We start from the raw sequence: 56,777 nt of genomic DNA, 5'->3' as shown, positions 1-56,777 counted from the left end.
CAGCTGGTTCCTGCTCCACGCCGACGCCTGAACCTGCAATCGGCTTCAACGCAATCGCAGCACGCAGTACGTGGCACGCCAATGCACGGGACATCGCCGCCCCGCGCCCCACAACGCAGTCGCAATCGAATATCGCCGCCGGTATCCAATCGAGTGATGAGGAGAGACATCATGAACACCTGCAAGACCCTGCTTTCGGCCGCCATCGTCAGCTGCCTCGCCTTCACTGCAAACGCGCAGCAGGCCACCCCGACCCAGACCGCCACCGACCTGGATACCGTGACCGTCACCGGTATCCGCGGTTCGATGGAAAAGTCGCTGGACACCAAGCGCGAAGCCAATGCGCGCGTGGAAGTGGTTACCGCTGAAGACGTGGGCAAGCTGCCGGCGCACAACGTCGCCGACACCCTGCAGCGCCTGCCGGGCGTGAACATCAGCTCGTCCAGCGCCGATGAAGGCGGCTTCGACGAAGCCGACCGGGTCAGCCTGCGCGGCACCAGCCCCAGCCTCACCCAGACCCTGATCAACGGCCACACCGTCGGTTCGGCCGACTGGTTCGTGCTCAGCCAGGGCAACAACGTCGGCCGCAGCGTCAGCTACTCGCTGCTGCCGTCCGAGCTGGTCAGCTCGGTGGAAGTGAACAAGTCCTCGCAGGCCAAGCTGCAGGACGGCGGCACCACCGGCACGGTCAACATCATCACCCGCAAGCCGCTGGAATTCTCCAAGCAGTTCACCGCCGAAGGCTCCATCGGCATGGTGCGCTCGGACCAGGCCAAGTCGAACGATCCGCAGTATTCGGCCCTGTTCAACTACAAGAACGATGAAGGCACCTTCGGCGTGATGGTGCAGGGCTTCAGCCAGAAGCGCGAACTGCGCCGCGAAGCACAGGAAATCCCGGGTGGCTTCTTCAAGATCGGCGCCGATGATCCGGTCGCCAAGACCAACCCGGACCTGATCGGCGTCAATGTTCCCGGCCTGCTGGGTTCGACCCTGTTCGAACAGACCCGTGAGCGCAAGGGTGGCCTGGTCTCGCTGCAGTTCAAGCCGACCGACAGCCTCACCCTGGGCCTGAACGGTTTCACTTCCGAACTGGAAGCGAACAACTACAACCGCAACTTCATGATGTTCGGCAACAGCTTCGCCAAGTCGCAGGCGCCCAATCCGGGCTATGTGGTGAAGGATGGCGTGCTGACCAACGCCACCTATGCGGGCGTGCCGGGCACCAACTACGCGGTGTACGACATGATCTACCGCGAGTCGAAGGCCAAGTCGAGCTATGTCACCTTCGATGCCGACTGGCAGATCAGCGACAGCCTGACCGCCAAGTTCCAGGCCGGCAGCACCAAGGGCACCGGTGAGACCCCGCGCCAGTACATCGCCGAGGTCACGGTGGGCAGCGGCGGTGGCGCCAACTGGGCCACCCACGGCGCCGGTTCGCCGATCGACTGGAACGTCGGCGGCGACCTCTCGCCCAACGGCGTCACCAGCTTCGGCACCTGGGGCAACCAGCAGGTCACCGCGGAAGACAAAGAGAAGTGGGCCACGCTCGACTTCAACCAGTACTTCAATGACGGCGGCGTGCTGAGCTCGATCGATTTCGGTGTGCGCTTTGCCGACCACAAGCGCGAAGCGCTGTCGCCGGAAGGCGCGACCCCGGGTGATATCTGGAGCGCGCTGAAGAACGGTGCCACCTCCAACTATCCCAATGGCTTCGCCGGCGATATCGGCGGCACCTTCCCGCGCAACATCTGGTACTTCACCCCGGGTGCGCTGAAGGATGCGGTGACCAACAACTCCACCTGGCTGGCCGGCAACGATGGCCCGACCGGTCGCCACAACTACGGCGCCGAGTGGCAGGTGAAGGAAAAGAACTACGCCGGCTACGTGCAGGCCAACTTCCGCGGTGACTGGTGGAGCGGCAACCTCGGCCTGCGCTATGTGAACATCAAGCAGGACATCAACACCTACAACGCGGTCAGCAACGCCGCCGATGCCGATGTCAGCAGCCTGTTCGGCATGTGGGAACGCATGGCCTTCCAGAACAAGCGCAACCGCGTGCTGCCCAGCGCCAACATCAAGTTCGACCTGGACGACAACCTCGTGCTGCGCGTGGCCGCTTCGCAGACCCAGACCCTGCCGGACTACTCGGCGCTGGGCGCATCCTCGTACGGTTCGGACCTGAACCGCACCGGCGGCGGCGGCAACCCGAACCTCAAGCCGACCCTGTCCAGCAACCTGGATGCCAACCTGGAGTGGTACTTCATGCCGCGCGGCCTGCTGTCGGTCGGTGCGTATCACATGAAGCTGAAGGACTACATCGCCTTCGACGTGGTCTCGCGCCAGCTGTACAGCGAGCTGAGCAACCAGCTTGAGACCTACCAGATCTCCACCCCGATCAATGCCGACGGCAAGGTCACCGGCGTGGAAGTGGCCTACGAGCAGCCGATCGGCGAGTACTTCGGCGTCAATGCCAACTACACCTACGCCAACGGCAGCACCGCCCACACCTGGTCGGACGGTTCGCACAACCTGCTGGGCACCTCGAAGAACACCTACAACGTGGGCGCCTACTTCGAGAACGAGCGCTTCGGTGCACGCGTCAGCTACACCCACCGCTCCTCGTTCCTGATCAGCCTGTCGGGCACCAACCCGTACTACCAGGATGACTTCGGCACGCTGTCGGCCTCGCTCAGCTACAAGGCAACCGACTGGCTGAGCATCAGCCTGGATGGCCTGAACCTCAACAACCCGACCTACAAGTACTACCAGACCGCGGCCATCCCGACCTCGTTCTACAGCAACGGTCGCCAGTACTATCTGAACTTCCGCTTCAAGTACTGATCCACCGGCAGCTTCATCGCCGAGTCGTGCACGCACGCCGGGCCTGGGTCACACCGGGCCCGGCGTTTTTCATGTATAGCGAACCTCGCACCCGATCCAAGGAGTCGTTCCGATGACGAAGCCCTCCCGCGCCAGGATGCGCAGCCTTCTGCTGCTGGGCAGCCTGCTGGCCACCCTGCCTGCGTTGCCCGCGCTGGCGGCCAGCGATGCCCCCGCGCTCGATACCGGCCCTGGCCCGCAGCTGCGCGCCGGCAGCCTGATGCTGATTCCAGCACCGGCCAACGTGCAGCGCGGCAGTGGCGCAGGCATCACCGTCGCCGCAGCAACCGCGCTGCAGGCCGACGGCGAAGCCGCGCAGCGCGTGGCAGTGCAGTTCGCCGACCTGCTGGCGCGCAGTGGCGGTCCGCGTCTTGCGCTGGCCACTGGCAAGGCGGCCGGCAAGGCCGGCAGCATCCGCTTCGAGATCGTGCCGACCTTCCGCGACAGCGGCGAGGGCTACACCCTGGAAAGCACCGCGCAGAGCGTGCTGGTGCAGGCCGGCAACGAGACCGGTCTGTTCTATGGCGCCACCACCCTGGCCCAGCTGGCCACGGGCGGCAGCAACGGTGCGCTGCCGGCAGTGCAGATCCAGGACGCGCCGCGCTTCAGCTGGCGCGGCTTCATGCTCGATTCGGCGCGCCATTTCCAGAGCCTGGACGAGATCAAGCGCGTGCTCGACGCGATGGCCGCGCACAAGCTCAACACCTTCCATTGGCACCTGACCGATGACCAGGGCTGGCGCATGGAGATCAAGCGCTACCCGAAACTGACCGGCGTGGGCAGCTGCCGCTTGCCGGCCGGTGATGGCGGCATCGATCCGGTCAGCGGCCAGGAGCATCCGTACTGCGGTTTCTACACGCAGGATCAGATCCGCGAAGTGATCGCCTACGCCGCCGCGCTGCATATCCAGGTGATTCCGGAAATCGATGTGCCCGGCCACGCCACCGCCGCGATCGCCGCGTATCCGGAACTGGGTTCGGTCAGCACCCCGCTGAAGCCGCTGAGCGAATGGGGCGTGTTCCCGAACCTGTTCAATGTCGAAGATGGCACCGTCACCTTCCTGGAAAACGTGCTGGAAGAGGTCATCGCGCTGTTCCCGGCCAAGTACGTACACGTGGGCGGCGACGAAGCGGTGAAGGACCAGTGGGAAGCATCCAAGCAGGTGCAGCAGCGCATGCGTGCGCTGGGCATCAAGGATGAAATGGCCATGCAGAGCCACATCATCAAGCGCCTGGAAACCTTCCTGGAACAACACGACCGGCGCCTGATCGGCTGGGATGAAATCCTCGAGGGCGGGCTGCCGCCGCAGGCCACGGTGATGTCCTGGCGCGGCACCGAAGGCGGGCTGGCCGCTGCCAGTGCCGGCCACGATGTGGTGATGTCGCCGGTCAGCCACCTGTACCTGGATTACCTGCAGACCGCCTCGCCGAACGAACCGCCGGGCCGCCCGACCCAGGTGAACCTGGGCAAGCTCTACAACTACGAACCGGTACCGGCCGAACTGGCCGCCGACAAGCGCGGGCACATCCTGGGCCTGCAGGCGAACATGTTCACCGAACACACGCGCAGCTACGCGCGCCTGCAGCACAACCTGTTCCCGCGCCTGGCCGCGGTGGCCGAGACCGGCTGGAGCACGCCGCAGCAGCGTGATTTCCGCGACTTCCTGGCACGCCTGCCCTCGCAGCTGCAGCGCTATCGTGCGTGGGGCCTGGCCTATGCGCAGACCCCGTTCGAGGTTGGCGTGGCGTACGCCGATGACCGCGCCCGCAACACGGTGACCGTTTCGCTGGCCAATCCGCTGGGCTATGAAGTGCGCTACAGCACCGACGGCCAGCCGGTCACTGCGCGTTCGCCGCTGTACCAGCAGCCGCTGACCGCGCCGCTGCCGGCCACCGTGCAGGCCGCCGCGTTCTACCAGGGCCAGGCACTGGCGGCGGCACCGACGGTGGCCGCGTACACCGCGCAGTCGCTGCTGTCGCGGCACAGCCAGGAGCTGCGCAGCTGCGTGGGCGAGAAGGGCCTGGTGCTGCGCCTGGAAGACGATGGCCCGCGCGAAGGCACCCGTGCGGTATTCACCGTGGACATCTTCCAGCCGTGCTGGCGCTGGCCGCAGGCACAGCTCGATGGCGTCGGCAGCGTGGAAGTGCGCGCAGGCCGCATTCCGTACTACTTCCAGCTGGCCCACGACGAACCGAAGCGCCGCTTCGAGAAGGCCAAGGCTGCGCACGGTGAAATGCAGGTCCGTCGCGGCGACTGCAGCGGCAAGGTGCTGGCGCAGGTACCGCTGCCGGCCCAGCCCGATGCAGATGGCTTTGTGACCCTGCATGCGCCGCTGCCGAAGGGCACCGGCGGTACCGGTGATCTGTGCATCAACTTCACCGGCGACACCCGCCCGGCGATGTGGGTGCTGGATGAGGTCACGCTGGGGAAGTAACGGCGGCCCTGCTCCCCGGTGCGGGCTTTGGTCGGCACCGGGGATTCATCCACGCATGGCGTGGATCTACGGGAACGCTTCATCCACGCATGGCGTGGATCTACTGGAACGCTTCATCCACGCATGGCGTGGATCTACTGGAACGCTTCATCCACGCATGGCGTGGATCTACTGGAACGCTTCATCCACGCATGGCGTGGATCTACTGAACCTCAGCCGCGCCAGCGCAGCAGCAGGTCGCGCAGCGGCGTCAGCGCAACACCCAGGCCTGCCAGCACGCCAATCGTGTTGGCCAGCGCGTCCATCGAGTCGGCCATGCGATTGCTGGTCAATGCACCCTGTGCAAACTCGATGCCGATGCCCATCAGCACCAGCCCCACGCCTACCCACAGCAACGGCCGGCCACGCCGGAACAACTGCACCGCACTGCCGGCCAGGATGAAATAGGCCAGGAAATGCTCGCCCTTGTCGCTGTTTTCAGGCAGCGGGATCGGCGGCGGCGGAATCAGGCAGACCACGATCACGGTCAGCACCGCCAGCCACCACAGCGCCAGCCACAACCGCGGGCGGCGTAGCGGCTTCAACATGGCGCATTCTCTACCGGCATCATCCAACCGCGCGCGCCACCCCGCCGGGCATGGCCCGGCGCCACCGCACTCACAGGCGCCAGCTCAGGTCACCCAGCTCGAAGGCCGGTTCGAAATCGACGTCACGCTGCAGGCCGATGGCCTGGAAGCGCTCACCCATCTCGGTCGGCAGGGTCAGCTTCTTCACCTGGTCACGCAGCTGGATGCGGCCCACTTCATCGGTGCGCTCTTCGGCCAGGGTCAGCACCTGGTCCAGACCATTGCCGAGCAGGAAGCTGGCCTGGCTGCAGTAGCCGGCCAGCTCGAAACCACCCTGCAGCCCTGCTTCGGCCATGGCGGTGAAGTCGACCGATGCGGTGATGTCCTGCAGGCCCGGCCACCGGTAGATCTCGTTGTGCACGTGCTGGCGATAGAACGCGCGCACGGTACCGTCATCGCGGTCTTCCATGTAGAACTCACCGCGGTTGTAGCCGTAATCGACGAACAGCATCGCGCCGCGGCGCAGGCCGCCCGCCACCGCCTGCAGCCAGTACGGCAGCTGCGGCAGCACCTCGGAACGGTAGCCCTCGGCAAAGGGCTTTTCCAGGTAGCGCTCAAGATGGCGCACCGCGCCATTGAGCAGGATGTCGGCCGGCTGCGCGCCACGGATGAAGTTGCCCGCGCCATCCAGTTCCACGGTTTCTTCGTACACCTCGCCATCGCGGATCAGAAAGCGCGGCGTGGGCAGCGCGTCGATCACTTCATTGGCGAACACCACGCCGTCCCACTCCTCTTCGAACGGGCGGTCGATCCAGTCCACCCGCGTGGCCAGTTCGGCCGGCAGGTTCTGCTGCAGGCGTTCCTGCTGGCGCTGGCGCAGGTCCGCGCTGGGTTCCAGGATGGCGTAGCGGGCGGGCAATGCTTCCAGTTCGGCCAGGCGCAGCAGCACCGCCTCGGCGAAGGCGCCGGTGCCGCCGCCCAGCTCCAGCATGCGTGCCTGCGCGCCCAGCTGGCCCAGCACCGGTGCCAGTGCATTGGCCACGCTGCCCGCAAACAGGCTGCCCAGCTCGGGGGCGGTGGTGAAGTCGCCACTGCCGCCGAACTTGCTGGCGCCGGCGCTGTAATAGCCCCACCCCGGCGCGTACAGGCACAGCTCCATGAAGCGGGAGAACGGCATCGCGCCGCCCTGCGCGAGGATCTCCGCGCGCAGGGCGGCGGCCAGCTGATCGCTATGGGCCAGGGCATCGGCTTCGGGCAGGGGGAAGGTAGGCTGCATGGCGTCTTCGAATGCGGTGACAATGGTGCACAGGATAGCCGAGCCTTGGAGGACCCTCGATGAGTGACACCGCCCCCGTGGCCCTGATCACCGGCAGCGCCCGCCGGATCGGCGCCGCCATCGCGCGCCAGTTCCACGCCTGTGGCTGGTCGGTGGTGCTGCACGCCAACACCTCCAGCGCCGAACTGCAGCAGGCCGCCTTCAATCTGGACAACGAGCGCCCCGGCAGCGTGCTGGCGCTGCAGGCCGACCTGCGTGACGCCGAGGCCCTGCCCGACCTGGTGGAACAGGCCGTGACCCACTTCGGGCGCCTGGATGCGCTGGTCAACAACGCCTCCAACTTCTTCCCCACCCCGCTCGGCCAGGTCACGGCCGAGGCGATGGACGAGCTGTACGCCGTCAACGCGCGCGCACCGCTGTTGCTGTCACAGGCGGCGGCCCCCTACCTGCGGCGCCAGCACGGCTGCATCGTCAACCTCACCGACCTGCACGGCACCGACCCGATGCGCGACCACATCGCCTACACGATGGCCAAGGCCGCGCTGGAGATGGCCACCCGCTCGCTGGCGCTGGAACTTGCACCCAAGGTGCGGGTGAATGCGGTAGCCCCCGGCGCGATCCTGTGGCCGGAACAGGGCAAGGACGATTTCGCCCGCGAGGCGCTGCTGGCACGCACGCCACTGGCGCGCACCGGTACGGTCGAGGAGATCGCCGAGGCGGTGTACTGGCTGGTGGCCGAAGGCAGCTTCATCACCGGCCACACCCTGCGCGTGGATGGCGGGCGCACGGTCAGTTGAAATGTTGCCGGCCAGCAGCCGGCACTACCGGTAGGTGCAGCCACCCATGGGGTGGCTCTACTGCAGGATGCGCGATGTCAGTAGAGCCACCCCATGGGTGGCTGCAGTGGACGCAGCGCTGGGTCAATCCAGCGCGTCGGCGTCCAACTCCACCACCTCGAACGCTTCGCCAAACTGCTTGTGCGCGCGCCACAAGGCAGCCAGCGTCAGCCCACTTACCGGGTCGATGAAATCCGGAGCGATGTCGGCCAGCGGCTTCAGTACGAAGGCATGCTTCAGTTCCTGGCGCGGAATGCGCAGATGGCCCGGGCCTTCCACCACCAGGTCGCCATAGAACACCACGTCGATGTCCAGGGTACGGTCGGAAAAGCGCGGGCCGCTGCGATCGCGGCCATGCGCGTCTTCCAGCGCATGCAGCCAGTCGTCCAGTTCCTGCAGCGGCAGGTCGGTTTCGATCGCTACGCCGTTGTTGAGGAAGGCCGGCCCGTCGAAACCGACGGCGGCTGTCCGATAGGCGTCAGACACCTGCAGCGCACCAAAGCGCTCGCGCAGGGCCGCCACCGCGGCATGGAGGTAGCGGCGGGGATGGACGTTGCTGCCCAGGCTCAGGAGCACGGTGGTCATGCGGTTCCGGTAACGGCAATCAGGTGAAGCGCGGGCATGCCATCGTCACGGCGGCCTGCCTACACTCCGGGATGCATATGATAGGGCACCGACATGACCTATTGCGTTGGAATCGAGGTGGACGAGGGCCTGGTCTTCGCCGCCGACACCCGCACCAATGCCTCGCTGGACGATGTCCGCGTGCACCGCAAGCTGCACGTGTTCCAGTACCCCGGCAAGGCCGCCTATGTGCTGATGGCCGCAGGCAATCTGGCCACCACCCAGCTGCTGGTCTCGCGCCTGAAGCGCGATGCCGACGAGCGGCGCTCCCCCAACCTGTACGACATGACCCACCTGTTCGAGGCCGCCGAGTACGTGGGCAGGCTGCTGGTGGACAGCCAGGTGCACTGCGAGCACACCGAGCACGGCCATGACGGGGTCAATACCCAGGCCACGCTGATCTTCGGCGGGCAGATCGCCGGTGAGCAGCCCGGGCTGTACATGGTCTATCCGTTGGGCAATGCGATTGCCGCCTCGCCAGAGACGCCGTATCTGCAGATCGGCGAATCCAAGTACGGCAAGCCGATCCTGGACCGCATCATCAGCCCGACCACCCGCCTGGAAGATGCGGCGCGTACCGCCATCGTGTCGCTGGATTCCACCATCCGGTCCAACCTCTCGGTGGGCCTGCCGATCGACCTGGCACTGCTGCGTGGCGGTGAACTGCGGATCGGCCAGCAGCTGCGCCTGGGTGCCGATTCGGCGCTGTATGCCGATATCCACCAGAACTGGTCGCGACGGCTGGAGCAGGCCGTGGCCAGCCTGCCCCGGTTCCCGTGGGAAACCGCCGAACGCGACTCCTGAAAGGCCGCCGGGCATGGCCCGGTGCTACCCACAGCCTTCGGCAGCGCCGGGCCATGCCCGGCGAGGTGCAGTCAGCCCAGCGCTTCGGCCACCGCGCGGAACACCTGCTGCATCTGCAGCGGCTTGCGCAGCAGGTGTACCTCGATGCCGGCCGGGAACGCATCGGCCGGTACATCCATGGATGCTTCTTCCAGCACCAGCGCCGGGCCGCGATACCCCAGCGAGGCCATTTCGCCCAGCAACTGGCTGGCCGACAACAGCTTCGAGCCGGCATCGGCAATCACCAGTGCCGGCATCGCTTCCTGCTGCATCCAGCGCAGCGCGGCCGGGCCGTCGGACGCCAGCTGCAGCTGGTAGCCCTGGCTGGACAGCGCATTGCCCAGCAGCGAAAGCCGTGTTGCTTCGCCGTCCACCACCAGGATCGACTGCCCGCTGCCCAGCGCCACCAGCTGCTCCAGCGGTTCGCTGCCATCGCCGCTGGCGTGCATCGGCAAGCGCAGTTCAAAACAGGTGCCCTGCCCCAGCTGACTGTTGACGTGGATGCTGCCGCCGGCGCCTTCGACAATACGCTTGCATGAAATCAGGCCGAGGCCGGTGCCGTTGGCCTTGGTGGTGAAGAACGGATTGAACAGATGCGACAACGTGTCCGCATCCATGCCGGTTCCCTCATCGACCACCGCGATGCGCAGCCAGTCCTCGCCGTCGCGCTGCCCACCATGGCTGGCGGTCAGGCTCAGGTTGCCACCGTGGGGCATCGCCTGGATGGCATTCAGGGCCAGATTCAACAGCACCTGCTGCAGCTCGGTGTAGTTGGCATCCACCACCAGGTCTTCGTCCTGCACCAGCAGTTCCAGCTTCACCGAATCGGGCACGTTGCTGCGCAACAGCAGCGCCACGGCCTGGAACAGATCGTCGATCTGGATGCGCTCGCTGGCCTTGCGTGATCCGCGCACGAACGACAGCATCGATTCGGCCATCTCATGGCCACGGCGGCCGCACTCTGCGATCACATCAGCCAGATGGTGCAGCTGCGGATCCTCGGTACGTGCCTTCAGCAGGTCCGGCATGATCAGCAGCGGCTGCAGGATGTTGCGCAGATCGTGGCTGAGGCCGGCGGCAAGCAACGACAGGCTTTCCAGCCGCTGCGCGCGCATCAGTTCGGTTTCCACCCGCGAGCGCTCCATCGCGCTGCGCGCATCACGCACCGCGCGCGCCACCGCAGAAGGCAGGCGCGCCGGCTGGTGCTTGATGATGTAATCGTTGGCGCCCTTCTGCAGCGCCGCTACTGCATTCTCTTCACCCATCGTGCCGGACACGAAGATGAAGGGAACATCCGGCACCATGTCGCGCACGATGCGCAGCGCATCGTCGCCGGAAAAGCCCGGCATGCTCAGGTCCGACAACACGATGTCCGGCTGGAAGCGCGCCAGTGCCTGGCGCAGCTCATCCGCACTCTCGACCCGCTCGAAGGTGGCCTGCAGGCCTGCCTCGAGCATCTGTTCGGACATCAGCTCGGCATCCTCGGGGGAATCTTCCACCAGCAGGATGCGCAACGCGCCGAGTGCGGGACCGGTCAGGGGCATGGGCTTACTCGATCTCCGGCGCCTGGTTGATCAACGCCCAGAACTTGCCCAGCGTCTGCACGGCGCCGAAGAACTGGTCCACGTCCACCGGCTTGACCACGTAGGCATTGACGCCCATGTCCCAGCTGCGCGCCAGGTCGCTTTCTTCGCGCGAAGAGGACAGGATCACCACTGGCAACCGCTTCAGCTCGTCGTGCTCGCGGATCTGCCGCAGCACTTCCAGGCCGTCCATGCGCGGCATCTTGATGTCCAGCAGCAGCACCGCAGGCAGGCCTTCCTCGCGGCTGGCGAACGCCCCCCGGCGCAGCAGATAGTCCATCACTTCCACGCCGTCTTCGACGTGCACGATGGGATTGGCCAGGCGTGCTTCCTGCAGCGCATCGATCGCCATCTCGGCGTCGGCCGGGCTGTCTTCGGCAAGGAGGATGGTACGCAGCGTCGTCATGCGAGGGGGCCCTGTTTTTCCGCGTCAAGCACGGGGGGAAGATAGAAATGGAAAGTGGCGCCGGCATCGGGCGCGGCATCGGCCCAGATGCGGCCGCCATGGCGGGTCAGCACCCGGCGCACACTGGCCAGGCCGATCCCGGTACCTGGATAGTCGCTGGCCTTGTGCAGGCGCTGGAATACGCCGAACAACTTGCCGGCGTAGGCCATGTCAAAGCCTGCACCATTGTCGCTGACCGTGAACTGATGACCGCCGTCGGGCTGCTGTTGATAATCCACGCGCACCTTGGCGGGTTCGCGGTTGGAGGAATACTTCACTGCGTTGCCCAGCAGGTTCAGCCAGACCTGGCGCAGCATGTTTTCATCGCCCACCACGATCGGCAGCGGCGCGATGTTCCATTCCAGCTGATGCACCTGGCCGCTGTTTTCGGCCTCGCTCTGCAGGTTGGCATCCAGCATTGCGCGGGTGTCGGCCACCAGCGACTGCATGTCCACGGTCTGCTGCCGCATCGCGGCACGACCCAGGCGCGAATACACCAGCAGGTCGTCGATCAACGCGGCCATGCGCCGTGCTGAATCGGAGATCACCCGCAGGTAGTGCTGGCTCTTCTCGTCGGCCGCCTCGCCCAGGTGGCGCGACAGCTTGTCCGAGAACCCGGCCACGTGGCGCAGTGGTGCGCGCAGGTCGTGCGACACCGAATAACTGAAGGCCTCCAGTTCGCGGTTGACCTCCGAAACCTGGGCGACCTTGCCCTCCAGCTGCCGGTTCAACTCTTCCACCCGCGTCTGTACCGCGCGCTGCACGGTCACATCGCTGACAGTCAGCAGCACCACTTCGTCATCGGTGTCGGGCAGCGGCATGCGCCGCGCGTTGAGCAGCATGTAGCGCACCATGCCGTCGGTGCCGCGCTGTTCGTGCTCGAAATCCCACAGCTCACGTCCACGCAGCAGCACATCGGCCAAGCGCTGGCGAATCACCGGGTCGCGCCAGGCGCCCTCGCCCACGTCTTCCAGCAGCAGGCCATCGGCACGCTCATCCTGCAAGCCGTAAAGCTCGGAAAAGGCTGGGTTGTGCAGCTGCACGCGCAGGGCGCGATCGAGCAGTACGATCGGCTCGCGCACGGTCTGCAGCACCGACGCCGCACGCGCGGCGGCGCGCTGCGATTGCCGCTCGGCCTGCAGGCGCCGGCCGATCTGCCGCTGCAGCAGCCACAGCACCAGGCCCAGCAGCCCCAGCTGCACCACCAGCGAGCTCCACGACACGAAGTTGGTCTGGCGCTGCTGCCGCGCAGCCTGCTCGGCGCGCTGGGCCAGCAGTGCTTCCTCGCTGGCCTGCAGTTCTTCCACCAACCCACGGATCGGATACCGCGTGCTCAGGTCCTGCACCAGCTCACGCTGGTCACTGTTCGGCTCGGACCGGGCCAGGTCGCGCGCGACCGCCAAGCGCCCTTCCAGCATCGACTGGATGCGCCCGATGCGGATCAACTGGTCCGGGTTGTCGCGGGTCATCCGGCCCAGTTCGACAAGCCGCTCGGGAATATCGTTGGCCTTGGCCATGCGCTCGCGCAGGCCCGGCGCATCCACGCCCTTGGACAGCGTCAGCGCGGCCGATTCGATATCACGCACATCGGTCTGCAGCTGCTGCAGCGCCGTGCCCACCTGCTGGGTGTGGGTCACCCAGGCCATCGCTTCCTGGTTGTCCTGCTGCAGTTTGCGCAGAGTCAACCACGGCACCACGATGATCGCCGCCGCCGCCAATGCAAGGGCAGGCAGTCGCCAGCGATCCCAGATGTCATCACTGAAAACCAGCGCCATAGATCCTCGTCAACTCGGCCGCGGAAGGGAGATCCTGAACAGGATCGGCCGCGGCGGAACCGGCAATATAGCGCAGCTGGTCACATCTCTGGCGCAATCGGCCTTCCGGCAAGCAGCGAAAGGCTATCGTCACAGCCGCCACGCAGAAGGGGCGCCCCCAGCGGGGACGCCCCTTCGGCTGAACGCTGGCGCTGCAATCAGCGCTTGGCGGCGCTCACCTTCAGTGCGGCAGCATCAACGCGGGTCACGCCCTTGATGCCCTTCGCGGTGGCGATGGCCTTGTCATGCTCGGCCTTGGTGGCAACGGTGCCGCTCAGGCTGACCACGCCATTGACGGTCTCCACCTTCACTTCGGTACCCGGCACATTGCTGCTGGCCAGCAGATCGGCCTTGACCTTCGTGGTGATCCAGCTGTCGGTGACCGGCTCGTTGGAATCATGGCGGTCGGCGTGGGTCATCGCCGAGTGATCGGTTTTCGGCGGGCTCTTCGCTGCATCCTGGGCGAAAGCGGCCGAGGAGGACAGCGCCAGGCCCAGGGTGAGGGCGGAAGCCAACAGCGTACGGGTCGTGGTGCTCATCGTGCAGTTCTCCTACTGGTTGGTGCGCCCAGTGTCGCCAAGTGGTTGTAGTGCAGGCGTGGCGCTACGGTCATGCTCACGTGAATGGGCAGGCCTGCTGTGGAAACGGTTCAGCTTCCGCGCGCCCCGCCAACGCGGTATCCCAACTCGTTTACCCTGACGTTTCCTTCCTGCACTGCCCTGTCCGCGCGGAGTTGCCATGCGCCCCGACCTGCAACTGGCCCTGATCGGCTACGGCCTCGCCGGCCGCGTCTTCCACGCCCCGCTGGTCCAGCACACCCCGGGGCTGGCCCTGCACAGCATTGTCAGTTCGCAGCGCGACACCCTGCTGCGCACTTTCAGCGATGTGCATATCCGCGCCACGCCGCAGGAGGTCTTCGATGATCCAGCGGTGGATGCCGTGGTGATTGCCACGCCCAATGAACAGCACGCCCCGTTGGCACTTGCAGCGCTGGCGGCCGGCAAGCATGTGCTGGTCGACAAGCCGTTCGCACTGGACATGGCCGAAGCCGAACAGGTGGTGGCCGCCGCACGCCGCGCCGACCGTATCGCCACCGTTTTCCAGAACCGGCGTTTCGACGCGGACTTCCTGACCCTGCAGGCACTGCTGGCAGACGGCACGCTGGGTGACATCGCCGAATGCCACGCCCACTTCGACCGCTATCGCCCGCACGTGCGCGAACGCTGGCGCGAACAGGATGGGCCGGGAAGCGGCTTGTGGTACGACCTGGGGCCACACCTGCTGGACCAGATGCTGGTGCTGTTCGGTTGGCCGCAGGCGATCGATGCCGATCTTGCCGTGCAGCGCGATGGCGGAACGGGCATCGACTACTTCCACGCCGTGCTGCACTACCCGCGCCATCGCGCGATCGTGCATGCTGGCTCGCTGGTTGCCGCGCCTGCAGCGCGTTTCGCCGTGCATGGCAGCCGGGCCAGCTGGATCAAGCATGGCCTGGATGTGCAGGAGGCGCAGCTGCGCCGCGGTATCGCACCGGGCTCGCCGGGCTGGGGCGTGGACCCGCGCCACGGCGAACGGGTGCACTGCGATGCCGAAGACAACGTACAGCGCAGCACCGTGGACAACCTGCCGGGCGACTATCGGCGCTTGTATGCCGATTTCGCCGCAGCGATGCAGGGCGAACGCGAACCCACCGTCACCGCGCAGCAGGCGCTGCAGGTGATGCAGCTGCTGCAGGCCGGCATGGACAGCGCCCGCGAAGGGCGGCGGATCAACCTGGGCTGCTGAAACAACCGGTAGCGCCGGGCCATGCCCGGCGAGCGCAGCGGCGCTGAAACATCCGCCGGGCGTGGCCCGACGCTACCGGCTCCGGTGCTTACGACTGCTTGATGGCGTGGCCGCCGAACTCGTTGCGCATCGCCGACAACAGGCGGTCGGTGAACGAATTGGATTCGCGCGAGCGCAGGCGTTCCAGCAGCGACAGGGTGATCACCGGCGCCGGCACGTCCAGCGCAATGGCTTCGGCCACCGTCCAGCGACCTTCGCCGGAATCTTCCACGTACGGTGCGATGCCATCCAGCGACGGATTGCGCTTGAGCGCTTCGGTGCTCAGGTCCAGCAGCCACGAGCGCACCACGCTGCCGTGGCGCCAGACCTCGGCCACCTGCGCCAGGTCCAGTTCCATTTCCTGCTTGCGCTCCATCAGCGCGAAGCCCTCGGCATAGGCCTGCATCATTCCGTACTCGATGCCGTTGTGGACCATCTTGGTGAAGTGGCCAGCACCGGACGGGCCGACGCGCGCCCAGCCGCGGTCTTCGGCCGGTGCCAGCGTGCGCAGCAGCGGCGCGATCTGCTCGACCACCGCCGTCTCGCCGCCCACCATCAGGCTGTAGCCTTCCTGCAGGCCCCACACACCACCACTGGTGCCGCAGTCGACGTAGCCCAGGTCAGCGTCGGCCAGCGCCTTGGCGCGGCGGATCGAATCCTGGTAGTTGGAGTTTCCGCCGTCGATGACGATGTCACCCTCCGCCAGGTGCGGGGTCAACTGCCCCAGCGTCTGGTCCACGGTCTCACCGGCCGGCACCATCAGCCACACCACGCGCGGCACCGGCAGCGCGGCCACAGCGGCGGCCAGCGAATCGACCACCGCCAGGCCGGCTTCGGCAGCGCGCTGGCGGGCGCCCTCGCCCGGGTCGTAGCCCACCACGCGGTGGCCACCGCGATGCAGCCGCTGGGCCATGTTGGCGCCCATCCGGCCGAGGCCGATCATTGCAATATCCATTGTTTCACCTTCAGTTGGGGTCTAGGGTCAGGCTGCCTGGCCTGCCGGTGGCTGCGCAGTGGCGCAGCTGCGCCTCGCGCCAACGCCGGTAGAGCGTGGTATGCAGATTGTGCACCGCCAGGTCGATCGAAAACGGCGTGCGTGGATTGCGGTCCAGCAGGCGGACGATGTGATAGCCAACAGGACGTATACCGCGCGGGTGCACGTAGATCACGAACTGCTGGTAGAACGGATCGTCCAGCAACTGGTCCATCTGCTGCACGAGCGGGCGATAGCGCGGTTCCAGCTGCGCACGCAGCGCCGCATCGCGCTCGTACAGCAGGCGCTCGAAGTAGCGCCGGCCCACCCGTGGAATGCCCTGCGCCAGCTGCCACAGCGCGCGGTTGCGCTGGTCGTACCAGGCAAGACCGCCGTGTGCGGCGAGCGCCTGCGCGGCATCCTCGCCCACCGCCACCACGACGAAATTTTCCGCCTGGTTGCTCAGGTCATCCAGCGTGCCGTTGTCGAACACATGTTCGATGAAGCCCGGCAGGCCAGCGAAGGCCTGCCGCCCCATCGCCGCGGTGCGCACCGCCTTGCCATCGGCGAAGAACTCACCGGCATTCGCGCCCAGCAGGATGCTGCCGGTGTCATGCAGGCCCACGAACGTACCGATGGACAGCTCATCGGCGCTGAATTCCGCATCGAATGCCGCATCGCCATACAGTTCGCGCTGGGTGGCCAGTTGTGCGACCTGGCGGCCCACGCCACATTCGGCGCGCACCCGGCCGCGATAGAACGCGTCCAGCGCACGGCTGTTGCCGGCGGTGGGCACATACCCGCGCCCGAAACTGCGCGTGCGCTGCCAGCCCTGCGTGGGTGCGCCGCGCGCGCCAAACCCGATCCAGCCCAGCTGCACACCGGTGAACTGGAACCCCGCGTTGTCCTGCAGCGCCCGGGTGGCACGTTGGGTGGCCTCGCCCAGCAGGAAGGCGTAGGCGCAGACCGTGGCCGGGTCATCCAGCAGGCGCTGCAGCAGGGCCTGGCGGTCGCTGCCGGCAAGGGTGGCCGGCCAACGCACGCGCAGGTCACCTGCGGCCTGTGCATCGGCCAGCGTCGAACGCGTGCAGACCGCGCCGCCATGGACCTGTGGCGCTGGCACCGCGGCGGTCTCGAACTGCCATCCCAGGCGTTGCAGCAGCCCCTGCGTGCAGTCGGCGGTGCCGGCCAGGGTGCTCATCGGCCAGCACAGCAGCAGGGCCCAGGCCATCGCCCCGCCTCGCACCATCAGCCTTGGTCCGTAGCGGGCGCCGGCTCGGTCACAGGGTCGGGCGGGGATGGTGGCGCCGCGGCGGGTGGCGGCGGCGACGGTTCCTGCTTCGCTGCGGCAGGCAGGTACTGCTGCAACCGCTGGAAGAATCGCCGGTAGAAATCGGCATCGGTAACGGTGCTGCTGGCCACTTTCACCAGCGAATCGTCGTTGCTGCCGAACGGCAGCGACACCGATCCCAGCGCGCCCACACCCACACTGGCCGAGGTCGGGCTCTTCTTCAGCGCGTAGCGGTCCTGCACGGCGCTGACGAACACCAGCGCCTGGCTGCCGCGCGGGGCGCAGGAGATGCGCAGCACCAGCTGTTCGTGGTCATCCTCGCGCGGCTGGAAATTCTTGTTGCCTTCCACCTGCGCGTCGTCCGAACGGGCGATCGCATAGCCCTGGCTGAGCAGCGTGCGCCGTGCCGCCTCGCAGGCGTCGGCCGGCCGCCCATCGACGGTCCGCGAGAAGGTATCGCCGGAATCGAAGGATTCGCGCAGCAGGCTGCTGTCGGCGGCACGGCCGCCACAGCCGGCAAGCAGCAGGGTACTGGCCACGGCCAGCAGGGAAGCGGAGAGACGGGAGGCCCGCATGGGTACTCCTGCGAGAACGGTACCGGCAAGGGTAGTCCGGCCGCCGTGTGCGCCAGGTCGAAACGGCGGCCCACGTTGTTCCCGGTTCATGCACCGGCCCCAAACGAAACGGGGCCGGCAATGCCGGCCCCGCGGGTATTACAGACCGTTACCGGCTCAGTCGGCCCAGCGCCCCGACGCGGTGGACTGCGGCAGCACCTGTGCCGACAGCGGGCGGTCGGTTTCGAGCAGGTTCACTGCATCGGCCAGGATCGCCGCCGATTCGCGCAGCAACGGGTCCGGGCGCTTCTCGGCGGCCTTCTCGCGGGCGGCATCCTTCACGATGTCGCGCTCGTTGCCAGTCAGGCCGTCATCGCTGCTGTCATCGGCCAGCGGGTCCAGGGCCAGGCCCAGTTCCTTGCGCACGATCTGGCGCTGCTTGCGCTGGGTGTCCTGGCGCTCGCGCTCGGCACGGCGGGTGGCTTCATTCAGCGACACGTACTTCTTCGCCGCCTCGGTACGGAACTGCTCCACATCCTCGTTCCACCACTGGAATTCCTTGTCGGTGGCGATGCGGGTGTCGTGGCGCGTTTCCAGCTTCGGCAGCAGCGGCGCGAAATTGCCGTACTGGGTGTGCGGTACGGCAGCGATACGGGTCCACGGCAGTGCGTTGTCGTAGGTGCTTTCGCCGAACTCGGTGGCATCCACGCTGGCCGGGAAGGCCAGGTCCGGCACCACGCCCTTGTGCTGGGTGCTGCTGCCGCTGATGCGGAAGAACTGGGCAATGGTCAGCTTCACCTGGCCAAAGCGCTGGGTTTCACCGCTCGGCCAGCGATCCAGGTCCACGATGTTCTGCACCGTGCCCTTGCCGAAGGTGGTCTCGCCGATCACCAGGCCACGACCGTAATCCTGGATGGCGCCGGCAAAGATTTCCGAAGCCGAGGCCGAACCGCGGTTGATCAGCACCGCCAGCGGGCCATCCCACGCCACGCCCTGGTTGCGGTCGCTGTTGACGGTGACGCGGCCACCGGATTCGCGCACCTGCACCACCGGGCCCTGCTCGATGAACAGGCCGGTCAGTTCAATGGCTTCATCCAGCGAACCACCGCCGTTGTTGCGCAGGTCCAGCACCACGCCATCCAGCTTGTCGGTCTTGAAGCCGGCCAGCAGCTTGGCAACGTCGCGGGTGGCCGAGGCGTAGTCGGTCGCATTGCGGCGGCGGCCTTCGAAATCCTGGTAGAAGGTCGGCAGCTTGATCACGCCCACCTTGCGCGCCGGCTCGCCATTGGCGGCCGGAATTTCCATGGTCTCGCCCTTGGCGGCCTGTTCGGCCAGGCGCACCTTCTGACGGGTCAACACCAGGGTGTGGTGCTTGCCGTCGGCGCCCGCTTCGGCCGGGATGAATTCCAGCTTGACCGCGGTGTCCTTGGCGCCACGGATCTTGGCCACCACATCATCGATGCGCCAGCCGATCACATCTTCCACCACGCCGGACTTGCCCTGGCCGACGCCGACGATGCGGTCGCCCGGCTTCAGGGTGCCATCCACGGCGGCCGGGCCGCCGGCGATGATCTCGCGGATCACCACCACGTCGTCCTGGCGCTGCAGCTGCGCGCCGATGCCTTCCAGCGACAGCGACATCGCCTGGTTGAAGTTCTCGGCCGTGCGCGGGGTGAAGTAATCGGTGTGCGGATCAACCGCACTGGTGTAGGCGTTGAGGAAGAACTGGAAGGTGTCTTCGCCCTTCAGCTCGTTCACCGACTTTTCCAGCGTCGCGTAACGCTTGTCCAGCGTCTTGCGGATGTCATCGGGCTTCTTGCCGGCCAGCTTCAGGCGCAGCCAGTCGTTCTTCACCGACTTGCGCCACAGTTCGTCCAGCTCGGCATTGCTGGCTGCCCACGGCACGTCCTTGCGGTCGTACTCGAAGCGCTCGTCGGTGGTGAAATCCGGTTCCTGCTTCAGCAGCTTGCGCGCATAGGCCACGCGCTCGCCCACGCGCTGCTTGTAGACGGCAAATACCTGGAAGGCCGGTTCCAGTTCGCCGCCGCGGATGGCATTGGCGATGTTGGCCTGGAACGGCGCGAAGCGGGTCACGTCGGCCTGGGTGAAGTACTGCTTGCCGCCGTCCAGTGCTTCCAGGTAACGCTTGAAGACATCCTTGGAAGTGGCTTCGTCCAGCGCACGCGGGCGGTAGGCATAGCGGCTGTCGGACAACAGGCCGTACACCAGCTTGGAGGTGGTCACCTGATCGGCGGTGGCGGCAGCCGGCAGCGCCGGGGAGTCGGCCTTGGCCGCCAGCGCCAGCGGCGCGACCAGCGCCAGGGCCATCAGGAATGCGGGGGCTTTGAATTTCATGGACGTGCTCGAAGGCGCCTTGCCAAGGGGAAGACTGCGGGGTGTTAAGACACCTCGACAGTGCCGAAAGTTGCAGGGTTTGTCACCCGGCCGCACTCGGTGGAAAACCAGCCTAGCCGGGCCGGTGTAGCAAATTGTGAATGCAGGCGAAGGCGTGCGGACCAACGGTCCGCACCCACCTCAGGAAACCCCGGCGCCCTTGGCCTGCACGTCGGCGTGGTACGACGAACGCACCATCGGGCCGGACGCCACGTGGCTGAAGCCCAGCTCATAGCCGTAGTCTTCCAGCGCCTTGTAGTCTTCCGGCGTCCAGTACTTGAGCACCGGGTGGTGGTGCGCGGTCGGCTGCAGGTACTGGCCGATGGTGATCATGTCCACGTTGTGCGCGCGCAGGTCACGCATGGTGGCCTGGATCTGTTCGAAGTCCTCGCCCAGGCCCAGCATGATGCCGCTCTTGGTCGGCACTTCCGGGTGCTGCGCCTTGAAGTTCTTCAGCAGGTTCAGCGACCACTGGTAGTCGGCACCCGGGCGCACGTTGCGGTACAGGTCCGGCACGGTTTCGATGTTGTGGTTGAACACATCCGGCGGGTTCTGCGCCAGGATCTCCAGCGCGCGCTCCATGCGGCCCTTGCCACGGAAATCAGGCGTCAGCACTTCAATGCGGGTGCCCGGCGACTTCTCGCGGATGGCGCTGATGCAGTCGACGAAGTGCTGGGCACCGCCGTCGCGCAGGTCATCGCGGTCCACGCTGGTCACCACCACGTACTTCAGACCCATGTCGGCCACGGTCTGGCCCAGGCTGGCCGGCTCGTTGGCATCGGGCGGCTTGGGCCGGCCGTGGGCCACGTCGCAGAACGAGCAGCGGCGGGTGCAGACCTCGCCCAGGATCATGAAGGTGGCGGTGCCGTGGCCGAAGCATTCGTGGATGTTCGGGCAGCTGGCTTCTTCGCACACCGTCACCAGGCGGTTCTCGCGCAGCTTGGCCTTCAGGTTCTGCACCGCATTGCCCGAAGGAATGCGCACGCGGATCCAGGACGGCTTGCGCAGCACCGGCACATCGGCGAACTGCACCGGGGAACGGTTGATCTTGTCCCCACCCATCTGCTTGACCCCGGCCTGCAACGGCGCGGCGGACGGAAGCTCGGCCTGCACGATCTGCAGGGGAATGGTGCGGGCGGTGGTTTCAGTCATGACGTTTCCGGGGGGCGGTCAGGCGGCCGCAGAGAGATCGGGCAGTTCAGGCACCGGCTGCAGCAGCAGGCCGAACTGGCGGGCCAGGTGCTCCAGCAGCACCGGCTTGACGGCGTCCATCCCGGACGGGCCTCCCAAGTCTAGCACCGTGGTCACCTGCAACCCCTCGTAACCACAGGGGTTGATGCGGTGGAAAGGGTCCAGGTCCATGGCCACGTTGAAGGCCAGGCCATGGAAGGTGCAGCCGCGGCGCACGCGGATGCCGAGCGCGGCGATCTTGGCCCCGCCCACGTAGACGCCCGGGGCACCATCGAGCCGTTCGGCGCCGATGTTCCATTCGGCCAGGGTGTCGATGATGGCCTGTTCGATGCGGCACACATAGTCGCGCACGCCGATGCCCAGCCGCGGCAGGCGCAGCAGCGGGTAGATCACGATCTGGCCGGGGCCGTGGTAGGTCACCTGGCCGCCACGGTCCACGTGCACCACCGGGATCTCGCCCGGGGCCAGCACGTGTTCGACCTTGCCGGCCTGGCCCAGGGTGAATACCGGGTCGTGCTCCACCACCCAGAGCTCGTCGAGGGTGTCCTCGTCGCGCTGGTCGGTGAAGCGCTGCATGGCGTGCCAGACCGGTTCATAGGCCTGGCGCCCGAGGTCACGCACCAGCGCCGGGCGCGGCGGGCGCGCCTCGGGGGCCGGGGCGTCGGCGGTGCAGCTTGCGGCTACACCGTCCACTTCACTTCCGGGTGGTCGCGCAGGGCCTGGTGGGCCACGTCGTACTGTTCGCGGTTGTCGGCCTTGAAGACCAGGCGCACCGAGACGTACTTGCCGTTGGACGAATGCTTCCAGCTGATGCGCTCGTTCACCACGTCAACGCCAGCAGCCAGCAGCAGGCGGGGGAGTTCATGCTCCAGACCGCGGTTGGCCGGGCCCATCGCGCTGAGCTCGAACTGACCGGGGAACTGGAAGCCGTGTTCGGGGTTGTCGGACTTGATTTCCATGGGCCCATTATCGGGCCGCAGGACAACAAACCCAAGAGTATTCATGTAGCCCGATGACACCTGGGGCGGGCCGCTGCGTTGCAGCTGAACCTCCATTCAGGAAAAACCCACCCGCGTGGGCCGTCGGCGCCGATGCCCGGCCAGTGCAGCGGCCGATTGCATTCACGGGTCATTGTCATTTTCGGAACAGACACGTGCTCTGGCCGTGCTCGTTCCGTCACCTCGGTCGGAGTACCGTGTCGTTGCATAAAACGACAAACAAAAGCCCCCTTCCCGATGATCATCCCATCCATGCGTCCTTTCGCAACGTTTGGCCTGTCCGGCCTGTTGGCCGCCGCCCTCCCCCTTTCCGCCTACGCCGCCGACCAGTGCGGCCCGGACGCGATGCGTGAGCATCCGCCGCAGGTCAACTTCCGGGTCGACAACGATATGTTCGGCGGCCGCCACCAGGACCAGGGCTATACCAATGGCGCCCAGCTCACCCTGGTGTCGCCCAACCTGGTCGACTACACCGATGACCCCTGCCTGCCGCGCCTGGCGCGCTGGGTGAACAGCCACCTGGAGGGCCTGCACCCGGGCAAGTTCGAGCAGCAGAACATGATCTTCAGCCTGGCCCAGGGCATCTTCACCCCCACCGATTTCACCCGGAAGGACCTGATCGAGGACGACCGGCCGTATGCCGGCGTGCTGGTGGCCAGCTTCGGCTACAACGCGCGCAGTGGCGACCGCCTGCAGACCACCCAGCTGACGGTGGGCGTGGTCGGCCCGTGGGCGCAGGGCAAGCAGGTGCAGAACGCGGTACACGAGGTGCTGGGCGACGAGAAGTTCCAGGGCTGGGACAATCAGCTGCACAACGAACCGGTGTTCATGCTCACCCACGAGCGCATGCGGCGCTGGCCGGGCGATGCCAGCATCAATGCCGATGGCTGGGGCTGGGATGCGATCAGCCACTACGGCGGCTCGATCGGCAACCTGGAAACCAAGGCTAACATCGGCGGCGAAGTGCGCTTCGGCTGGAAGCTGCCCGACGATTTCGGCAGCACCCCGCTGCGCCCGGCCGGCGAGAACACCGCGCCGACCCGCGGCGGCCGGCCCAGCGGCTGGTCGTGGCACATGTTCGCCACCGTCGATTCGGCGTGGGTGATCCGCGATATCACCCTGGACGGCAACACCTTCCGCAACAGCCACAGCGTGGACAAGCGCCACATCGTGGCCTACGGCGGTTACGGCGTGGCGGTGATGCGCGGGCGCTGGAAGTTCGCGGTCGCCCGTTACCACAGCACCCGCGAGTTCAATGGCCAGCGCGAAGCGCCGGTGTTCGGCAGCTTCACCATCAGCCGTTCGCTGTAAGCGAGGGCTGATGGTGAAGCAGGTAGGTGCCGACCGTTGGTCGGCACACCGGATTGGATCGCTCGCTGTAACCCCGGCCATGCCCGGCGGGATGCCACGAAAAAGGCCGGCTTTCGCCGGCCTTTTTGCGTTCACCCTATCGAGTGTGGATCATTCCGATTCCCACCACATCCAGAAGCTGTCCCACAGGCGCTTGAAGAAGCCCGCCTGCTCAACGGCCGCCACGGCCACCAGCGGCGCTTCGGCCACCAGCTTGCCATCCAGGGTGACCTTCACCGTGCCGATCTGCTGGCCGGCGGTGAACGGCGCTTCCAGGGTCTTGGGCACATCGATGCTGGGCTTCAGATCGTTGTAGCGGCCACGCGGCACGCTCACCAGCATCGGCTGGGCCACGCCCAGCTGCACCTTGTCGGTGGTGCCCTTCCAGACCTTGTGCTCGGCTACGGCCTTGCCCGGCTCGTACAGGCGGTGGGTTTCGAAGAAGCGGAAGCCCCAGTTCAACAGCGCCAGGCTGTCATCGGCACGCTGCTTTTCCGAAGCGCCCCCCAGCACCACGGCCACCAGGCGCTGGTCGCCGCGCTGGGCCGAGCTCATCAGGCAGTAGCCGGCTTCCGAGGTGTGGCCGGTCTTGATGCCGTCCACGCTGCCATCGCGCCACAACAGCAGGTTGCGGTTGGGCTGCTTGATGGTGCCGACCTGGAATTCCTTGATCTTGTTGTACGCGTAGGTTTCCGGGTAATCGCGCACCATCGCGCGGCCCAGCAGCGCCAGATCGTAGGCACTGCTGTGGTGGCCCGGGGCGGTCAGGCCATGGGCGTTCACGAAGTGCGAATTCTTCATGCCGATCTTGGCGGCGTAGCTGTTCATCAGCGAGGCGAAGGCTTCTTCGCTGCCGGCCACGTGCTCGGCCAGGGCGATCGCGGCATCGTTGCCGGACTGGATCGCCATGCCCTTTTCCATGTCTTCCAGACGCGCGGTCTGGTTGACCGGGAAGCCGCTGTAGCTGCCGTCGGTGCCGGCGCCACCTTCGCGCCAGGCGCGCTCGCTCATCATCACCTGGTCATCGGGACGGACCTTGCCGTTCTTGACCTCGGCGGCGATGACGTAGGAGGTCATCACCTTGGTGATGCTGGCCGGGGCCAGCTGTTCGTTGACGTTCTCACCTGCCAGCACCTGGCCGGTGGCGTAGTCCATCAGCACCCAGGCCTTGGACACGCTGGGCGCGGGCGCCGGCGGCGTGGCCACGGTGGCGGGGGCGGCGGCGGCAGGCGTCGGGGTGGCCGGGGTCGGCAGCGGCGTCTGGGCGGAGGCCAGGCCCACCACCAGGGTGGCGGCCAGGGCGGTGGCGGCGGAACGGAAATTCATGGGACAGCAGGCTCCAGGGGACGGCCGGAAAATGAGGGTGGTACGAGGTGGCCATTGTAAGGCCGGTGTGGCAAGGGCCGGCAGCACCGGCCCGGGGTGTCAGTCCTTGACGATCTGCGGCGAACCAAAGCCCAGACCCGAGATGCGCCCGGCAAGTTCCGCGGCGCTGGCATGGTCGCTGGCCGGTACCCGCAGGCGGAACAGGGTGCGGCCACCGGCAGCGATGTCACTGATGGTCGCCCCGACAATGCCGGCCGCGTTGAGCTGGCCCATGGCGCGGGTGGCGTTGTCGCGGCTGGAGAAGCTGGCCACCTGCAGCATGACCGCCCCCACCACCTGCTGCGACAGGCTGGGCGCGCTCGTTACGGGGCTGCGCGGGGCCACGGCCACGGCCGGGGCCGGCGCACGTGCCACCGGCGCGCTGGGCGGCAGGCTGCTGACGGCCACTTCGGAACTGGTACTGACCGCCGCCTGGGTGGTGGCCGGTTGACCACGTGCCGGTGCGCCATCTGCGGGCAGGCGCTTGACCAGGCGGTCGATATCGCTGTCGGCCACCGTGCGGGTGGCGGCCGGCCGTGCACTGGCGACGGCGGTGCTGGCCGCTGCGGCTTCGGCAGCACGGCGCTCGCGGCGCGACGGCTTCTGCGCCATCAGGTTGCCTTCGCCGGGCTGCAGCGCGCGCACTTCCACATTGCCGGTGCCACGCTGGGTGATGCCCAGGCGCACGGCGGCGGCGTAGCTCAGATCAACCACGCGGCCATCATGGAACGGGCCACGGTCGTTGACGCGCACGATCACCGATTCGCCGTTGTCCAGATTGGTCACGCGGGCGAAGCTGGGCAGTGGCAGCGTCTTGTGCGCGGCGGTGAACTGGTACATGTCGTAGACCTCGCGGTTGGAGGTCAGGCGGCCATGGAACTTGGCACCGTAATACGAAGCGGTGCCGCGCTCGACATAGTTGCGGGTGTCATCCAGCACCTTGTACTGCTTGCCCAGCACCACATACGGCGATTTGTTGCCGATGGACGAACGGTCTTCATCGGTCACCAGCGGCTCGGGAATGCAGGCCACGTTGGGCACGTAGCTCGGCGTGGTGTCTTTCACCCCCGGCTTGTACAGGCCGCCGGCGGTGTAGTTGCCACGCGTGGACATGTCTTCGGTGGCCGCTGCATACGGCGAGCCGTCCGGACAGTGCGCCGGGCGCCCGCCCTTGCCCTGCACCACCGTGGACGACGGCTTGCCGCCGTGTCCGGCGCTTCCCGGTTTCTTGGGCGCGCTGCTGCAGGCGGCCAGCGCGAGGACGATCAATCCAGGGACCAGCCATCTGATGTTCATGCCGGGGGCAGCTCCTGACCGGCAATGGCCTGCGACAACTGGAACACGGCCATCGCGTACATCTTGGAAAGGTTGTAGCGGGTGATTGCGTAGTAGTTCTGGAAGCCCAGCCAGTACTGCTTGCCGGTGCTGCCTTCCAGCGTGACCGGCGTGGCGGTGGCACCGGGCTGTACCGGCGCGCTGGGCTGGTAGCCACGCTGGGCCAGATCGGCCAGCGACCAGGTGGGCATCCATTCGGTCGGGTTGAATTCCTCGCGACCGGTGGCCAGCGTTGCCGGCACCGCCACCTGGCCACCACGCACCCAACCGCCCTTCTTCACGAAGTAGTTGGCGATGGAAGAGAACACGTCGTCGTAGCTGGTGAACAGATCACGGCGGCCATCGCCGTTGCCATCCACGGCGTAATCCAGATAGCTGGACGGCATGAACTGGCCCATGCCCATCGCACCGGCATAGCTGCCCTTGAGCGTGGTGATGTCCAGCTTTTCTTCGCGGCCCAGCTCGAACAGCTTGGCCAGTTCATCGCGGAAGAACAGCTCGCGGCGCACTTCGCGTTCCAGCTTGGCCGGGTCGCCGCTGCGCGGGTAATAGAAAGCCAGCGTATACAGCGCATCCAGCACGCGATGGCTGCCGGCGTTTTTGCCGTAGCTGGTTTCCACGCCGATGATGGCCACGATCACTTCGGCCGGCACGCCGGTGCGCTGCTGCACGCGGTCCAGTTCGGCGCGGTGCTGGGCCAGGAAGGCCTTGCCACCGTCGATGCGGGCCTTGCTGATGAACATCGGCCGGTATTCGTTCCACGGCTTGACCCGTTCGGCCGGCCGCGACATGGCGGCGATGATCGGCTGGCGCACCTGCGCCTGGTCGAGCACCGCGCGGATCTCATCGGGTTTCAGGCCGTAGCGCTTTGCGGTATCGGCAATGAAGCGGGCGCGCGCGGTTTCAAACGGCACCGGGGTCAGGTCGACCGGCGCGGCGGTAGCGGCAGCCGCTTCCGGCGCAGCTTCGGCCGGGCCGGCAGGCTTGCTGGCCGGGTGGCGCGGCGTACTGCTGGCCTGGGGCGAAGTCGGTGGAGACGTCGGCTGGGTCGCACAGGCGACCAGGCCGAGGGTGAGCATGCAGGCCAGAGAGCGTCGAATCATCACCGCAGGTTAGCAGGTCATGGATGAATTAAAACCCCTAACACCATGAATCACAACGATTTGCTCGCGTTCAGCGAGAAATGTGAAGACGTCGTGATTGTCCCGCCCCATTCAGGCAGAGGTTGCCGGTTGCGTCCCCATCCCCGCAGACGCAACCGGCTACCGGATCCGGTCGATACCTGTGCGGCTGTCGCTCCCCAGTGACAGTGCCCCGCACTCCTTGTACCTGTTGGACCAGTACTGCTTTCCCGCCCGACGCCCCTCGCGCTGCATCAAAGACGGCGCGCCATGTCGAACGGGCCGCCATTGTGCAGGCCGATTGCGACATGTCCATTGATCAGGATCAACGCGGCGTCAAAGTGTGAATTGGTCCGCACTTTTTATGGAACTTCGTCGTGAGTGGTGCCGACGGGCGGTGGCCTGGGAACGTTTGCACAACAGGCGTTGCGCAGATTCAGCAGGCGCCTGCAGGCGCCCGTGCTTGGCGTGGACCTACGCGCCGTGCACCGGGCGGTGCCCGCGCACCGCCATCACCAGGCCGATGCCGGCCAGCAGGGACACCGCCGAGGTGCCGCCATAGCTGATCAACGGCATGGGAATACCCACCACCGGCAGCAGGCCGGAAATCATGCCGCCGTTCACCAGCACATACACAAAGAACGCCAGCCCCAGGCTGCCAGCCAGTAAGCGCGCATGGGTGTCGCGTGCCTGCACCGCGATGGAAAGGCAACGCCCCACCACGAACAGATACAGCGCGAACACCGTCACCACCCCTATCCAGCCGAACTCTTCGGCCAACACCGAGAAGGCGAAGTCGGTGGTGTATTCGGGCAGGAAATCCAGCGTGGCCTGCGTACCCTGCCCCCAGCCACGCCCCTGCATGCCGCCAGAGCCGATGGCGATGCGCGACTGCAGGATGTTCCAGCCGGTGCCCAGTGGATCGGCGGCAGGGTCGAGAAAGGTCATGACCCGATCCTTCTGGTACTGACGCAGCAGGCCAAACCACGCCAGCGGCGCGGCCATCGAAATTCCCGCCAGGCCGGTGGCCACCCAACCCCAGTGCAGGCCAGCCAGCAGCAACGCGAACACCCCGCTGGCGGTAACCAGTGTGGCCGTGCCCAGGTTGGGCTGCATCAGGATCAGCAGCGCCGGTACGCCGATCAACACCGCCGCAGTCAGCACCGTGCGCGGCGAGGGCGGCAGCGGCCTGCTGTGCAGGTACCAGGCCATCATCAGCGGCAGGCTGAGCTTGAGCAGCTCCGAGGGCTGCAGATAGAACACGCCCAGATTGAGCCAGCGTTGCCCGTACTTGCCGGTGCCGATGACATACACGGCCATCAGCGGCAGCATCGACAGCGCATACAGGGCCGGCGTCCACGCACGCAGGCGCAGCAGCGAGACACGCGACAGCAACCACATCGCCACCAGCCCCATGGCAAAGCGCATCGCCTGTCCCTGCACCGGCCCGTTCACGCTGTGCAGCACCGCCAGGCCCGCGCCCATCAACAACAACAGCGCGACCAGCAACGGCAGATCGATCGTACGCACCACCTCATTGCAGGCGGCAAACATTCTTTTTGCGTTCACCGCTGCACGGTAACAACCGCTACTTTCGCGAAGCTGTCAGCCAGTTGGCGGCGCTCTTTGTCGCTATCGGCTCCTCGCGCGGTGTGTGCGTTCAAGTCCTGAACATTTCGAGTTTCCAACTATTCTGATTGGAGCCGCAGGGTTCGCGTGCACATCATGTGTGGCCACCGACAACGGGTGGCACGGGACTCCAATCCCGTTTGATAGACGCGTTGTTTACGCTTGCCGGCCGGCGTCGCCCTTTCCTTGTTGGGTGGCGTCGGCTGGCAATCCGTCCGTGCGTCTTTGGCGGGCGGTGCGTGGAGGGCCTCGTGCCCGCCGGCGTTCTTACGCGTCTATCACCGGTATTGGAGCCACGCATCGTCCGCCACCCTCGCCGCTGCGCGTGGGTGGCCCTTGCCTACCGCACAAGGATGCCGCCATGTCCGCTTCCACCTACCCGTATCTGTTCGCCACGCTGGGCGACGCCGCCAACCAGCTGCCGGATGACCTCGCGCGCGCACTGGAAACCACGCTTGCCGCCACCCAGGCCGCACCGCCTTCGCATGGCATCACCCTGCTGGGCTGCCTGCAGCGCATCCGCCAGGTAGAGGGTGCCGATGGCCAGCCCTGGCCTGTGCGCGGCCGAACACCCGCGCAATGCATGGCGATGGCGCGTATCGACCGCGCCAACGCCGGGCTGACATTCCTGCTGGAACTGCTGCACGCCACCGAGCGCGCGCGCGTGGATGGCGATGACGACCAGCCACTGGGCGACGACGCACGCGAAGGCCTGCTGCTGGCGTGCCGTGGGTTGTCGGAATATGTGGATGTGCAGTTACGCGCCGCGTGATGTGCTCTGGTCGGTGGAGCCGAGCATGGCTCGGCACTACTAAAGAGCGAAGCGCCCACCCTTCTGCCTACGGGGAGCCAGATCAGTGAGCCGCATGGATGCGGCGACCGAGCTTACATGGACGTACTTGCAGCGCCCCCTGTACAGCCCACCCGCCCGGCCCACCCGACGAATCCAGAACGCCCCGCCCACGAGGGGCCGCGCCGATGGATGGCAATTACCCGTAACCACCATGCACGGGGTTGTGCCGCCGCACGGCCATCACCAGCCCGAAACCGGCCAGCAGCGAAACCGCCGACGTGCCGCCGTAACTGATCAGCGGCATCGGCACGCCCACCACCGGCAACAGGCCGGAAATCATCCCGCCGTTCACCAGCACGTAGACAAAGAACGCCAGGCCGGTGGCCCCGGCCAACAGGCGCGAGTAGGAATCGCGCGATTGGCTGGCAATCCACAGGCAGCGCCCGATCACCACAAGGTACAGGCTCAGCACCAGCGCCACGCCGATCCAGCCGAATTCCTCGCTCAACACCGAGAACGCAAAATCGGTGGTCTGCTCGGGAATGAAATTCAGGTGCGACTGCGAGCCTTCGCCCCAGCCCTTGCCATCGAAACCGCCCGAACCAATGGCGATCTTCGACTGGATGATGTTCCAGCCCGCGCCGAGCGCGTCCATTTCCGGGTCCAGGAACATCATGATGCGGTCCTTCTGGTAGGGCCGCAGCAGCCAGAACCAGGCCACCGGCGCCACCGCTGCCACACCGCCCACCCCCAGCCCCACCCACCACCACGGCAGGCCGGCCAGCAGCAGCACGAACACACCGCTGGCTGCGATCAGCACGCCGGTACCGAAGTCCGGCTGCAGCATCACCAGGCCGGTGGGCACGCCAATGATGACCATCGCCACCAGCACGGTGTTGAAGCGCGGCGGCAGCGGCATCTTGTGCAGGTACCAGGCCACCATCATCGGCAGGCTGACCTTGAGCAGTTCGGCCGGCTGCAGGTAGAAGAATTTCAGGTCCAGCCACTGCCGCCCGTACTTGCCGGTGCCCAGTACGAACACGGCCAGCAACGGAATCATCGAGATGGCGTAGATCAGCGGTGTTGCCGAGCGGATGCGCAGGATCGGCACCCGCGAGATGCCCCACATGGCCGCCAGGCCCACCGCGAAGCGCACGCCCTGCGCCATCACCAGGCCATCGCCGCCGGCGCTTTTCAGCGTTGCCAGGCCGATCACCATCAGCGCGCCCAGGGCAAGGCACAGCATCCAGTCCAGGCTGCTGAAGAACCGCTGCAGCATGTCGCCCGCCCAGCGCAGGAACTCCTTCATCGGGCGGCCTCCGCGGTGATGGATGGGCGCGGCGCGGTCGGCGCGGTCGCGGCCGGGGGGGTACCCGGTGCCGGTGCCGGCAGCGGTTCCGGCGCGGGCACGCCCACCAGCACCGGATGCTCGCCCAGCTGTGCCGCCGCGGTATCGCCGGCCTGGCGTGCGCCCACGTCTTCGTTGTCGAAGGCGGTGGCACCAATGGCGGTGGTGCCGCGCTCGCTGTCCAGCGGCTGCATGCCTTCCGGCATCTTGCCCAGCAGCCAGGCATCGAAAATCTTGCGCGCGATGGGGGCCGCCGCCGCACCGCCGTAACCGCCGCCTTCCACGGCGATGGCCAGCGCGATGACCGGCTGCTCGGCCGGCGCGAAGCCCACGAACAACGCGCGGTGGCGCAGGTGCATCGGCAGGTTCTTGGGGTTCACCGCCGCCGTGCCCTTGCGGCTGATGACCTGTGCGGTGCCGGTCTTGCCGGCCATCGTGTAGGGCGCGCCGGCGGCCATGCGCGCGGCGCTGCCGCCGGGCAGCATGGTGGCCATCATGCCTTCGCGCACGGCCTGCAGGTTGTTCGGGTTGGGGCTGACCGGCTTGCTCTCGCCGGGGTCGGTCGCCACCCAGTCATGGTCGAAACCGGCGCGTTGCTGCGTCACCAGATGCGGGGTGCGCAGCTGCCCGTTGGCCAGGCCACTGACGCCGCGCGCCAGCTGCAGCGGGGTCACCTTCCAGTCGCCCTGGCCGATGCTGATGTTGACCGTATCGCCGGGGTACCAGGCTTCCTTGCGGCTCTTCCGCTTGTAGGCGGGCGACGGCAGGATGCCGGAAATCTCGCCGGTCAGGTCGATGCCGGTGGGCTGGCCGAACCCGTAGTACTCCATGTAATGGTCGAAGCGCTCGATGCCCAGGTCCAGTGCCAACCGGTAGTAGTAGGTGTTGACCGACTGCGCGATGGATTTGCGCAGGTCGGTCCAGCCATGACCGCCACGGTGCGAATCACCCCAGCCGCGCGAGGTGCCGGGCAGGTAGAACATGCCGGTGGACAGCACCTTGTCTTCCGGGCGGCGCACGCCCGAATCCAGCCCGGCCAGGCCGATCAGTGGCTTCAGGGTCGAACCGGGGGCCACGCCACCCAGCACCAGGCGGTTGAACTGCGGCCGCGAGGGATTGTCGTTCAGCGCCTTGAAGTCGGCATGCGAGATGCCGTTGACGAACAGGTTGGGGTCGTAGGACGGCAGGCTGACCATCGCTAGCACTTCGCCGGTGCGTGGGTCCATCGCCACCGCTGAACCTTCCTGCTCGCCGAAGGCGGCCACCATCGCCCGTTGCAGATCCGCATCGATGGACAGGCGCAGGTCGGCGCCGGACTGCGCCGCGACCCGGCCGATGGTGCGGATCGCGCGCCCCTGCACGTTGGTTTCGACCTGCTCGTAGCCGATCCTGCCGCGCAGTTCCTGTTCGTAATAACGCTCCAGGCCGGACTTGCCGATGTGGGTCAGCGCGGCATTGCCTTCGCCGAGGATCTCAAGATCGCGGTCGTCCACCCGGCCGACGTAGCCGATGATGTGCGCGAACAGGTCGCCATAGGGATAGCGGCGGGTCAGGTAGGGTTCCAGCTCGACACCCGGGAAACGCCAGCGGTCGACCGCAAAGCGCGCCATTTCGTCATCGCTCATGCGCAGCTTGAGGGTGACCGGCAGGAACTTGCGGCGCGCCTTGCGCGACTTGTTGAACGCTTCCAGCTCTTCGGGGCTGATCTGGATGATCTTCGCCAGCCCTTCCAGGGTGGCGTCCATGTCCTTGACCTTGTCCGGGGTGACATCCAGGCGGAAGGCCGGCACGTTCTCGGCCAGCAGCCGCCCGTTGCGGTCGTAGATCATGCCGCGCCCGGGCACCACCGGCCGCGGCTTGATGCGGTTGGCTTCCGAGCGGGTGGCGTAGATGTCGTGGTCCAGCACCTGCAGCTTGAAGTACCAGCCGCCCAGGCCCAGCAGGCAGACCAGCACGCCGAGGAAGCCGAGCGCGGCACGGCGCCGGAACTGCTCGGCCTCGGCGTGCGGATTCTTGACCTGGCGACGCGGCAGCACGGCTCAGCGCCCGCGCTTGCCGAAGCGCACCGCGTCCAGCAGCACGAACACCAGCGGCCACAGGCCCATGCCCAGCAGCGGGGCCCACCAGTACGACCACGGCAGGGTCGGCTCGCCCACCAGGATGTGGACCAGCGCGCTGACGATGCGGTCGTTGAACAGCAGGCCGCCGATGGCCAGCATCTGCTGCGACATGGGGAAGAAGCGGATACGGGCGCGGAAGCGCTGCAGGATGAAGGCCAGCATCACCAGCCGCAGCGCCTGTTCGCCGAGCACGCCGCCATACAGCAGATCGGCGATGACGCCGGTGACGAAGGCGATGCCGAGCCCGACGCGCTCAGGTGCTTCGATGACCCAGTAGGCCAGTACCAGCGCCAGCCAGTACGGGCGCAGCGGCTGCAGCAACGCCGGCAACGGCAGCAGGCCCAGCAGCAGCGCCGCGACCAGGCTGGCCGGCAGCACCCAGCGGTTGTCGCGCAGGCGGCTCATCGCTGTGCCTCCGGCTGCGGCTGGGTGGGTTGCGGTTGCCGGCCAGCGGCCGGCACTACCGTAGACCCGGCTGGCGTGGAGCCCCCTTGTTGTTCAAGGGGGCGCGCCGAAGGCGCGGGGATAAGGCCGGATGCGCGGGCAGCCGGCAGCGTCGCGGACGCGGCCGGTTGCCGGCCAGCGGCCGGCACTACCGGGGCGGCCGGCGTCGCCGAAGATGCCGCGGCCGAGGGGCTCGTCGCGGACGGCGATGGCTTGCGGCCAGCGGCCGGTTCTGCCACGGCGCCCTGCGCCGGCGTCGGTGCGGTGCCGGTCGGCAGTGTCGCGGCGTCGGCCGGGCCACCCGGCGTGGCCTGCTCCATCTGCAGGCGCAGGTTCGGCGGAATATTAATTGCAGCGCCCGGGCGCAGCAGCAGCACGTCGCGGCCACGGTCGAGCTGGGCGGCTGGCTTCAGCTCACCGACCAGGAAGGCATGGGTGTCATCCGGGCGCAGGCCGGTAATGGTGCCGACCGGGAAACCGGCCGGGAAGCGCCCGCCGAGCCCGGAGGTGACGATTTCATCGCCGACTTCAACACCGGCACTGAGCGGAATGTCGCGCAGCTCCAGCTTGTCGCCCCGCCCATACACAATCAGGCGCACGCCGTTGCGGGCCACGGTCACCGGCACCGCGTGGTCGGGGTCGGTCAGCAGCAGTACGGTGGAGGTACCGCCGGTGACGCTGATCACCTGGCCCATCAGGCCGCCGGAGTCGATCACGGCCTGGCCGACGTGCACGCCTTCGCGGCTGCCGGCATCCAGTACCAGACGCTGCTTCACCGGGTCCAGGTCGATATCCAGGATCGGCGCCAGCTGCACATCCAGGCCACTGCGCTCGGCCACGTTCAACAGCTCGCGCAGCTGCGCGTTGTCCAGCGCGGCGGTCTGCAGGCGCGTCAGCCGGGCGTTGGCCAGCAGCAGCTGGTTGCGCAGTTCGCGGTTCTCGGTCACCAGCTGGCCATGGCTGGCGGCGGTGTCCTTCACCTGGCTGCCCAGCTTGCCGGGCAGACCGGCCAGCGCCCACACCGGCTGCACCAGGCTGTTGGACTGCTCGCGCAGGCGCGCCAGCCAGCCGGCCTGGTCGTCAAGCACGATCAGGGTGATGGCCAGTGCGAGGTAAGCCAGCAGCCGCAGCGGGCTGGCGGCATCACCGGATCGGGAAGCGACGGGAGGTCCGGCGTAGGGCGGCACGGCAATGATTCAACTTGCAGAAGGCGGAGGGGAAACACGCGGGCGCCCCGCCGGTGCCGACCCGCCAATACGGCAGGCCGCACCCCGGAGGGGCGCTGCGGGCAGAAGCAGCCGGGACGGCTTACTCCGGCGCAAAGAACTCGTTGCCGTGCATGTCGACCAGCTCCAGCGCACGGCCACCACCGCGGGCCACGCAGGTCAGCGGGTCATCGGCCACCTGCACGTGCAGGCCGGTTTCCTCGGAAATCAGGCGGTCCAGGTCGCGCAGCAGGGCGCCACCACCGGTCAGCACGATGCCGCGCTCGGCAACGTCGGCGCACAGTTCCGGCGGGGTCTGTTCCAGCGCCAGCTTGACCGCACTGACGATGCCCGACAGCGGCTCATGCAGGGCTTCAAGCACTTCGTTGGAGCTGATCTTGATCATCTTCGGCACGCCCTCGGCGAGGTTACGGCCGGAGATTTCCATTTCGATCACTTCCGCCTGCGGGTAGGCGCAGCCCAGCTCGACCTTGATGCGTTCGGCGGTGGCTTCACCGATCAGCATGCCGTGGTTGCGACGCACGTAGTTGGTGATCGACTCGTCGAAACGGTCGCCGCCGATGCGCACCGAGGCCGAATAGACGATGCCGTTGAGCGAGATGACCGCCACTTCGGTGGTGCCGCCGCCGATGTCGATGACCATCGAGCCGCGGGCTTCGGTGACCGGCATGCCGGCACCGATCGCAGCGGCCATCGGCTCTTCGATCAGGAACACGTCACGGGCACCGGCTTCCTCGGCCGATTCCTTGATGGCGCGGCGCTCGACCTGGGTCGAGCCGGCCGGCACGCAGACCAGCACGCGCGGGCTCGGGCGCAGCACGCGCGACTTGTGCACCTTCTTGATGAAGTGCTTGAGCATCGCCTCGGTATAGGTGAAGTCGGCGATGACGCCATCCTTCATCGGGCGGATGGTGGTGATGTGGCCCGGGGTACGGCCCAGCATCTGCTTGGCCTCGGCGCCAACGGCAGCCACCGACCGGGTACCACCAATGGCGCGATCCTGGCGCACTGCGACCACCGACGGCTCGTTCAGCACGATTCCCTGCCCGCGCACGTAAATGAGGGTGTTGGCCGTGCCCAGGTCGATGGACAGGTCGTTGGAGAACATGCCACGGAGTTTCTTGAACATCTGAGGAAGGAGTCCTGAGGGGTGTCGTGCCCGCCGCGGGATGGCGAAAAAATGGGCAGAAATCGAGGTCGACAAGCCTAGCAACCCGCCTGCCGCCGAGCAAGGAAAAAACTAGCTGAACCCGCGCCTTCACAGGCTTTCGGCCTGATCGGGCATTACCCGGTTCTGGCCCTGAGCGGCACCAGCGGGTAACCTTTGCGCGGTCGGGCGCCCAAGGGCGCCGTTTGCTTGCCCGCCGAAGCGGGCCGGCCCACCCCAAAATTCACCGCATAGGCTTACATCGATGTCCGCTCTGATCTGTGGTTCTCTTGCCTTTGACACCATCATGGTGTTCCCGGACCAGTTCAAGAATCACATCCTGCCGGACAAGGTGCACATCCTGAATGTGTCGTTCCTGGTGCCGCGCATGCGCCGCGAGTTCGGCGGCTGCGCCGGCAACATCGCCTACAACCTGCACCTGCTGGGCGGCGATCCGATCCCGATGGGCACGGTGGGTTCGGACTTCGGCCCGTACCGCGAGCACTTCGACGCGCTGGGCATCGACCTGAGCCGCGTGCGCGTGATCGATGAGCTGTTCACCCCGCAGGCGTTCATCACCACCGATCACGACAACAACCAGATCACCGCGTTCCATCCGGGCGCGATGATGCGTTCCTACGAAAACCATGTGCGCGACGTGCCGGCGGTAAGCCTGGGCCTGGTGGGCCCGGACGGCCGCGAAGGCATGATCCAGAACGCGCTGGAATTCCATGAAGACGGCGTGCCGTTCATCTTCGACCCGGGCCAGGCCATGCCGCTGTTCAACGGCCCGGAGCTGCGCGAGTTCATCGAGCAGGCCGATTACGTGGTGGTCAACGACTACGAGTCGAACCTGCTGCAGGAACGCACCGGCTGGAACGAGAAAGAGATCGTGAGCCGGGTCAAGGCCTACATCACCACCCGCGGCCCGAAGGGCGCGGTGATCCACACCCCGGAAAAAAGCTACGACATCCCGCCGGCGCACGAGCGCCGCGTGGTCGACCCGACCGGTTGCGGCGATGCTTTCCGCGCCGGCCTGATCTACGGCATCCAGAAGGGCTTCGACTGGCTGACCATCGGCCGCATGGGCAACCTGATGGGCGCCCTGAAGGTGGAACACCCGGGCACCCAGAACCAGCGTTTCACCTTCGATGAGTTCAACGAGCAGTTCAAGCAGCAGTTCGGTTACGCGCTGAGCGTGTAACCGAACGGCCCGGCGCTACCCTGGAACGCCTCTGGTAGGTGTCGACCTTGGTCGACACTGCCGGCCAGCGGCCGGCACCATGGCCCCGCCCCACCCGTTCAGGGCTTGGGTTTTTCCGGCAACCGGTACAGCTCTTTCTCGTACGCCAGCGTGCCCCACATCGCGTAGGCATGTGCGCGCCGCGCCAGCTCCGGCTTCAATGGCTGCGGCTGCAGCTGGTCGCTGCCCGGGTCGTAGCGGAAGCCCTGCGCCGGTTTGTCCGGCTGCAGGATGGCGACGTCGTTGCCTTCCATCCACGCCAGATTGCGGTCGTACTGCATCAGCGCGCGCCCCGGCTGCAGCCGTCGCGCATCGGTCAGGTCCTGCCCGACGGTGGGTGTGGGGTCGGCAATGCCCAGCAGCGACAGCAGCGTCGGCGGCAGATCGATCTGGCTGACGATGCGCGCATCCTGGCGCGGCGCGATGCCACCGCCGAGGATCAACCCGGGGATATGGAAATTGGCGATCGGCACCATGTCCTTGCCGAACACCCGCGAATCATGGTCAGCCACGACCAGGAACACGGTGTTTTCCCAGTACGGCGATGCCATCGCCTTGCGGAAGAATTCTCCCAGCGCGTAATCGGCGTACTTGGCGGCGTTGTCGCGGGTCTGCTTGGGCTGCTCGTACAGGTCGATGCGGCCATCCGGGAACTCGAACGGATCATGGTTGCTGGAAGTGAACACCAGGCCGAAGAACGGCTTGCCCTGTGCGCTCAACTGCCGGAACTGCTGGTCGGCACGCCCGAACAGATCTTCGTCCGACGCGCCCCAGGAACCCACGAATGCCGGCTTGCGGTAGTCCTTGCGATCAACAATGCGGTTGAACCCGTTGGCGAGGAAGAACTCGCGCATATTGTCGAAATGGCTTTCGCCGCCGTAGTAGAAGCCGGTGTCGTAGCCATGCCGCCCCAGCACGTCGGCCAGGGTGAAGAAGCGCTGGCGCGTGGCCGGCAGCTTGACCACCGATTCGGCAGGTGTGGGCGGGAACCCGGTCAAAACTGCTTCGATTCCGCGCACCGAACGTGTGCCGGTCGCATACAGGCGCTCGAACGCCCAGCCCTGCCTGCTCAAGCGGTCGTAGTTGGGCGACAGCGGCCGCCCACCCAGGCTGCCGATGAACTGCGCGCCGAGGCTTTCTTCCAGCACGATCACCAGATTGCGCGGCGGGCCCTGATGCTGCGGCGGACGCAGTGCCAGGCTCGGCAATGCCTCGGAAACGTACGCCGAGGCAGGCAGGCCACTGCTGGCGCGCAGCTCAGCGACAACGTCGGCCAGCGGCAGGTCGCCATAGACGCGCGAGGTTTCGCTGCGGGTGGCCAGCTGCCGCGCGGCATAGCCCACCGTGTACAGCGAGTTCAACGGCAAGGCGTTGATGGTCGGGTCGGTGGAGAATGCCACCAGCGCCGGGTTCAACGGCCGGTGACCCAGGCTTGAACGCACCCCCATGGCCGCCAGCAGCAGCACCAGCATCGCCAGCGGCAACCGCCACAGCCACCCGGCCTCGCGCACCGCCGCCGGGTTGCAGCCTGCCCAGCGACGCGACGCGCGCAGCAGTGCCCAGCACAGCACGATCACGGCCGCCACTTCGATCACCACGGCCAGCAGATGGCCGCGCAGCAGCGTCATCCCCACTTCTTCGGGGTAGATCAGGTATTCCAGGAACAGGCGGTTGGGGCGCAGGCCGTACTCGGCCATGAAGCTCGGGGTGGCCACCTCCATGAACACCAGCAGCACGCTGGCGATGATCAGCCAGCCGCGCAGCAGCTGCCGCCAGATGCAGCCCAACCGCCCCTGCATGGGCATCAGCAGCGCCAGCACCGCAGGAATGCCGAACAGCAGGCACAGGGTTGATACATCCACCCGGATCCCCTGCAGGAACACCGTGAGCCAGCCATCGGCGGCGCTGACCCGCGCGGCATGCCACAGCGACAGCCCCAGGCGTGACAGCGACAGGGCAACCAGGCCAAACAGGAAAAAGGCGGCGATCGGACACAGACGCCGGTGCAGCGACACCCACACAGCTCGAAGCATGAAAGGAATCCAGAAGAGGAACAACGGACACCCATGCCCCATCCCTGGCAGCGGGCCACACCGGATAACGCGTTACCCCAGACAACCACCCGCGCAGCGGGCAGACCGCCAATGCCGGGGCCACCGCCACGCACATTACACGGTGATGACCGCCGCTTTGACCGCCGGCACCACGTTCAGTTCCCGACAGCCCGGCAGCGGCGTCGCGCTAAGGCTGCCAGTGCTCCAGCACCACGCCGCAATCGGCCAGATGCCAGCACGCCATGCCCGGCCACGGGTTGGTTGCAGCATTGACCAGCAGCGTGCGGGTGCCCGCCGCCCGGCCGCATTCCAGGTCGAAGCGGAAATCACCCACCATCACCACCTGCGCCGGGTCCACCTGCCAGCGCCGCAGGAAGTACTGCAGGCCATCCGGCGAGGGCTTCGGCTCGGTTTCGTCGCGGCCGATGATGTCCTCTTCGGCAAATACGTCACCCAGCCCGATGGCCTGCAGCGTGACCTGGGCCAGGCTGCGCACGTTGCGGGTGAGGATGCCCAGCCGGCAACCGGCGCCCTGCAGCGCACGCACCAGCGCCACCGCGCCCATCGCCGGCACCGAGGCCGCGGCCAGTTCGCGCTCGTGGGCCAGCAGCCAGGCGTGCTTGGCACTGGCCTCTGCAGCGGGCAGAGCGGCCAGGTGGGTGAGGATGTCGTCCTGTACCGGAATGGCCAGTTCTCGCTTGATGCGGTCGAAATCGTGCGCGGCCACGGTCAGCGTGCCATCCATGTCGAACACCCAGTGGCGGATGGCCGACAGCGAGGGGTCGGCCAGCCGCGCAGGCATGCTCAGCGCCACCAGTTGGGCATGCGGCTGGCATCGATGCCGCCGGTCTCGAACACCGCGGTGCGGGTGCCGCCGGCCTTGACCGGGAACTCGATGCTGATCGACTTGCCCTTGCCCGCCAGCTTCCACAGCGCCTTCTGGTCGGTGATGAACATGGCGATGGCTTCATCGGTCTTCGGGCGCCAGGCGGCCATGGAGATCGGCTTGCCGCCATCGACGGTCACCTTCACCGTGCACTGCGGGCAGCGGAAATCGCCGGCCTGCAGCACCAGATAGGCATGCCGCTTCCATTCGGGGTGGTCGCGGAACACCAGCTGCACCGGCTTGGCGCCGCTGCCATCCACGTCCACCCGTTCCTTGCTGTAGATCTGCGCCGAGATCTGGTGGCCCTTGTTGCCCACCGGAATCTGGTTGTACTGCCACAACGCCTGCATGCGACGCAGGTCACGCGCGGCATCGCCCTTGGCCTTGACCTCGTCGAAGCCGGCGGCGATGCGCTCGGCGGCGGCGGTGTCCTTGTACTGGTCCAGCAGCGCAGCACCATGCAGGCGCGCGCGTTCCCAGTCCTGCGCCGCCACGGCGGTGTCGTACTGCTTGGCCACGTCCTCGGCTTTGGCTTCCTTCTGTGCCTGCACGGCGGCAGCGGCAGCTTCCTGCGCCTTGCGCTCTTCCTCGGGGTTGCTGCAGGCAGCCAGCGCGAGGGTGCAGGCGGTGAGCAGGATCAGTCGTTTCATGCGGAAGTCCTTTGCGGGTGCCCCCCGATTCTATCGGCGGCGGATGGCAGATACAGCAACGGCGGGTTTCCCCGCCGTTGCTGGTGACGCAGTGCCTGGTTGCCGGCCAGCGGCCGGCACTACCGCTTACTTGGCTTCAGCCTTGGACAGCATGTCCTGCACCGAGGCGGTGGTGATCGGGTGGTAGCCCGGCTTGGCCTTCTCGAAGGCCTGCTTGGCCAGCTCCAGCCCCTTCGGGGTCTTCACCATTTCGGCATAGATCGGCAGGATCAGCTTGCGGCGGCCAACACGCTCGATGAAGGCGCTGGCGGCTTCATTGGCCTGCTCGTAGCCACTGCGCAGGGTCAGCGGGTACCAGCGCATGGCGATCTCGCCATTGGCGGTGCCGGTGAAGTGGAACGCCTTGTCCAGCGTGGCCAGCTTGTCCAGCGGCTGGGTGGCGCCCAGGCCGTCGATGAAGCGGACCCATTCCTGGGTGCTCCACTCGGCAATGACCTGGCTGCTGGGCACGGTGCCAGCGGTGGCGAAGGCGATACGCGCGGTATCGACGCTGCTGAAGTTGCGCGACTGCGCCTTGGCCGCGAACGCCGGAATGCCCGGCTCGTCCAGCCATGCCTTCAACTCGGCTTCGGTTACCGCCGTCGGGTTCTTCGGCAGCAGGTTCTTCTTCAGGTACTCGACGAACTGGTCGGTGTTGGCGCTCTGGAAGGCGTGGTCATCGAACCAGCCGCGCAGGAACGGATCGAAGGTCTCGCGGCCGAAACGCTGCTCCAGGAACTCCAGGAACCACGAACCCTTGACGTAGGCCACCTGGCTCAGGGCTTCGTCGGGGTCGCGCTCGTTCAGCGGCGGCAGTGCCAGTGCCTGGTCGGCCGGGCTCATGTCCTTCACTTCGGCCAGCAGATCGGTCTGGTCGATCTGCTTCTCCATTTCGGCCATCTCCTTGCCGTACAGGGCTTCGGTGATGCGGCCCTGCACGTAGGTGGTGAAGCCTTCGTTGAGCCAGATGTCCTTCCAGCTGGCGTTGGTCACCAGGTTGCCCGACCAGCTGTGCGCCAGTTCATGGGCGACCAACGAGACCAGCGACTTGTCGCCGACGATCACGGTCGGGGTGGCGAAGGTCAGGCGCGGGTTCTCCATGCCACCGAACGGGAACGACGGCGGCAGCACCAGCATGTCGTAGCGGCCCCAGCGGTATTCGCCGTACAGCTTCTCGGCGGCACCGATCATCTTCTCGGTGTCTTCGAATTCCTTGGCGGCCTTGTTGACCATGGTCGGCTCGGCCCAGACGCCGGAACGGCCGGAGATCGGCTCGAACACCAGGTCGCCGGCGGCGATGGCCAGCAGGTAGGACGGGATCGGCTGCGGCATCTTGAAGGTGTAATCACCGTCACGCGCGGCCTTGGGATCGTTGTCGGCGCTCATCAGCACCATCACGTCCGGGCGCGAGACCACGTGCGCGCTGTAGGTGAAGCGCACGCTCGGGGTGTCCTGCAGCGGCACCCAGGAACGGGCGTGGATGGCCTGCGACTGGCTGAACATGAAGGGCAGCTTCTTGCCCTCGGTCATCGACGGCGCCAGCCACTGCAGGCCCGAGGCGGTCGGTGCGGTGTGGTAGGTCACTTCGACCTTGGCCGGCTGCCCCGGGGTCTCGATGGTCAGCTTGCTGCCGAACACCTTGTCGACCGGGGCCAGCACGAACTGCAGCGGGCTGCGCGCGCCATCGGCGGCGATTGCCTCGACCTTGGACACGGTCAGCTCGCGGGTGTCGAGCACCAGCTGCTTGGCGTCCTTCTGCTTCCATTCCAGGGTGTAGGTGGCGGTGCCGCCGATCTGCTTCTGGTCGAAGTCCAGCTTCAGGTCCAGTGCGATGTCCTTGACGACGACCTTGTCCGGCTCGGCGTAGGAGCTTTCGTCGTGGCTGCGGTTTTCGGCGTTCACGGGGGCGGCAGGGGCCTTTGCGGCAGTCGGGGCGGCGGCGGGTGCGGCCGCCTCCTGGGAGCAGCCGGCGGCCAGGGCCACGGCCAGCGGAAGGAGCATCAGCGGATTACGCATGAATCGGGACCGTTACGGGGATCAGACCCCCAATGGTACCTCCGTCCGGCCCGGCAGGCGTTGCGCGGTGCGGGGTAATGGCGGGCGGGCGCGGTACGGGCGGCCGGGGCTGCGCTGCGCCCCGGGCGCATGCCAACCGAGGTTGGCCTCTACCGGTAGGTGCCAACCCTGGTTGGCACGGATCTGTCATCGCTCGCGGACGGGCGTGTGCCAACCAAGGTTGGCACCTACCAAAGCAGGGCTTACAGCTTGTAGCCGGAATGGATCGAGACGATGCCGCCGGTCAGGTTCTTGTAGTGGCAGCGCTCGAAACCGGCCTGCCCCATCATCGCCTTCAACTCTTCCTGCGGCGGGTGCTTGCGGATGCTCTCGGCCAGATACTGGTAGCTGTCCGAATCGTTGGCGAACAGCTTGCCCAGCTTCGGCAGGATCTTGAACGAATGGAAATCGTAGATCGGCTTGAACCAGTCGGCACTGACTTCAGAGAACTCCAGCACGCGGGCCTGGCCGCCGACCTTCAGCACGCGGTACATCTCGCGCAGGCCGGCATCCTTGTCGGTCACGTTGCGCAGGCCGAAGGCAATGGTCACCAGGTCGAAGCTGTTGTCCGGGAACGGCAGGGCTTCGGCGTTGCACTGCACGTAGTCCAGGCCGAGCACCAGACCGCGGTTGGTCAGGCGGTCGCGGCCGACCGACAGCATGCCGGCGTTGATGTCGCCCAGCACCACCGAGCCTTCGGCGCCGACGCGCTCTTTCAGCAGGGCGGCGATGTCGCCGGTGCCACCGGCCAGATCAAGCACACGGTCGCCCGGCTTCACCTGTGCGGTGGCCACGTAGTAGCGCTTCCACACCCGGTGCACGCCCATGCTCATCAGGTCGTTCATCAGGTCGTAGTTGCGCGCGACCGACGTGAACACCTGGCCGACCAGCTTCTGCTTGTCCTTGGCGTCGACGTCGCGGAACCCGAAATGGGTGGTACCGGATTTGTAGGGGGATTCGCTCATGCCCCGATTATCGCACCGCTGGGGTCCATCGGCACCCCCTGCCCGTATCATGGCGGGCCACGACTTATCGGAGCCCCGCATGATCACCACGCCCGACTACCAGGCCCTGCTGCAGACCGCCATCGCCGAAGCCCGCCAGGGCCTGGCCGAAGGCGGCGTGCCGATCGGCGCGGCGCTGTACCACAACGACGGCCGCCTGCTCGGCTGTGGTCACAACCGCCGCGTGCAGGAAGGCGACCCGTCCGTGCACGGCGAAACCGATGCCTTCCGCAAGGCCGGCCGCCAGCGCCGCTACCAGGACACCATCATGGTGACCACCCTGGCGCCGTGCTGGTACTGCTCTGGCCTGGTGCGCCAGTTCAACATCGGCACGGTGGTGGTGGGCGAATCGCGCACCTTCCAGGGCGGCATCGACTGGCTGCGCGAAAACGGCGTCAACGTCATTGATCTGGACAGCCAGGAATGCGTCGACCTGCTCGGCGGCTTCATTGCGCAGCATCCGGAAATCTGGAACGAAGACATCGGCGAATGAGCGGCGCGCACTGATCGCCCGTTTGGATTAATGAATGCTTCAGAGCCGGCACACGCTAGTGCCGGCAAGCTCTTCAGTGCGCGATGTGCGCTGGCGCACAGTCAGCAACATGCGCTGCACACGCGGCACTAACATGCTGCTCACCCCACACGCCTAGGGTGGTTGCACCGGGACCCTGATTTCCCGGTGGAGCCCCACCATGAGTGCGCACCCCGCACGACCGTATCCCGAGCCAGCCCTGGCCGCGATCCGGGACAGATTGCAGCAGCACTACGCGCTGCATCAACGTACCGCCCCGTTCTGGACCGCCTACCAGTGCATGCAGCAGGAACTGGTGCGCGATCATCCGCGTGATCACACGCGCCTGTGCAATGCCATGGCCGATCTGGCAGAAGAACTGGGTGCGGTCGAACACGCACAGCGTGTCGGCAATGCCAACGCAGGCTCCACATCCTGCTGACGCGGCATCCACTGCCTCCCGGGCCACACTGTGATGCCCCCCACTCCCTGCCACTCCAACCGATTGGAATCCCATGCACGCTGAAGTCCCCACCATCCCCCCCGTCATCAACGTCGATGCGGAACTGGACCACTGGCGTCGCCAGCACGCCGAAGGCGCGCTTGCGCATACCTCGTTCGGCACCTATGTGCCGTGGGTGAAGTTCGCCTGCGACTCACTGATCACCCAGCCCCGCGCCAGCAACGCACAGCGCGACGAGCTGTTCCAGACCCAGTACGCGCTGCAGATCATGCCGCGCCTGAGCGAGGCGCAGGCCCGCGAGTTCGTTGAACGCTGCTGGCAGCACGTGTACCTGGCCAGCCCGGTGCGCAGCCAGGAAGCGCCGCGCCTGCGCGCCTGATCCACCCCGCTGCACACAGCTCCTGCACGCAGTCGCGCCGATCATCGTCACACTCTCCTGGAACGATGACGATGAGCGCACGGAACCTGTTCAATACGATCGCCAAGAAGGCCGCGGCCGCCACCGGCTCGCCGTGGACCTTCCTGGCCGCAGTGGCGATCGTCGTGCTGTGGGGCATCAGCGGACCGGTCTTCAAGTTCAACGACACCTGGCAGCTGGTGATCAACACCGGCACGACCATCATCACCTTCCTGATGGTGTTCCTGATCCAGCACACGCAGAACGCCGACACCGCCGCGATGCAGATCAAGCTGGATGAGCTGATCCGGGCCACGGCAGATGCCAACAACGAACTGCTGGATCTGGAAGAGCTGGATGAGGAACGGCTGGAAGAGATCCGCGCCGAGTACGAGCAGATGGCCCGCGAGGCCGGTGACGCGCTGGCACGGGTGCGTGCCTGCCACGGCGTACGCCGGGACGATGAAGCGGTGTAAGGCACACGCTCTGGTAGGTGCCAACCTTGGTTGGCACAATGCCGGCCGCCTGCGCTGACGCATCCGTGCCAACCAAGGTTGGCACCTACCAGAAGCGCATCCGTGCCAACCAAGGTTGGCACCTGCCAGAAGCGCTGCTTATCCGCGCTCGTGCCAGCCGCCGCCGAGCACCTTGTACAGGGTGATGCGGTTGGACTGCTGTGCCAGCTGTGCCTGCAACTGGGTCTGCTGGGCGCTGTAAGCGGTGCGCCGCGCGTCGAGCAGGGTGACGAAGCTGTCCAGGCCGGCGTCGTAGCGCGCCTGCGACAAGCGGTTGGCCTGTTCGGCAGCCTCAACCAGGCGCTGCTGCGAGGCCACCTGCTCATCCAGGCTGACGTTCAATGCCAATGCATCGGCAGTTTCGCGGAAGCCGCTCTGGATCGCTTTCTCGTACTGCGCCAGCGCGATATCGCGGTCGGCATTGGCCACCGACAGATTGGCGCGCAGCTTGCCGCCCTGGAAGATCGGCAAGGTGATGGTGGGCAGGAAACTCCACACCCGCGTGCCGCTGTCGAACAGGCCGGACAGTTCACCCGAACTGCTGCCGACACTGCCGGTCAGGCGGATGCTGGGGAAGAACGCCGCGCGCGCTGCACCGATGTTCGCGTTGGCGGCCAGCAACTGGTGCTCGGCGGCCATGATGTCCGGGCGCTGCAGCAGCACGTCGCTGGGCAGGCCCGCCGGCGGCGGGGCCAGCGCCTGCAGCTGCGGTGCGATGGTCTCCGGCAGCAGCGTCGCATCGATCTGGCCACCGGCCAGCAGCGCCAGTGCATTGCGGTCCTGTGCCAGCTGCCCGCGCAGGCGCGCCGCATCGGTACGCGCGGTCTCGACCAGGGTACGGGTCTGGCTCAGTTCCAGCCCCGAGCTGCCACCGCGTTCGTGGCGGGCCTCGGCCAGCCGCAACGATTCCTCGTAGCTCTTCAGGGTCGCTTCGGAGATGGCCAGCTGCTGCTGGTCGGCGCCGTAGGTCAGCCAGGCGGTGGCGGTCTCGGCCACCAGGCTCAGCTGCGCGTTGCGGCGATTGGCGGCCACCGCGAAGTACTGCTGCAGCGCGGCCTCGCTGAGGTTGCGCACACGACCGAACAGGTCCAGTTCGAAATCGGCCACGCCCACGCCGGCGGTGAACTGCTCGGTGACCGGCACGTCGCCACCGCGGCGATCCATCTGCCCGGTGACGGCCACGCCCGGTACGCGGTCGGCACGCTGCACGCGGTACTGGCCGCGTGCCTTTTCAACATTGAGCACCGCCACGCGCAGGTCGCGGTTGTTGTCCAGCGCCTGGCCGATCACCTGCTGCAGGCGCGGGTCGGTGAAGAAATCGCGCCAGCCGACGGCGGCCGCATCGGCCACTTCGCCCTGCGATGCTTCTGCCGGCCACTGCGCCGGAATGGCCGGGGCGACCGCGGTGTCCTTCGGCACCAGGGTGGAGCAGCCGGCCAGCGCAAGCGCGGCGGCGATGGAAAGAGCAATGGAATGAAGCTTCATGGCAATACCTTGGGGTTCACGGTGGTAGCGCCGGGCATGGCCCGGCGACTACGCGGTGAGGCATCCGCCGGGCATGGCCCGGCGCTACCGGTTTTCATTACTCGGCGGCCTTGCGCTTGAACACGCGCTGCACCACCACGAAGAACAGCGGCACGAAGAACACGCCGAGCACCGTGCCGACCACCATGCCGCCGAGCACGCCGGTGCCGATCGCCTGCTTGGCGCCGGAACCGGCACCGGTGGAGATCGCCAGCGGCAGCACGCCCATGCCGAAGGCCAGCGAGGTCATGATGATCGGGCGCAGGCGGTCACGGACCGCGTGCATCGTCGCTTCGATCAGCCCTGCGCCCTTCTCCAGATGCTCCTTGGCGAACTCGACGATCAGGATCGCGTTCTTGCTGGTCAGGCCTACCGTGGTCAGCATCGCCACCTGGAAGTAGATGTCGCGTTCCATGCCGCGGAAGGTATTGGCCAGCACTGCACCAAGAATGCCCAGCGGCGCCACCAGCAGCACCGAGGTCGGCACGCTCCAGCTTTCATACAGGGCCGCAAGGCACAGGAACACGATCATCAGCGACAGCGTGTACAGCAGCGGCGTCTGCGAACCGGCCTGGCGTTCCTGGTAGGACATCGCCGTCCACTCGACGCCGAAGCCCGCCGGCAACTGCTTGGCCAGCTGTTCGATCTCGGCCATCGCATCACCCGAGGCCACGCCCGGCGCCGGCTCACCCTGGATCTCGGTGGCCGACACGCCGTTGTAGCGCTCCAGGCGCGGCGAGCCGTAATCCCAACGCTTGCTGGCGAAGGCACTGAACGGAACCATCTCGCCCTTGTCGTTCTTCACGGACCAGAGATCGAAGTCTTCCGGCACCATGCGGAACGCCTGGTCGGCCTGCACGAACACACGCTTGACGCGGCCGCGATCGACGAAGTCATCGATGTACGAGCTGCCCCACGCGGTGGCCAGGGTGGTGTTGATCTGGTCGATCGACAGCCCCAGCGCGCTCGCCTTGGCCACATCGATATCGATGCGGAACTGCGGCGTGTCTTCCTGGCCGTTCGGGCGCACGTTGGCCAGCTTCTTGCTGCCCGCAGCGAGGCCGAGCAGCTGGTTGCGCGCGGCCAGCAGTGCTTCGTGGCCCTGGCCACTGTTGTCCTTCAGGAAGAAGGTGTAACCCGAGGCGGTGCCCAGTTCCGGAATGGCCGGCGGCGGGAAGGCAAAGATGAAGGCATCCTTGATCTGCCCCAGCGCGGCCATCGCGCGGCCGGTGATCGGCATCACGCCGTTGTCGGCATCACGGTCCTTCCAGTCCTTCAGCTTGACGAAGGCCATGCCCGCGTTCTGGCCCATGCCGGCGAAGCTGAAGCCCTGCACCGAGAACACCGATTCAACCGCGTCCTTCTCGTTTTCCATGAAGTGCTTTTCAAGCGCGGCGATCGACTCCAGCGTGCGCTCCTGGGTGGCGCCGACCGGGGCCTGCACCAGCGCCATCAGCACGCCCTGGTCTTCATTGGGCAGGAACGAACTGGGCAGGCGCACGAACAGCACGCCCATCAGCACGAACAGTGCGGCGACGATGCCCATGAACCGCCACGGGCGGTGCAGGATGCCGCGCACGCCACGCTGGTAGCTTTCGCTGGTGCGGTCGAAGCCGCGGTTGAAGCCATTGAAGAAGCGGCCCGACCAGCCCTTGTGCGCGATGTGGTGCTCGCCCTTCTTCAGCGGCTTGAGCATGGTGGCGCACAGTGCCGGGGTCAGCACGATCGCGACCAGCACCGACAATGCCATCGCCGAAACGATCGTGGCCGAGAACTGCCGGTAGATCACGCCGGTGGAACCGCTCATGAAGGCCATCGGCACGAACACCGCCGACAGCACCAGGCCGATGCCCACCAGCGCGCCGGTGATCTGGCCCATCGACTTGCGGGTGGCTTCCAGCGGCGACAGGCCCTCTTCGGACATGATGCGCTCGACGTTCTCCACCACCACGATGGCATCGTCCACCAGCAGGCCGATGGCCAGCACCATCGCGAACATGGTCAGCATGTTCACCGAGAAGCCCAGCACCGACAGCACGCCGAAGGTACCCAGCAGCACCACCGGTACGGCGATGGTCGGGATGAGGGTGGCGCGGAAGTTCTGCAGGAACAGGTACATCACCACGAACACCAGCACGATCGCTTCAAGCAGGGTCTGCACCACGCCCTTGATCGACACGCGCACGAACGGGGTGGTGTCGTACGGGATCTCGGCCTTCAGGCCGGCCGGGAAGAAGCCTTCCAGTTCCTTCAGGGTTTCATCGACGCCGGCGGCGGTATCCAGCGCATTGGCGCCGGTGGCCAGGGTAACGGCCAGGCCACTGGCCGGCTGGCCGTTGTAGCGGGTGACGAAATCGTACGACTCGGCGCCCAGCTCGACGCGGGCGACATCGCCCAGACGCAGTTCGGCACCGTCCTGCGCACCGCGCACGATGATGTTGCGGAACTGTTCCGGGGTCTGCAGGCGCGACTGCGCATTGATGGTGGCGTTGAGCTGCTGGCCCTTCACCGACGGCGCACCGCCCAGCTGGCCGATGGCCACCTGCGCGTTCTGTGCATTGATCGCGGCGGTCACTTCCGGCACCGACAGGCCATAGGTGTGCAGCTTGTTCGGGTCCAGCCAGATGCGCATGGCGTACTTGCCACCGAACACCTGGATGTTGCCCACGCCCGGCACGCGGCTCAGACGGTCAACGACGTTGGAACCGACGTAGTCGGCGATGTCGTTGGCATCCATGCTGCCGTCTTCGGACACGAACGCGATGACGTTCAGGAAGCCCGAACTGGACTTGGCCACGTTGATGCCCTGCCGCTGCACTTCCTGCGGCAGCAGCGGCATGGCCAGCTGCAGCTTGTTCTGCACCTGCACCTGGGCGATGTCCGGGTTGGTGCCGCTCTCGAAGGTCAGGGTGATGGTGGCCTGGCCGTTGGACGAGCTGTTGGAGGAGAAGTAGATCAGGCCATCCAGGCCCTTCATGTTCTGCTCGATGATCTGCGTTACCGAGTCTTCGACCACCTTGGCCGACGCACCCGGGTAGCTGGCGCTGATTTCCACCGCCGGCGGTGCGACGTTGGGGTACATCGAGATCGGCAGCTTGAACAGGGCCAGGCCGCCGGCGAGCATGATGATGATCGCGATGACCCACGCGAAGATGGGTCGATCGATGAAGAAACGTGCCATGGGGTTCTCCGCTTACTTCGCGCCGCCGGCCGGAGCCGCGGGCGGGGCGGCTGCCGGCTTGGCCGGTGCAGCGCCCTGTTCGGTGGCGTTCACGGGCATGCCCGGGCCGATCTTCTGCAGGCCTTCGACAATGACCTTGTCGCCGGCCTTCAGGCCGTCCTCGACCAGCCACTTGTCGCCGACAGTACGGCTGACCTTGACCGGGCGCACTTCGACCTTGTTGTCCTTGCCGACCACCATCGCGCTGGTATCGCCCTTGGGATCGCGGGCGATGCCCTGCATCGGCACCAGCACCGCATCGCTGCGCACGCCACCGCCGATCACGGCGCGCACGTACATGCCGGGCATCAACAGGCCGTCGGGGTTGTCGACCTTCACCCGCAGCCCGAAGCTGCCGGTGGCCGGATCGACGCTGACTTCGGAGAACTCCAGCGTGCCCTTGTGCTCGAAGGTGCTGCCGTCTTCCATCAGGATGCTGACCGGCGTCTGCTGGTTGTCCTGCAGGCGGCCGGCGGCCAGTTCGCGGCGCAGCTGCAGCAGCTCGGCCGAGGACTGGGTGAGGTCGACATAGATCGGGTCCAGCTGCTGCACGGTTGCCAGCGCAGTAGCCTGGCCGGCACTGACCAGCGCACCCTGGGTGACGCTGGACTTGCCGATGCGGCCGCTGATCGGCGCGGTGATGCGGGCGTAGCCGAGGGTGACGTTAGCCGCATCCAGCGATGCCTTGGCGGCGCCGACGTCTGCTTCGGCCTGCTTCTGTGCAGCGATCGCGTTTTCCAGGTCCTGCTGGCTGACCGCATCGACCTTGGCCAGCTCGGTGATGCGCTTGGCACTCAGGCGTGCGGCATTGGCGGTGGCCTCGGCACGGGCCAGCTGCGCACGGGCGCTGTTGGCCTGGGCGCGATAGCTGGCGTCCTCGATCTGGTACAGCGGCTCACCGGCCTTGACCATTCCGCCTTCGGTGAACAGCCGCTTGGCGACGATGCCGTTGACCTGCGGACGCACTTCGGCAACCAGGAACGCATTGGTGCGGCCCGGCAGCTCGCGGGTCAGGCCCACGCTTTCGGACTTCAGCGTAACCACGCTGACCTGGCCGGGCCCTTGTTCGGGGGCCTGGGATTCACCGCCACAGGCGGCCACGGTCGCGGCGATGGCCAGCGACAGCGCAAAGGGTCGAATTCGGCTCAGCAACATGACGGAAAGGCTCTTGAAGGAAAGGGTCTCAGTCGGCGCTGATACGGCGACCCCTCCTCCAGCAGAGGTGAGGACCGCGCGAACAACGCCCACCCGGCAGGGCGCGGGCGCCTGGACAGGCCGGCCACACGCAGGACGGGAATGATGGGAGGGGAATATACATACATGCATGTTTGTTTGTAAACCGGTACAATTCAGCCACGTTTCACGCTCACTCGTACCCACTCATGGCCCGCAAGACCAAAGAGGACACCCAGGCGACCCGGGAAGGCATCCTGGACGCTGCCGAGACCTGCTTCCACGAGCACGGCGTCGCCCGCACCACGCTGGAGATGATCGGTGCGCGCGCCGGCTATACCCGTGGCGCGGTGTACTGGCATTTCAAGAACAAGGGGGAGGTGCTGGCGGCGATCGTCGAGCGCGTGCACCTGCCTTTCATGCAGGAACTGGAGCGCACCTCCAGCGACCAGCGCGACACCCCGGTGCACGACCTGCGCGCGGTGATGATCCATTCCTTCATCGAGCTGTCCGAGGATGAGCGCCTGCGCAAGACCATGGAGATCATGCTGCGCAGCGATGCCTCGGCCGATACCCGGGTGCTGACCGAACTGCAGCAGGCCGGTTTCCGCGATGCGCTGGACCGCATGGAGCGCGCCCTGCGCCGCGCCCAGGAGCTGGGCCAGCTGCGCGAGGGCGCCGACCCGAAGATCGCCGCGCGCATGCTGCACGCCACGGTACTGGGCGTTCTGCACGGGGCGATGGTCGAACCGGACCTGATGGACCTCAAGCGCGACGGCATGCTGGCGCTGGACATGACCCTGGCCGCCTACGTGAAGGACGGTGTGTTCGTGGCCGGTTCGGTACCCGAGCCGTTGCCGGAGGCATGAGCGGAGGCGCGGCCTCTACAATCGGCACTTCTTCTGCTGCAACGGTGTCGATGATGCTGGACAACGTGGTGTGGGGTTTCATCGGCTGCGGCAGCGTCACCGAGAAGAAGAGCGGCCCTGCCCTGGCCAGCACGCCAGGCTCGCGCGTGGCCGCGGTGATGCGGCGCGATGCCGCGCTGGCCGAGGATTACGCGCGGCGCCATGGCATTGGGCGCTGGTATGCCGATGCCGGTGCACTGATCGCCGACCCCGAGGTCAATGCGGTGTATGTCGCCACGCCGCCGTCCACGCACATGCACTACGCCCTGCTGGCGATTGCCGCAGGCAAGCCGGTGTACATCGAGAAGCCGATGGCGATGGACCATGCCGAGTGCGCGCGCATCCTGGCTGCCAGCGCGCGCAGCGGCGTGCCGGTATTCGTTGCCTACTACCGCCGTGCCCTGCCCCACTTCGTGCAGGTCAAGCAGCTGCTGGATGGCGGTGCGATCGGTACACCGCGCACGGTACGCAGCACGCTGCACCGCCCGCACACTGCAGATTCGACCGCCCCTGGATTCTGGCGGACCGACCCGGCCATCGCCGGCGGCGGCCTGTTTGTCGACCTGGGCTCGCACACTTTGGACCTGCTCGACCATCTGCTGGGGCCGTTGACCGATGTGAGCGGCCTGGCTGATTCGCAGGCCGGCGCGTATGCCGCCGAGGACAGCGTGTCGATGTGCTTCCGTACCGCCGATGGGGTGCAGGGCATCGCGCAGTGGAACTTCTGCGCCTTCCGCCGGCGTGATGAAGTGGAGATCACCGGCGACCGTGGGCAGCTGCGCTTTTCCACCTTCGATGAAACACCGATGGAGCTGGAAACAGCCGAGGGCGTCCAGGTGTTCGAGGTCACCCACCCACCCTCCATCCAGCAGCCGTTGATCGCCACGCTGGTGGATGAGCTGCGTGGCCACGGCTGCTCACCGTCCAATGGCGTGAGCGCGGCACGTACCAACGCCGTGATCGACCAGGTGCTGCGCGCATACCGCACGCAGCGGTAGCGCCCAACGAAGAGGCCGCCTTTCGGCGGCCTCTTCATTCTTACAGGATGTAGCGGCTCAGGTCCGGGTCCTGCACCAGCTCGCCCAGATGCGTATCGACGTAGGCATGGTCGATGGACAGGGTTTCGCCATCGCGGTCGGGCGCTTCATAGCTGAGCGAATCCAGCAGGCGCTCCAGCACGGTGTGCAGGCGACGGGCACCGATGTTCTCCTGGCGCTCGTTCACCTGGAAGGCGATCTCGGCAAGGCGATCGATGGCATCGGCGGTGAAGCTGACCTTGACGCCCTCGGTAGCCAACAGCGCTTCGTACTGCTTGGTCAGTGCTGCCTTCGGCTCGGTCAGGATGCGCACGAAGTCCTGCTTGCTGAGCGCGCCCAGCTCCACGCGGATCGGGAAACGACCCTGCAGTTCCGGGATCAGGTCGCTGGGCTTGGCCAGATGGAACGCGCCGGAGGCAATGAACAGGATGTGGTCGGTCTTGATCGTGCCGTACTTGGTGGACACGTTGGACCCTTCCACCAGCGGCAGAAGATCGCGCTGCACGCCTTCGCGCGAGACGTCACCCCCGCCCACGTTGTCGCCGCGCTTGGCCACCTTGTCGATCTCGTCGATGAAGACGATGCCGTGCTGTTCGCAGGCTTCGATCGCGGCGGTACGGATGTCGTCTTCGTTGACCAGCTTGCCGGCCTCTTCTTCCAGCAGCAGCGGGCGCGCGGCCTTGATGGTCAGCGTGCGCTTGTGCGCCTTGGCACCCCCGCCGAGGTTGGCGAACATCGACTTCAGCTGCTGGCCCATTTCCTCCATGCCCGGCGGGGTCATGATGTCCATGCTGACGTTGGCGGTGAGGTCCAGTTCGATCTCACGCTCGTCCAGCTCGCCATTGCGCAGCATCTTGCGGAATTTGATGCGCGTTTCGTTGTCCTGTGCCGACGGCTCGTTGCGCGCGGCTTCCGGATCGAAACCGATACCGCCACTGCGACGCGGCAACAGCGCATCCAGAATGCGGTCTTCGGCACGTTCCTCGGCCTGCGTGCGCACGCGCACCTTGGCCTGTTCGCGGTACAGCTTCACCGCGGTATCGGCCAGGTCACGGATGATCTGCTCGACGTCCTTGCCGACGTAGCCGACTTCGGTGAAGCGGGTGGCTTCGACCTTCACGAACGGTGCGTTGGCCAGGGTGGCCAGGCGGCGCGCGATCTCGGTCTTGCCGACGCCGGTCGGGCCGATCATCAGGATGTTCTTGGGCATCACTTCATTGCGCAGCTCGGGCACCAGCTGCATGCGGCGCCAGCGGTTGCGCAGCGCGATGGCCACCGCGCGCTTGGCGTCGTGCTGGCCAACGATGTGCCGGTCCAGTTCCTGCACGATCTCGCGCGGGGTCATGGTGGCGGAGGAAACTTCGATCTTCGACATGGATGTGCTCACGGATTCGTTGTCGGTAGCGCCGGGCCATGCCCGGCGGATCGGGGAGCGTTACAGCTCCTCGACCACCACGTTGCGGTTGGTATAGATGCAGATGTCGCCGGCAATGCCGATCGCTTCACTGGCAATCGTGCGTGCATCCAGCTCGGTATGCGCCATCAGTGCGCGCGCGGCGGACAATGCATACGAACCACCGGAACCGATGGCGATGATGCCGTCTTCCGGCTCGATCACATCACCGGTGCCGCTGATGATCAGCGAGGTTTCCTTGTCTGCCACCGCCAGCAGTGCTTCGAGCTTGCCCAGGCGGCGTTCGGTGCGCCAATCCTTGGCCAGCTCGACGGCGGCGCGCTGCAGCTGGCCATGCTTTTCCAGCTTGGCCTCGAACAGTTCGAACAGGGTGAAGGCATCGGCGGCGGCGCCGGCGAAACCGGCCAGCACCTGGCCGTCGCGGCCAAGGCGGCGCACCTTGCGCGCATTGCCCTTCATCACCGTGTGGCCCAGGGTGACCTGGCCATCGCCGGCGATCGCCACATGCTCGCCACGACGGACGCAGACGATGGTGGTGGCGTGGAAAACATTGGGATTCTGACTGGGGTCCATGCGGCCTCCGATAGCTGTTCACGGGACATGGGGACAGCGGCGGTAGCGATCAAGCCTGCGTGGATGGCTGCCGTTCAGCGCTTGGCTTGCGACGGCCGGTCCGGATTGGGTTCGATGCCCCAGGCGATGTACCAGTCCTCGCCCTGGGTTTCGATCGGGTGCTGGGTGCGCCCGGAGCCGTTGCCGCAGGCCAACGCGTCGGCGGCGCAATAGCGGTCGCAGCCCCAGCAGATGCGCTCGGGGTGCCTGGGATGCAACGGAATGGGCTTCGCCATGGCAGGCGGATTCCTCGTGGCCTGCGGCCACAGTGCGCTGCTTGCGCCCGCCCTGCCATGATCGAGGTCAAGCGGAGGCGGTTGCACCTGCCGGGCACGGCCCGGCGCTACCCTTCCTTGCCGCGCCGTTTGGCCCGCGGGTGCGCCGCGTCGTACACCTTGGCCAGGTGCTGGAAATCCAGGTGGGTGTAGATCTGGGTGGTGGCAATGTCGGCGTGGCCGAGCAGCTCCTGCACGCCGCGCAGGTCGCCGGAAGATTCCAGGATGTGGCTGGCGAAACTGTGCCGCAGCATGTGCGGGTGCACGTGCTTGAACAGGCCCTGGCGCTGCGCCAGCTGGCGGATGCGGATCTGCACCGCACGCTGGCTGATCGGCCCGTTGCGACCGGGGAACACCGGCGTGGCCGGGCCACCGCCGCTCTCGCTGCGCCAG

At 66.6% G+C, this 56,777-nt stretch carries 50 protein-coding genes (2 of these 50 only partly in view); 15 read left to right on the top strand and 35 right to left on the bottom strand.

Annotation, left to right across the window (positions count from 1 at the left end):
* From ACVOLJ_RS05805 to ACVOLJ_RS05795, 3 genes are all read left to right on the top strand, one after another.
* A protein-coding gene (locus ACVOLJ_RS05805; RefSeq protein WP_475278309.1) for a glucokinase family protein crosses the window boundary here: on the top strand, nt 1-31 show its 3' portion. 986 nt of this gene lie to the left of the window's left edge; the window shows 31 of its 1,017 coding nt (coding positions 987-1,017); the start codon falls outside the window, past its left edge; its stop codon occupies nt 29-31.
* A gap of 140 nt (nt 32-171) precedes the next feature.
* Nucleotides 172-2,841 (top strand): TonB-dependent receptor, encoded by a 2,670-nt coding sequence (locus ACVOLJ_RS05800; protein WP_481563679.1) that lies wholly within the window; start codon nt 172-174, stop codon nt 2,839-2,841.
* 112 nt (nt 2,842-2,953) lie between these two features.
* On the top strand, nt 2,954-5,314 hold the full coding sequence (locus tag ACVOLJ_RS05795) for a family 20 glycosylhydrolase (RefSeq protein WP_481563678.1): 2,361 nt from the start codon (nt 2,954-2,956) through the stop codon (nt 5,312-5,314).
* 212 nt (nt 5,315-5,526) lie between these two features.
* On the opposite strand, the gene ACVOLJ_RS05790 is transcribed toward ACVOLJ_RS05795, so the two are convergent.
* Together ACVOLJ_RS05790 and ACVOLJ_RS05785 are read right to left on the bottom strand one after the other, a co-directional pair.
* Nucleotides 5,527-5,901, bottom strand: coding sequence for a VanZ family protein (locus ACVOLJ_RS05790; RefSeq protein WP_475278312.1), 375 nt, complete (start codon nt 5,899-5,901; stop codon nt 5,527-5,529).
* Between the two features lie 70 nt (nt 5,902-5,971).
* Nucleotides 5,972-7,156 carry a class I SAM-dependent methyltransferase gene (locus tag ACVOLJ_RS05785; RefSeq protein ID WP_475278313.1) on the bottom strand — a complete coding sequence of 395 codons (1,185 nt, stop codon included), beginning with the start codon at nt 7,154-7,156 and terminating at the stop codon, nt 5,972-5,974.
* 59 nt (nt 7,157-7,215) lie between these two features.
* Between ACVOLJ_RS05785 and ACVOLJ_RS05780 the strand changes: the two genes are divergently transcribed.
* Nucleotides 7,216-7,953, top strand: a complete 738-nt coding sequence (locus tag ACVOLJ_RS05780) for a pteridine reductase (protein WP_475278314.1) — start codon at nt 7,216-7,218, stop codon at nt 7,951-7,953.
* 123 nt (nt 7,954-8,076) lie between these two features.
* On the opposite strand, the gene folK is transcribed toward ACVOLJ_RS05780, so the two are convergent.
* Nucleotides 8,077-8,577, bottom strand: a complete 501-nt coding sequence (gene folK / locus ACVOLJ_RS05775; RefSeq protein ID WP_475278315.1) for a 2-amino-4-hydroxy-6-hydroxymethyldihydropteridine diphosphokinase — start codon at nt 8,575-8,577, stop codon at nt 8,077-8,079.
* Between the two features lie 93 nt (nt 8,578-8,670).
* Here folK and ACVOLJ_RS05770 point away from each other — a divergent pair, with 93 nt between their 5' ends.
* The gene (locus tag ACVOLJ_RS05770) at nt 8,671-9,420 is read left to right on the top strand and encodes a proteasome-type protease (protein WP_475278316.1); all 750 of its coding nucleotides are present in this window, start codon (nt 8,671-8,673) and stop codon (nt 9,418-9,420) included.
* 71 nt (nt 9,421-9,491) lie between these two features.
* Here ACVOLJ_RS05770 and ACVOLJ_RS05765 read toward each other — a convergent pair whose 3' ends face one another.
* The 4 genes from ACVOLJ_RS05765 to ACVOLJ_RS05750 form a co-directional block, all read right to left on the bottom strand.
* A complete protein-coding gene (locus ACVOLJ_RS05765; RefSeq protein ID WP_475278317.1) occupies nt 9,492-11,003 on the bottom strand; it encodes a two-component system sensor histidine kinase NtrB in 1,512 nt (503 codons plus the stop codon).
* Nucleotides 11,004-11,007: 4 nt separating this feature from the next.
* Nucleotides 11,008-11,448 carry a response regulator gene (locus ACVOLJ_RS05760; protein ID WP_025878695.1) on the bottom strand — a complete coding sequence of 147 codons (441 nt, stop codon included), beginning with the start codon at nt 11,446-11,448 and terminating at the stop codon, nt 11,008-11,010.
* Nucleotides 11,445-13,262 (bottom strand): sensor histidine kinase, encoded by a 1,818-nt coding sequence (locus ACVOLJ_RS05755; RefSeq protein ID WP_481563677.1) that lies wholly within the window; start codon nt 13,260-13,262, stop codon nt 11,445-11,447. Before ACVOLJ_RS05755 ends, ACVOLJ_RS05760 begins: the two co-directional genes overlap by 4 nt.
* Before the next feature lie 197 nt (nt 13,263-13,459).
* Nucleotides 13,460-13,840, bottom strand: a complete 381-nt coding sequence (locus ACVOLJ_RS05750; RefSeq protein ID WP_475278320.1) for a BON domain-containing protein — start codon at nt 13,838-13,840, stop codon at nt 13,460-13,462.
* 199 nt (nt 13,841-14,039) lie between these two features.
* Between ACVOLJ_RS05750 and ACVOLJ_RS05745 the strand changes: the two genes are divergently transcribed.
* A complete protein-coding gene (locus tag ACVOLJ_RS05745; protein ID WP_481563676.1) occupies nt 14,040-15,086 on the top strand; it encodes an oxidoreductase in 1,047 nt (348 codons plus the stop codon).
* 88 nt (nt 15,087-15,174) lie between these two features.
* On the opposite strand, the gene gnd is transcribed toward ACVOLJ_RS05745, so the two are convergent.
* The 7 genes from gnd to ACVOLJ_RS05710 all read right to left on the bottom strand — a co-directional run bounded on the left by gnd (nt 15,175) and on the right by ACVOLJ_RS05710 (nt 22,487).
* A complete protein-coding gene (gnd, locus tag ACVOLJ_RS05740; protein WP_481563675.1) occupies nt 15,175-16,080 on the bottom strand; it encodes a phosphogluconate dehydrogenase (NAD(+)-dependent, decarboxylating) in 906 nt (301 codons plus the stop codon).
* Nucleotides 16,081-16,090: 10 nt separating this feature from the next.
* Nucleotides 16,091-17,329, bottom strand: coding sequence for a hypothetical protein (locus tag ACVOLJ_RS05735; RefSeq protein WP_481563674.1), 1,239 nt, complete (start codon nt 17,327-17,329; stop codon nt 16,091-16,093).
* Nucleotides 17,330-17,346: 17 nt separating this feature from the next.
* Nucleotides 17,347-17,964, bottom strand: coding sequence for a DUF2242 domain-containing protein (locus ACVOLJ_RS05730; protein WP_475278324.1), 618 nt, complete (start codon nt 17,962-17,964; stop codon nt 17,347-17,349).
* 156 nt (nt 17,965-18,120) lie between these two features.
* Nucleotides 18,121-20,298 (bottom strand): carboxy terminal-processing peptidase, encoded by a 2,178-nt coding sequence (locus tag ACVOLJ_RS05725; RefSeq protein ID WP_475278325.1) that lies wholly within the window; start codon nt 20,296-20,298, stop codon nt 18,121-18,123.
* A 180-nt stretch (nt 20,299-20,478) separates the two neighbouring features.
* Entirely contained in the window at nt 20,479-21,489 is a 1,011-nt protein-coding gene (gene lipA / locus ACVOLJ_RS05720) for a lipoyl synthase (RefSeq protein ID WP_475278326.1), read from the bottom strand.
* Nucleotides 21,490-21,507: 18 nt separating this feature from the next.
* Entirely contained in the window at nt 21,508-22,221 is a 714-nt protein-coding gene (lipB, locus tag ACVOLJ_RS05715; RefSeq protein ID WP_481563673.1) for a lipoyl(octanoyl) transferase LipB, read from the bottom strand.
* On the bottom strand, nt 22,209-22,487 hold the full coding sequence (locus ACVOLJ_RS05710) for a YbeD family protein (protein WP_303636787.1): 279 nt from the start codon (nt 22,485-22,487) through the stop codon (nt 22,209-22,211). The genes lipB and ACVOLJ_RS05710 overlap by 13 nt, the downstream gene beginning before the upstream one ends.
* 276 nt (nt 22,488-22,763) lie before the next feature.
* Here ACVOLJ_RS05710 and ACVOLJ_RS05705 point away from each other — a divergent pair, with 276 nt between their 5' ends.
* Nucleotides 22,764-23,837: a lipid A deacylase LpxR family protein gene (locus ACVOLJ_RS05705; RefSeq protein WP_475278328.1), complete on the top strand. Its 1,074-nt coding sequence runs from the start codon at nt 22,764-22,766 to the stop codon at nt 23,835-23,837.
* Nucleotides 23,838-23,987: 150 nt separating this feature from the next.
* Here the strand turns inward: ACVOLJ_RS05705 and ACVOLJ_RS05700 are convergent, their stop codons facing one another.
* From ACVOLJ_RS05700 to rodA (ACVOLJ_RS05685), 4 genes are all read right to left on the bottom strand, one after another.
* On the bottom strand, nt 23,988-25,202 hold the full coding sequence (locus ACVOLJ_RS05700; protein ID WP_481563672.1) for a D-alanyl-D-alanine carboxypeptidase family protein: 1,215 nt from the start codon (nt 25,200-25,202) through the stop codon (nt 23,988-23,990).
* A 99-nt stretch (nt 25,203-25,301) separates the two neighbouring features.
* Complete coding sequence (locus ACVOLJ_RS05695) at nt 25,302-26,537, bottom strand: septal ring lytic transglycosylase RlpA family protein (RefSeq protein WP_481563671.1); 1,236 nt, start codon at nt 26,535-26,537, stop codon at nt 25,302-25,304.
* Nucleotides 26,534-27,679, bottom strand: coding sequence for a lytic murein transglycosylase B (gene mltB / locus ACVOLJ_RS05690; protein ID WP_475278331.1), 1,146 nt, complete (start codon nt 27,677-27,679; stop codon nt 26,534-26,536). The genes ACVOLJ_RS05695 and mltB overlap by 4 nt, the downstream gene beginning before the upstream one ends.
* 492 nt (nt 27,680-28,171) lie before the next feature.
* On the bottom strand, nt 28,172-29,251 hold the full coding sequence (gene rodA, locus ACVOLJ_RS05685) for a rod shape-determining protein RodA (protein WP_481563670.1): 1,080 nt from the start codon (nt 29,249-29,251) through the stop codon (nt 28,172-28,174).
* A gap of 436 nt (nt 29,252-29,687) precedes the next feature.
* Here rodA (ACVOLJ_RS05685) and ACVOLJ_RS05680 point away from each other — a divergent pair, with 436 nt between their 5' ends.
* A complete protein-coding gene (locus ACVOLJ_RS05680) occupies nt 29,688-30,098 on the top strand; it encodes a hypothetical protein (protein WP_481563669.1) in 411 nt (136 codons plus the stop codon).
* 217 nt (nt 30,099-30,315) lie between these two features.
* On the opposite strand, the gene rodA (ACVOLJ_RS05675) is transcribed toward ACVOLJ_RS05680, so the two are convergent.
* The 5 genes from rodA (ACVOLJ_RS05675) to ACVOLJ_RS05655 form a co-directional block, all read right to left on the bottom strand.
* Complete coding sequence (gene rodA, locus ACVOLJ_RS05675) at nt 30,316-31,428, bottom strand: rod shape-determining protein RodA (RefSeq protein WP_481563668.1); 1,113 nt, start codon at nt 31,426-31,428, stop codon at nt 30,316-30,318.
* Nucleotides 31,425-33,503, bottom strand: a complete 2,079-nt coding sequence (gene mrdA / locus ACVOLJ_RS05670) for a penicillin-binding protein 2 (protein ID WP_481563667.1) — start codon at nt 33,501-33,503, stop codon at nt 31,425-31,427. Before mrdA ends, rodA (ACVOLJ_RS05675) begins: the two co-directional genes overlap by 4 nt.
* Before the next feature lie 3 nt (nt 33,504-33,506).
* On the bottom strand, nt 33,507-33,992 hold the full coding sequence (gene mreD / locus ACVOLJ_RS05665; RefSeq protein ID WP_475278336.1) for a rod shape-determining protein MreD: 486 nt from the start codon (nt 33,990-33,992) through the stop codon (nt 33,507-33,509).
* Nucleotides 33,989-35,218, bottom strand: coding sequence for a rod shape-determining protein MreC (gene mreC / locus ACVOLJ_RS05660; RefSeq protein WP_481563666.1), 1,230 nt, complete (start codon nt 35,216-35,218; stop codon nt 33,989-33,991). Before mreC ends, mreD begins: the two co-directional genes overlap by 4 nt.
* A 121-nt stretch (nt 35,219-35,339) precedes the next feature.
* A complete protein-coding gene (locus ACVOLJ_RS05655) occupies nt 35,340-36,386 on the bottom strand; it encodes a rod shape-determining protein (protein ID WP_005419402.1) in 1,047 nt (348 codons plus the stop codon).
* Nucleotides 36,387-36,669: 283 nt separating this feature from the next.
* Here ACVOLJ_RS05655 and ACVOLJ_RS05650 point away from each other — a divergent pair, with 283 nt between their 5' ends.
* A complete protein-coding gene (locus tag ACVOLJ_RS05650) occupies nt 36,670-37,608 on the top strand; it encodes a carbohydrate kinase family protein (protein WP_475278338.1) in 939 nt (312 codons plus the stop codon).
* A 98-nt stretch (nt 37,609-37,706) separates the two neighbouring features.
* Here the strand turns inward: ACVOLJ_RS05650 and ACVOLJ_RS05645 are convergent, their stop codons facing one another.
* From ACVOLJ_RS05645 to ubiE, 5 genes are all read right to left on the bottom strand, one after another.
* Entirely contained in the window at nt 37,707-39,680 is a 1,974-nt protein-coding gene (locus ACVOLJ_RS05645) for an LTA synthase family protein (protein ID WP_481563665.1), read from the bottom strand.
* Nucleotides 39,681-39,888: 208 nt separating this feature from the next.
* Nucleotides 39,889-40,503: an HAD family hydrolase gene (locus ACVOLJ_RS05640; RefSeq protein ID WP_475278340.1), complete on the bottom strand. Its 615-nt coding sequence runs from the start codon at nt 40,501-40,503 to the stop codon at nt 39,889-39,891.
* Between the two features lie 2 nt (nt 40,504-40,505).
* On the bottom strand, nt 40,506-41,237 hold the full coding sequence (locus ACVOLJ_RS05635) for a hypothetical protein (protein ID WP_481563664.1): 732 nt from the start codon (nt 41,235-41,237) through the stop codon (nt 40,506-40,508).
* Nucleotides 41,238-41,363: 126 nt separating this feature from the next.
* Nucleotides 41,364-43,292, bottom strand: a complete 1,929-nt coding sequence (locus ACVOLJ_RS05630) for a M1 family metallopeptidase (RefSeq protein ID WP_481563663.1) — start codon at nt 43,290-43,292, stop codon at nt 41,364-41,366.
* Nucleotides 43,293-43,534: 242 nt separating this feature from the next.
* On the bottom strand, nt 43,535-44,296 hold the full coding sequence (gene ubiE / locus ACVOLJ_RS05625; protein ID WP_135275138.1) for a bifunctional demethylmenaquinone methyltransferase/2-methoxy-6-polyprenyl-1,4-benzoquinol methylase UbiE: 762 nt from the start codon (nt 44,294-44,296) through the stop codon (nt 43,535-43,537).
* Between the two features lie 79 nt (nt 44,297-44,375).
* On the opposite strand from ubiE, the gene ACVOLJ_RS05620 reads away from it, so the two are divergent.
* The 4 genes from ACVOLJ_RS05620 (at nt 44,376) to ACVOLJ_RS05605 (ending at nt 46,182) form a co-directional block, all read left to right on the top strand.
* Nucleotides 44,376-44,828 carry a nucleoside deaminase gene (locus ACVOLJ_RS05620; protein ID WP_005411083.1) on the top strand — a complete coding sequence of 151 codons (453 nt, stop codon included), beginning with the start codon at nt 44,376-44,378 and terminating at the stop codon, nt 44,826-44,828.
* Between the two features lie 199 nt (nt 44,829-45,027).
* Nucleotides 45,028-45,288: a hypothetical protein gene (locus ACVOLJ_RS05615; protein WP_475278343.1), complete on the top strand. Its 261-nt coding sequence runs from the start codon at nt 45,028-45,030 to the stop codon at nt 45,286-45,288.
* 73 nt (nt 45,289-45,361) lie between these two features.
* A complete protein-coding gene (locus ACVOLJ_RS05610) occupies nt 45,362-45,688 on the top strand; it encodes a hypothetical protein (protein WP_475278344.1) in 327 nt (108 codons plus the stop codon).
* A 71-nt stretch (nt 45,689-45,759) separates the two neighbouring features.
* On the top strand, nt 45,760-46,182 hold the full coding sequence (locus ACVOLJ_RS05605; RefSeq protein ID WP_475278345.1) for a low affinity iron permease family protein: 423 nt from the start codon (nt 45,760-45,762) through the stop codon (nt 46,180-46,182).
* Between the two features lie 138 nt (nt 46,183-46,320).
* On the opposite strand, the gene smeF is transcribed toward ACVOLJ_RS05605, so the two are convergent.
* From smeF to smeD, 3 genes are all read right to left on the bottom strand, one after another.
* Nucleotides 46,321-47,706 carry a multidrug efflux RND transporter outer membrane subunit SmeF gene (smeF, locus tag ACVOLJ_RS05600; protein ID WP_475278346.1) on the bottom strand — a complete coding sequence of 462 codons (1,386 nt, stop codon included), beginning with the start codon at nt 47,704-47,706 and terminating at the stop codon, nt 46,321-46,323.
* 97 nt (nt 47,707-47,803) lie between these two features.
* Nucleotides 47,804-50,926, bottom strand: a complete 3,123-nt coding sequence (smeE, locus tag ACVOLJ_RS05595; RefSeq protein ID WP_481563662.1) for a multidrug efflux RND transporter permease subunit SmeE — start codon at nt 50,924-50,926, stop codon at nt 47,804-47,806.
* Between the two features lie 12 nt (nt 50,927-50,938).
* Nucleotides 50,939-52,120 carry a multidrug efflux RND transporter periplasmic adaptor subunit SmeD gene (smeD, locus tag ACVOLJ_RS05590; protein ID WP_481563661.1) on the bottom strand — a complete coding sequence of 394 codons (1,182 nt, stop codon included), beginning with the start codon at nt 52,118-52,120 and terminating at the stop codon, nt 50,939-50,941.
* A 227-nt stretch (nt 52,121-52,347) separates the two neighbouring features.
* Between smeD and smeT the strand changes: the two genes are divergently transcribed.
* Together smeT and ACVOLJ_RS05580 are read left to right on the top strand one after the other, a co-directional pair.
* Complete coding sequence (gene smeT, locus ACVOLJ_RS05585; protein WP_475278349.1) at nt 52,348-53,007, top strand: efflux transporter SmeDEF transcriptional repressor SmeT; 660 nt, start codon at nt 52,348-52,350, stop codon at nt 53,005-53,007.
* 50 nt (nt 53,008-53,057) lie between these two features.
* Nucleotides 53,058-54,044, top strand: coding sequence for a Gfo/Idh/MocA family protein (locus ACVOLJ_RS05580; RefSeq protein ID WP_475278350.1), 987 nt, complete (start codon nt 53,058-53,060; stop codon nt 54,042-54,044).
* 40 nt (nt 54,045-54,084) lie between these two features.
* On the opposite strand, the gene hslU is transcribed toward ACVOLJ_RS05580, so the two are convergent.
* The 4 genes from hslU to xerC form a co-directional block, all read right to left on the bottom strand.
* Nucleotides 54,085-55,458 carry an ATP-dependent protease ATPase subunit HslU gene (gene hslU, locus ACVOLJ_RS05575; RefSeq protein WP_475278351.1) on the bottom strand — a complete coding sequence of 458 codons (1,374 nt, stop codon included), beginning with the start codon at nt 55,456-55,458 and terminating at the stop codon, nt 54,085-54,087.
* A gap of 60 nt (nt 55,459-55,518) precedes the next feature.
* A complete protein-coding gene (gene hslV, locus ACVOLJ_RS05570) occupies nt 55,519-56,070 on the bottom strand; it encodes an ATP-dependent protease subunit HslV (RefSeq protein ID WP_005411093.1) in 552 nt (183 codons plus the stop codon).
* A 74-nt stretch (nt 56,071-56,144) separates the two neighbouring features.
* On the bottom strand, nt 56,145-56,345 hold the full coding sequence (locus tag ACVOLJ_RS05565; RefSeq protein ID WP_010481389.1) for a DUF3079 domain-containing protein: 201 nt from the start codon (nt 56,343-56,345) through the stop codon (nt 56,145-56,147).
* A gap of 107 nt (nt 56,346-56,452) precedes the next feature.
* Nucleotides 56,453-56,777: the 3' end of a tyrosine recombinase XerC gene (gene xerC, locus ACVOLJ_RS05560; RefSeq protein WP_475278352.1), read on the bottom strand. It continues 557 nt past the right edge of the window; the window shows 325 of its 882 coding nt (coding positions 558-882); its start codon lies off the right edge, out of view; it ends in the stop codon at nt 56,453-56,455.

This window comes from Stenotrophomonas sp. STEN046 (assembly GCF_056759755.1).
Note: the sequence above shows the minus strand (reverse complement) of the source record. Positions and strands in the feature narration are given on the sequence as shown.

Coding starts and splice junctions, on each gene's coding strand:
- smeT (WP_475278349.1), top strand. CDS start 52,348: ATGGCCCGCAAGACCAAAGAGGACACCCAGGCGACCCGGGAAGGCATC.
- gnd (WP_481563675.1), bottom strand. CDS start 16,080: ATGGATATTGCAATGATCGGCCTCGGCCGGATGGGCGCCAACATGGCC.
- ACVOLJ_RS05580 (WP_475278350.1), top strand. CDS start 53,058: ATGATGCTGGACAACGTGGTGTGGGGTTTCATCGGCTGCGGCAGCGTC.
- folK (WP_475278315.1), bottom strand. CDS start 8,577: ATGACCACCGTGCTCCTGAGCCTGGGCAGCAACGTCCATCCCCGCCGC.
- ubiE (WP_135275138.1), bottom strand. CDS start 44,296: ATGAGCGAATCCCCCTACAAATCCGGTACCACCCATTTCGGGTTCCGC.
- smeD (WP_481563661.1), bottom strand. CDS start 52,120: ATGTTGCTGAGCCGAATTCGACCCTTTGCGCTGTCGCTGGCCATCGCC.
- ACVOLJ_RS05770 (WP_475278316.1), top strand. CDS start 8,671: ATGACCTATTGCGTTGGAATCGAGGTGGACGAGGGCCTGGTCTTCGCC.
- ACVOLJ_RS05800 (WP_481563679.1), top strand. CDS start 172: ATGAACACCTGCAAGACCCTGCTTTCGGCCGCCATCGTCAGCTGCCTC.
- ACVOLJ_RS05655 (WP_005419402.1), bottom strand. CDS start 36,386: ATGTTCAAGAAACTCCGTGGCATGTTCTCCAACGACCTGTCCATCGAC.
- ACVOLJ_RS05630 (WP_481563663.1), bottom strand. CDS start 43,292: ATGCGTAATCCGCTGATGCTCCTTCCGCTGGCCGTGGCCCTGGCCGCC.
- ACVOLJ_RS05615 (WP_475278343.1), top strand. CDS start 45,028: ATGAGTGCGCACCCCGCACGACCGTATCCCGAGCCAGCCCTGGCCGCG.
- ACVOLJ_RS05725 (WP_475278325.1), bottom strand. CDS start 20,298: ATGAAATTCAAAGCCCCCGCATTCCTGATGGCCCTGGCGCTGGTCGCG.
- ACVOLJ_RS05680 (WP_481563669.1), top strand. CDS start 29,688: ATGTCCGCTTCCACCTACCCGTATCTGTTCGCCACGCTGGGCGACGCC.
- ACVOLJ_RS05710 (WP_303636787.1), bottom strand. CDS start 22,487: ATGGAAATCAAGTCCGACAACCCCGAACACGGCTTCCAGTTCCCCGGT.
- ACVOLJ_RS05780 (WP_475278314.1), top strand. CDS start 7,216: ATGAGTGACACCGCCCCCGTGGCCCTGATCACCGGCAGCGCCCGCCGG.
- ACVOLJ_RS05730 (WP_475278324.1), bottom strand. CDS start 17,964: ATGCGGGCCTCCCGTCTCTCCGCTTCCCTGCTGGCCGTGGCCAGTACC.
- ACVOLJ_RS05745 (WP_481563676.1), top strand. CDS start 14,040: ATGCGCCCCGACCTGCAACTGGCCCTGATCGGCTACGGCCTCGCCGGC.
- ACVOLJ_RS05750 (WP_475278320.1), bottom strand. CDS start 13,840: ATGAGCACCACGACCCGTACGCTGTTGGCTTCCGCCCTCACCCTGGGC.
- smeF (WP_475278346.1), bottom strand. CDS start 47,706: ATGAAGCTTCATTCCATTGCTCTTTCCATCGCCGCCGCGCTTGCGCTG.
- hslU (WP_475278351.1), bottom strand. CDS start 55,458: ATGTCGAAGATCGAAGTTTCCTCCGCCACCATGACCCCGCGCGAGATC.
- ACVOLJ_RS05565 (WP_010481389.1), bottom strand. CDS start 56,345: ATGGCGAAGCCCATTCCGTTGCATCCCAGGCACCCCGAGCGCATCTGC.
- ACVOLJ_RS05735 (WP_481563674.1), bottom strand. CDS start 17,329: ATGGCCTGGGCCCTGCTGCTGTGCTGGCCGATGAGCACCCTGGCCGGC.
- ACVOLJ_RS05620 (WP_005411083.1), top strand. CDS start 44,376: ATGATCACCACGCCCGACTACCAGGCCCTGCTGCAGACCGCCATCGCC.
- mreD (WP_475278336.1), bottom strand. CDS start 33,992: ATGAGCCGCCTGCGCGACAACCGCTGGGTGCTGCCGGCCAGCCTGGTC.
- ACVOLJ_RS05605 (WP_475278345.1), top strand. CDS start 45,760: ATGAGCGCACGGAACCTGTTCAATACGATCGCCAAGAAGGCCGCGGCC.
- ACVOLJ_RS05695 (WP_481563671.1), bottom strand. CDS start 26,537: ATGAACATCAGATGGCTGGTCCCTGGATTGATCGTCCTCGCGCTGGCC.
- ACVOLJ_RS05640 (WP_475278340.1), bottom strand. CDS start 40,503: ATGCCTGCGCGGCTGGCCGACCCCTCGCTGTCGGCCATCCGCCACTGG.
- rodA (WP_481563670.1), bottom strand. CDS start 29,251: ATGTTTGCCGCCTGCAATGAGGTGGTGCGTACGATCGATCTGCCGTTG.
- hslV (WP_005411093.1), bottom strand. CDS start 56,070: ATGGACCCCAGTCAGAATCCCAATGTTTTCCACGCCACCACCATCGTC.
- ACVOLJ_RS05760 (WP_025878695.1), bottom strand. CDS start 11,448: ATGACGACGCTGCGTACCATCCTCCTTGCCGAAGACAGCCCGGCCGAC.
- smeE (WP_481563662.1), bottom strand. CDS start 50,926: ATGGCACGTTTCTTCATCGATCGACCCATCTTCGCGTGGGTCATCGCG.
- mltB (WP_475278331.1), bottom strand. CDS start 27,679: ATGATTCGACGCTCTCTGGCCTGCATGCTCACCCTCGGCCTGGTCGCC.
- ACVOLJ_RS05705 (WP_475278328.1), top strand. CDS start 22,764: ATGATCATCCCATCCATGCGTCCTTTCGCAACGTTTGGCCTGTCCGGC.
- ACVOLJ_RS05635 (WP_481563664.1), bottom strand. CDS start 41,237: ATGAAACGACTGATCCTGCTCACCGCCTGCACCCTCGCGCTGGCTGCC.
- ACVOLJ_RS05610 (WP_475278344.1), top strand. CDS start 45,362: ATGCACGCTGAAGTCCCCACCATCCCCCCCGTCATCAACGTCGATGCG.
- ACVOLJ_RS05785 (WP_475278313.1), bottom strand. CDS start 7,156: ATGCAGCCTACCTTCCCCCTGCCCGAAGCCGATGCCCTGGCCCATAGC.
- rodA (WP_481563668.1), bottom strand. CDS start 31,428: ATGAAGGAGTTCCTGCGCTGGGCGGGCGACATGCTGCAGCGGTTCTTC.
- lipA (WP_475278326.1), bottom strand. CDS start 21,489: ATGACTGAAACCACCGCCCGCACCATTCCCCTGCAGATCGTGCAGGCC.
- ACVOLJ_RS05795 (WP_481563678.1), top strand. CDS start 2,954: ATGACGAAGCCCTCCCGCGCCAGGATGCGCAGCCTTCTGCTGCTGGGC.
- ACVOLJ_RS05650 (WP_475278338.1), top strand. CDS start 36,670: ATGTCCGCTCTGATCTGTGGTTCTCTTGCCTTTGACACCATCATGGTG.
- ACVOLJ_RS05755 (WP_481563677.1), bottom strand. CDS start 13,262: ATGGCGCTGGTTTTCAGTGATGACATCTGGGATCGCTGGCGACTGCCT.
- ACVOLJ_RS05700 (WP_481563672.1), bottom strand. CDS start 25,202: ATGAATTTCCGTTCCGCCGCCACCGCCCTGGCCGCCACCCTGGTGGTG.
- ACVOLJ_RS05790 (WP_475278312.1), bottom strand. CDS start 5,901: ATGTTGAAGCCGCTACGCCGCCCGCGGTTGTGGCTGGCGCTGTGGTGG.
- ACVOLJ_RS05765 (WP_475278317.1), bottom strand. CDS start 11,003: ATGCCCCTGACCGGTCCCGCACTCGGCGCGTTGCGCATCCTGCTGGTG.
- ACVOLJ_RS05645 (WP_481563665.1), bottom strand. CDS start 39,680: ATGCTTCGAGCTGTGTGGGTGTCGCTGCACCGGCGTCTGTGTCCGATC.